Source organism: Geobacillus sp. Manikaran-105, assembly GCF_002809955.1.
Lineage (GTDB): Bacteria > Bacillota > Bacilli > Bacillales > Anoxybacillaceae > Geobacillus > Geobacillus thermophilus.
Window position 1 is genome coordinate 1 of record NZ_PIJG01000012.1, and the last position, 57348, is coordinate 57348.

General features: G+C 51.0%; 56 protein-coding genes and 1 other annotated feature (1 of these 57 only partly in view). Of the genes, 34 read left to right on the forward strand and 22 right to left on the reverse strand.

Going from position 1 to position 57348, the window contains the following annotated elements; genetic code table 11:
- Positions 1-277: 277 nt before the first annotated feature.
- The 5 genes from CV945_RS05265 to CV945_RS05285 all read right to left on the reverse strand — a co-directional run bounded on the left by CV945_RS05265 (position 278) and on the right by CV945_RS05285 (position 5904).
- Positions 278-1507, reverse strand: coding sequence for a DUF819 family protein (locus CV945_RS05265; RefSeq protein ID WP_100659279.1), 1230 nt, complete (start codon positions 1505-1507; stop codon positions 278-280).
- 221 nt (positions 1508-1728) lie between these two features.
- Positions 1729-2823: a glycerol dehydrogenase gene (locus CV945_RS05270; RefSeq protein ID WP_049625510.1), complete on the reverse strand. Its 1095-nt coding sequence runs from the start codon at positions 2821-2823 to the stop codon at positions 1729-1731.
- A 404-nt stretch (positions 2824-3227) separates the two neighbouring features.
- Positions 3228-4373 carry an IS256 family transposase gene (locus CV945_RS05275; protein WP_100659280.1) on the reverse strand — a complete coding sequence of 382 codons (1146 nt, stop codon included), beginning with the start codon at positions 4371-4373 and terminating at the stop codon, positions 3228-3230.
- A 117-nt stretch (positions 4374-4490) separates the two neighbouring features.
- Positions 4491-5561, reverse strand: coding sequence for a M50 family metallopeptidase (locus CV945_RS05280; protein WP_100659281.1), 1071 nt, complete (start codon positions 5559-5561; stop codon positions 4491-4493).
- Positions 5542-5904: a hypothetical protein gene (locus CV945_RS05285; protein ID WP_483299650.1), complete on the reverse strand. Its 363-nt coding sequence runs from the start codon at positions 5902-5904 to the stop codon at positions 5542-5544. The genes CV945_RS05280 and CV945_RS05285 overlap by 20 nt, the downstream gene beginning before the upstream one ends.
- Positions 5905-6422: 518 nt before the next feature.
- Between CV945_RS05285 and CV945_RS05290 the strand changes: the two genes are divergently transcribed.
- On the forward strand, positions 6423-7016 hold the full coding sequence (locus CV945_RS05290) for a C40 family peptidase (protein ID WP_128733434.1): 594 nt from the start codon (positions 6423-6425) through the stop codon (positions 7014-7016).
- Between the two features lie 43 nt (positions 7017-7059).
- Here the strand turns inward: CV945_RS05290 and CV945_RS05295 are convergent, their stop codons facing one another.
- The 3 genes from CV945_RS05295 to CV945_RS05310 form a co-directional block, all read right to left on the reverse strand.
- Complete coding sequence (locus CV945_RS05295; RefSeq protein ID WP_025950016.1) at positions 7060-7392, reverse strand: DUF3139 domain-containing protein; 333 nt, start codon at positions 7390-7392, stop codon at positions 7060-7062.
- A 385-nt stretch (positions 7393-7777) separates the two neighbouring features.
- Positions 7778-7909 (reverse strand): hypothetical protein, encoded by a 132-nt coding sequence (locus tag CV945_RS17750; RefSeq protein ID WP_255407714.1) that lies wholly within the window; start codon positions 7907-7909, stop codon positions 7778-7780.
- Between the two features lie 365 nt (positions 7910-8274).
- Positions 8275-8961: a Crp/Fnr family transcriptional regulator gene (locus CV945_RS05310; protein ID WP_100659283.1), complete on the reverse strand. Its 687-nt coding sequence runs from the start codon at positions 8959-8961 to the stop codon at positions 8275-8277.
- A gap of 323 nt (positions 8962-9284) precedes the next feature.
- Between CV945_RS05310 and argC the strand changes: the two genes are divergently transcribed.
- From argC to CV945_RS05365, 11 genes are all read left to right on the forward strand, one after another.
- Entirely contained in the window at positions 9285-10319 is a 1035-nt protein-coding gene (gene argC, locus CV945_RS05315; protein WP_100659284.1) for an N-acetyl-gamma-glutamyl-phosphate reductase, read from the forward strand.
- A 17-nt stretch (positions 10320-10336) separates the two neighbouring features.
- Positions 10337-11569, forward strand: coding sequence for a bifunctional ornithine acetyltransferase/N-acetylglutamate synthase (gene argJ / locus CV945_RS05320; protein ID WP_100659285.1), 1233 nt, complete (start codon positions 10337-10339; stop codon positions 11567-11569).
- 12 nt (positions 11570-11581) lie between these two features.
- Positions 11582-12358, forward strand: a complete 777-nt coding sequence (gene argB, locus CV945_RS05325) for an acetylglutamate kinase (protein WP_100659286.1) — start codon at positions 11582-11584, stop codon at positions 12356-12358.
- A complete protein-coding gene (locus tag CV945_RS05330; protein WP_100659287.1) occupies positions 12355-13515 on the forward strand; it encodes an acetylornithine transaminase in 1161 nt (386 codons plus the stop codon). The genes argB and CV945_RS05330 overlap by 4 nt, the downstream gene beginning before the upstream one ends.
- Before the next feature lie 88 nt (positions 13516-13603).
- Entirely contained in the window at positions 13604-14668 is a 1065-nt protein-coding gene (locus CV945_RS05335; RefSeq protein WP_050368357.1) for a carbamoyl phosphate synthase small subunit, read from the forward strand.
- Positions 14661-17789 carry a carbamoyl-phosphate synthase (glutamine-hydrolyzing) large subunit gene (locus tag CV945_RS05340; RefSeq protein ID WP_100659288.1) on the forward strand — a complete coding sequence of 1043 codons (3129 nt, stop codon included), beginning with the start codon at positions 14661-14663 and terminating at the stop codon, positions 17787-17789. The genes CV945_RS05335 and CV945_RS05340 overlap by 8 nt, the downstream gene beginning before the upstream one ends.
- Positions 17786-18724 carry an ornithine carbamoyltransferase gene (gene argF / locus CV945_RS05345; protein ID WP_100659289.1) on the forward strand — a complete coding sequence of 313 codons (939 nt, stop codon included), beginning with the start codon at positions 17786-17788 and terminating at the stop codon, positions 18722-18724. The genes CV945_RS05340 and argF overlap by 4 nt, the downstream gene beginning before the upstream one ends.
- Before the next feature lie 184 nt (positions 18725-18908).
- Complete coding sequence (locus CV945_RS05350) at positions 18909-19088, forward strand: YjzC family protein (RefSeq protein WP_011230299.1); 180 nt, start codon at positions 18909-18911, stop codon at positions 19086-19088.
- Between the two features lie 107 nt (positions 19089-19195).
- Positions 19196-21784, forward strand: a complete 2589-nt coding sequence (clpB, locus tag CV945_RS05355; protein WP_100659290.1) for an ATP-dependent chaperone ClpB — start codon at positions 19196-19198, stop codon at positions 21782-21784.
- Positions 21785-22055: 271 nt separating this feature from the next.
- On the forward strand, positions 22056-22628 hold the full coding sequence (locus CV945_RS05360; RefSeq protein WP_100659291.1) for a TetR/AcrR family transcriptional regulator: 573 nt from the start codon (positions 22056-22058) through the stop codon (positions 22626-22628).
- Between the two features lie 90 nt (positions 22629-22718).
- Positions 22719-24845: an MMPL family transporter gene (locus tag CV945_RS05365; RefSeq protein WP_094239703.1), complete on the forward strand. Its 2127-nt coding sequence runs from the start codon at positions 22719-22721 to the stop codon at positions 24843-24845.
- A 56-nt stretch (positions 24846-24901) separates the two neighbouring features.
- On the opposite strand, the gene CV945_RS05370 is transcribed toward CV945_RS05365, so the two are convergent.
- Positions 24902-25090 (reverse strand): YjzD family protein, encoded by a 189-nt coding sequence (locus tag CV945_RS05370; RefSeq protein WP_063210636.1) that lies wholly within the window; start codon positions 25088-25090, stop codon positions 24902-24904.
- Positions 25091-25233: 143 nt separating this feature from the next.
- Between CV945_RS05370 and CV945_RS05375 the strand changes: the two genes are divergently transcribed.
- Positions 25234-25965 carry an alpha/beta hydrolase gene (locus tag CV945_RS05375; RefSeq protein WP_198518483.1) on the forward strand — a complete coding sequence of 244 codons (732 nt, stop codon included), beginning with the start codon at positions 25234-25236 and terminating at the stop codon, positions 25963-25965.
- 35 nt (positions 25966-26000) lie between these two features.
- On the opposite strand, the gene CV945_RS05380 is transcribed toward CV945_RS05375, so the two are convergent.
- Entirely contained in the window at positions 26001-26249 is a 249-nt protein-coding gene (locus tag CV945_RS05380) for a hypothetical protein (protein WP_047817923.1), read from the reverse strand.
- A 274-nt stretch (positions 26250-26523) separates the two neighbouring features.
- Between CV945_RS05380 and CV945_RS05385 the strand changes: the two genes are divergently transcribed.
- The 5 genes from CV945_RS05385 to CV945_RS05405 all read left to right on the forward strand — a co-directional run bounded on the left by CV945_RS05385 (position 26524) and on the right by CV945_RS05405 (position 30856).
- The gene (locus CV945_RS05385) at positions 26524-27456 is read left to right on the forward strand and encodes a beta-ketoacyl-ACP synthase III (RefSeq protein ID WP_100659292.1); all 933 of its coding nucleotides are present in this window, start codon (positions 26524-26526) and stop codon (positions 27454-27456) included.
- 43 nt (positions 27457-27499) lie between these two features.
- On the forward strand, positions 27500-28741 hold the full coding sequence (fabF, locus tag CV945_RS05390) for a beta-ketoacyl-ACP synthase II (RefSeq protein ID WP_100659332.1): 1242 nt from the start codon (positions 27500-27502) through the stop codon (positions 28739-28741).
- A gap of 141 nt (positions 28742-28882) precedes the next feature.
- Entirely contained in the window at positions 28883-29686 is an 804-nt protein-coding gene (locus CV945_RS05395) for a DUF2268 domain-containing putative Zn-dependent protease (protein WP_100659293.1), read from the forward strand.
- Positions 29687-29823: 137 nt separating this feature from the next.
- Positions 29824-30030 (forward strand): YuzI family membrane protein, encoded by a 207-nt coding sequence (locus CV945_RS05400; protein WP_100659294.1) that lies wholly within the window; start codon positions 29824-29826, stop codon positions 30028-30030.
- A gap of 85 nt (positions 30031-30115) precedes the next feature.
- Positions 30116-30856 carry a YjbA family protein gene (locus tag CV945_RS05405; RefSeq protein ID WP_100659295.1) on the forward strand — a complete coding sequence of 247 codons (741 nt, stop codon included), beginning with the start codon at positions 30116-30118 and terminating at the stop codon, positions 30854-30856.
- Positions 30857-30917: 61 nt separating this feature from the next.
- Here the strand turns inward: CV945_RS05405 and trpS are convergent, their stop codons facing one another.
- Together trpS and CV945_RS05415 are read right to left on the reverse strand one after the other, a co-directional pair.
- Positions 30918-31904 carry a tryptophan--tRNA ligase gene (gene trpS / locus CV945_RS05410; RefSeq protein ID WP_013146076.1) on the reverse strand — a complete coding sequence of 329 codons (987 nt, stop codon included), beginning with the start codon at positions 31902-31904 and terminating at the stop codon, positions 30918-30920.
- Between the two features lie 50 nt (positions 31905-31954).
- Positions 31955-32187, reverse strand: a binding site (T-box leader).
- 50 nt (positions 32188-32237) lie between these two features.
- Positions 32238-32612, reverse strand: a complete 375-nt coding sequence (locus CV945_RS05415) for a DUF3899 domain-containing protein (RefSeq protein ID WP_011230311.1) — start codon at positions 32610-32612, stop codon at positions 32238-32240.
- 424 nt (positions 32613-33036) lie between these two features.
- Here CV945_RS05415 and CV945_RS05420 point away from each other — a divergent pair, with 424 nt between their 5' ends.
- The 5 genes from CV945_RS05420 to CV945_RS05440 all read left to right on the forward strand — a co-directional run bounded on the left by CV945_RS05420 (position 33037) and on the right by CV945_RS05440 (position 38772).
- The gene (locus tag CV945_RS05420) at positions 33037-34689 is read left to right on the forward strand and encodes a peptide ABC transporter substrate-binding protein (RefSeq protein WP_100659296.1); all 1653 of its coding nucleotides are present in this window, start codon (positions 33037-33039) and stop codon (positions 34687-34689) included.
- 123 nt (positions 34690-34812) lie between these two features.
- On the forward strand, positions 34813-35742 hold the full coding sequence (opp3b, locus tag CV945_RS05425) for an oligopeptide ABC transporter permease (RefSeq protein WP_011230313.1): 930 nt from the start codon (positions 34813-34815) through the stop codon (positions 35740-35742).
- Positions 35739-36761, forward strand: coding sequence for an oligopeptide ABC transporter permease (gene opp3C / locus CV945_RS05430; RefSeq protein WP_044743398.1), 1023 nt, complete (start codon positions 35739-35741; stop codon positions 36759-36761). The genes opp3b and opp3C overlap by 4 nt, the downstream gene beginning before the upstream one ends.
- Positions 36762-36782: 21 nt before the next feature.
- Positions 36783-37844 carry an ABC transporter ATP-binding protein gene (locus CV945_RS05435; RefSeq protein WP_063165572.1) on the forward strand — a complete coding sequence of 354 codons (1062 nt, stop codon included), beginning with the start codon at positions 36783-36785 and terminating at the stop codon, positions 37842-37844.
- Positions 37837-38772, forward strand: a complete 936-nt coding sequence (locus CV945_RS05440; protein ID WP_033010429.1) for an ABC transporter ATP-binding protein — start codon at positions 37837-37839, stop codon at positions 38770-38772. The genes CV945_RS05435 and CV945_RS05440 overlap by 8 nt, the downstream gene beginning before the upstream one ends.
- An 88-nt stretch (positions 38773-38860) precedes the next feature.
- Here CV945_RS05440 and CV945_RS05445 read toward each other — a convergent pair whose 3' ends face one another.
- Positions 38861-39043: a hypothetical protein gene (locus tag CV945_RS05445; protein ID WP_011230317.1), complete on the reverse strand. Its 183-nt coding sequence runs from the start codon at positions 39041-39043 to the stop codon at positions 38861-38863.
- Between the two features lie 303 nt (positions 39044-39346).
- Here CV945_RS05445 and spxA point away from each other — a divergent pair, with 303 nt between their 5' ends.
- A complete protein-coding gene (gene spxA, locus CV945_RS05450) occupies positions 39347-39745 on the forward strand; it encodes a transcriptional regulator SpxA (RefSeq protein WP_008878970.1) in 399 nt (132 codons plus the stop codon).
- Positions 39746-39795: 50 nt separating this feature from the next.
- On the opposite strand, the gene CV945_RS05455 is transcribed toward spxA, so the two are convergent.
- Complete coding sequence (locus CV945_RS05455) at positions 39796-40458, reverse strand: TerC family protein (protein WP_100659297.1); 663 nt, start codon at positions 40456-40458, stop codon at positions 39796-39798.
- 210 nt (positions 40459-40668) lie between these two features.
- On the opposite strand from CV945_RS05455, the gene mecA reads away from it, so the two are divergent.
- The 4 genes from mecA to pepF all read left to right on the forward strand — a co-directional run bounded on the left by mecA (position 40669) and on the right by pepF (position 46475).
- Complete coding sequence (mecA, locus tag CV945_RS05460; RefSeq protein ID WP_100659298.1) at positions 40669-41349, forward strand: adaptor protein MecA; 681 nt, start codon at positions 40669-40671, stop codon at positions 41347-41349.
- Between the two features lie 280 nt (positions 41350-41629).
- Complete coding sequence (gene cls / locus CV945_RS05465; RefSeq protein ID WP_100659299.1) at positions 41630-43138, forward strand: cardiolipin synthase; 1509 nt, start codon at positions 41630-41632, stop codon at positions 43136-43138.
- A gap of 189 nt (positions 43139-43327) precedes the next feature.
- Positions 43328-44620 carry a competence protein CoiA gene (locus CV945_RS05470; RefSeq protein WP_232722018.1) on the forward strand — a complete coding sequence of 431 codons (1293 nt, stop codon included), beginning with the start codon at positions 43328-43330 and terminating at the stop codon, positions 44618-44620.
- Positions 44610-46475 (forward strand): oligoendopeptidase F, encoded by a 1866-nt coding sequence (pepF, locus tag CV945_RS05475; protein ID WP_369827705.1) that lies wholly within the window; start codon positions 44610-44612, stop codon positions 46473-46475. The genes CV945_RS05470 and pepF overlap by 11 nt, the downstream gene beginning before the upstream one ends.
- 58 nt (positions 46476-46533) lie before the next feature.
- On the opposite strand, the gene CV945_RS05480 is transcribed toward pepF, so the two are convergent.
- The 5 genes from CV945_RS05480 to CV945_RS05500 all read right to left on the reverse strand — a co-directional run bounded on the left by CV945_RS05480 (position 46534) and on the right by CV945_RS05500 (position 49608).
- Positions 46534-46731, reverse strand: a complete 198-nt coding sequence (locus tag CV945_RS05480) for a hypothetical protein (RefSeq protein ID WP_033010435.1) — start codon at positions 46729-46731, stop codon at positions 46534-46536.
- Between the two features lie 279 nt (positions 46732-47010).
- A complete protein-coding gene (gene spxH / locus CV945_RS05485) occupies positions 47011-47904 on the reverse strand; it encodes a ClpXP adapter protein SpxH (protein ID WP_047817933.1) in 894 nt (297 codons plus the stop codon).
- Positions 47897-48310: a globin domain-containing protein gene (locus CV945_RS05490; RefSeq protein ID WP_044743405.1), complete on the reverse strand. Its 414-nt coding sequence runs from the start codon at positions 48308-48310 to the stop codon at positions 47897-47899. Before CV945_RS05490 ends, spxH begins: the two co-directional genes overlap by 8 nt.
- 87 nt (positions 48311-48397) lie before the next feature.
- Positions 48398-49021 carry a lytic transglycosylase domain-containing protein gene (locus CV945_RS05495; protein ID WP_100659300.1) on the reverse strand — a complete coding sequence of 208 codons (624 nt, stop codon included), beginning with the start codon at positions 49019-49021 and terminating at the stop codon, positions 48398-48400.
- The gene (locus tag CV945_RS05500) at positions 49018-49608 is read right to left on the reverse strand and encodes a CYTH domain-containing protein (RefSeq protein ID WP_033010440.1); all 591 of its coding nucleotides are present in this window, start codon (positions 49606-49608) and stop codon (positions 49018-49020) included. Before CV945_RS05500 ends, CV945_RS05495 begins: the two co-directional genes overlap by 4 nt.
- Before the next feature lie 135 nt (positions 49609-49743).
- Between CV945_RS05500 and CV945_RS05505 the strand changes: the two genes are divergently transcribed.
- The 4 genes from CV945_RS05505 to CV945_RS05520 all read left to right on the forward strand — a co-directional run bounded on the left by CV945_RS05505 (position 49744) and on the right by CV945_RS05520 (position 52709).
- Positions 49744-50121 (forward strand): UPF0738 family protein, encoded by a 378-nt coding sequence (locus CV945_RS05505; protein ID WP_100659301.1) that lies wholly within the window; start codon positions 49744-49746, stop codon positions 50119-50121.
- Positions 50122-50265: 144 nt separating this feature from the next.
- Entirely contained in the window at positions 50266-50904 is a 639-nt protein-coding gene (gene yjbM, locus CV945_RS05510; protein WP_033010443.1) for a GTP diphosphokinase, read from the forward strand.
- On the forward strand, positions 50901-51716 hold the full coding sequence (locus tag CV945_RS05515) for an NAD kinase (protein WP_100659302.1): 816 nt from the start codon (positions 50901-50903) through the stop codon (positions 51714-51716). The genes yjbM and CV945_RS05515 overlap by 4 nt, the downstream gene beginning before the upstream one ends.
- A 93-nt stretch (positions 51717-51809) precedes the next feature.
- Positions 51810-52709, forward strand: a complete 900-nt coding sequence (locus CV945_RS05520; protein WP_100659303.1) for an RluA family pseudouridine synthase — start codon at positions 51810-51812, stop codon at positions 52707-52709.
- An 8-nt stretch (positions 52710-52717) separates the two neighbouring features.
- Here the strand turns inward: CV945_RS05520 and prpE are convergent, their stop codons facing one another.
- Positions 52718-53455, reverse strand: coding sequence for a bis(5'-nucleosyl)-tetraphosphatase PrpE (prpE, locus tag CV945_RS05525; protein WP_100659304.1), 738 nt, complete (start codon positions 53453-53455; stop codon positions 52718-52720).
- Between the two features lie 146 nt (positions 53456-53601).
- The gene (locus CV945_RS05530) at positions 53602-54777 is read right to left on the reverse strand and encodes an FtsW/RodA/SpoVE family cell cycle protein (protein ID WP_100659305.1); all 1176 of its coding nucleotides are present in this window, start codon (positions 54775-54777) and stop codon (positions 53602-53604) included.
- 198 nt (positions 54778-54975) lie between these two features.
- Here CV945_RS05530 and fabI point away from each other — a divergent pair, with 198 nt between their 5' ends.
- On the forward strand, positions 54976-55752 hold the full coding sequence (gene fabI, locus CV945_RS05535) for an enoyl-ACP reductase FabI (RefSeq protein WP_100659306.1): 777 nt from the start codon (positions 54976-54978) through the stop codon (positions 55750-55752).
- A gap of 113 nt (positions 55753-55865) precedes the next feature.
- Entirely contained in the window at positions 55866-56276 is a 411-nt protein-coding gene (locus tag CV945_RS05540) for a CotO family spore coat protein (protein WP_100659307.1), read from the forward strand.
- A gap of 123 nt (positions 56277-56399) precedes the next feature.
- Here the strand turns inward: CV945_RS05540 and CV945_RS05545 are convergent, their stop codons facing one another.
- Positions 56400-57348, reverse strand: the 3' portion of a protein-coding gene (locus CV945_RS05545) for a glycosyltransferase family 4 protein (protein WP_100659308.1). It continues 665 nt past the right edge of the window; 949 of the gene's 1614 nt are visible here — the last part of the coding sequence; its start codon lies off the right edge, out of view; the stop codon is at positions 56400-56402.

The following is a 57348-nucleotide window of genomic DNA, read 5'->3' on the forward strand; positions in this document are numbered from 1 at the left end:
TCTCCTTTCGAATGGCAGGTCGCACTTTCATTCTACAGGAGATCCGCCAGCAAGGGCTATTTTTATGCTTGCTCAAGTTTATCTAGCACCACGGGTTATATATATCAATGTTACCATTTGTTGTTAAAAAAACATCAACAATATTTTGTTATCATCCTAATTAACGAAACACGGACGATGAATTTCGTCTCAAAATAAAGAAGATGGCACAAAACATTAATGCAAGATTCCTTTCATGAATACACGCCTTTTAATAGAGCCGGAGCACTGCCGGCAGTCATGATAAGAAAGTGGAAAACCAAACGCCAATGGCAGTGCCCACGTAATTTCCAATAATATAGCCGAGCGTTCCGACAACGAGAATCGGACCAATTAAGTCTTTCCACCCTTTCGCAATCGCCATGGCCGCCGCTGTCGTTGGTCCACCTACATTGGCGTTGCTTGCGAGTAAAATTTCTTCTAAATCATATTTCAACAGTTTTCCCGCAATCAGCGAAATAAGCAAGTTCATGAGCGCAATAATGGCCACAAATACGAATAATAACGGAGCCTGCTTGATAATAAGCGGAATCGAAGCGGGAATGCCGATAACGACAAAAAATAAATAAATCAAGTACGTTCCGATTTCTTGGCTGCCGTGAATGCGCTCGAAATAGTTAGGAAATAACGCAAGTGCAAAAAACGTCATCGTTGTTAATAACAAATATTTATCTCCAAACAAACCATTCAAAATATTAAGAAAAATAGGCGCGTGTTCGCCTGATGGAATCGCTTGATCTAAGAATGCCGCTAACTTAAACGAAACCATAACGAGCAAGAAAGCGGTGCCGACTGAAAGCGCGATATCCTTTAATGAAATTTCCTTTCGTTTCCAAAAGCTTTCCGCTAGCGTTTTTCCATCTTCCAAGCCGTTTCCGCTTTCCACTTTCCGCACATGCGGTGTGGAAAAATGACGTCGGAAAAAAGATAAGGCTGGTATAATCATCAAAATAATAAAATAGCATGCCATTGTTAAATTATCCGCTACAACGCTTGCAGACACCATTTCTCCCGGCGTTTCGAATTTCGCCGCCATCGCCGCAAAATTGACGCCCCCGCCAATATACGAAGCGCTCATCATCGCACTAATTTTATCAAGATAAGGGATATGATCTTTTAGCAAAAAGAAAGCAGTAATGGTGCCAGCTACCGTGCCAATCGAACTTAATAGAAAAATGACTAGCAATCTTCCGCTTTCTCTCCAAATTTTTTGGATGTTGATGTGAAACAGCAGCAACGGAATAGCCAGCGGCACGATAAACGCCCAAACAGCGTCATAAACAGCTGATTCGGTTGGGATAATGCCTGTGTTGGATAAAATAACGGCACCAATGAGCGCAATAATCGCTCCTGATATTTTCGCCGCCCAGTTATATTTTTGTTCTAAATAAATGCTTACGGATGCCCATACGACAATAATTCCCCACAGCATTAATGTATCATCGGGCTGGATAAGCGTTTTTTCCACGCAGTTCATCCTCCCCATTTTATGAGTTTTTCAAAAGAAACGATAAACAAAAACCATATTCAAAACTCTATCGACCGATTCAAAATTTTTCTTGCATTTTCTCTGCTTTAAGTCTTTTTTTATGTTATGTTACCCGTGGTGCTAGTTGAGCGCTAAAGCTCAACTAGCACCACGGGTGAAAATAGATTTTTGTTTTACTGTGAGATCGATTAGTTTTCCACTCATTTAACAAATCGTTTTCCAATGCTGTCTGCTGCTAAAATGGCGGCATAAACATCATCTGGCGTTACTTTAAACGGCATGTTGTGAATAGTTTCATTTTCAGCACAGGCCGCTTCAGCAACTTTTCGTATTTTGGCCTCAACATCTTCTTTAACTCCCATTTGTTCAAGAGTTACAGGAAGACCTAGTTCAATATTTAAACGGACCATTTTTTCAATTTCTTCCATAGGGCGGTTTTCAAGCACTAATTGGGAAAGTGTACCAAAGGCCACTTTTTCTCCATGATATAGATGGTGAACGTCCTCTAAAACAGTGAAGCCGTTATGAATCGCATGAGCAGCTGCGAGCCCACCGCTTTCAAAACCGATCCCACTTAAATACGTATTGGCTTCCACAACATTTTCAACAGCCTTTGTAACGGTTTTTCTTTGAACTGCGAGATATGCACTAACTCCTTCTTCAAAGAGGATTTTTTGACATAACTCAGCTAGTCCGATCGCTGATTTCGTTATATTTCCTCCAGCCATTGGAATTGCATTTGCTTCGTAACATGCTCTGGCTTCAACATATGTAGCTAAAGCATCCCCAATTCCAGCTGCAAGGAGTCTGGCAGGTGCATTTGCTACAATTTGTGTATCAACCAATACGATGTCAGGGTTTTTAGGGAGGACAAGATACTCCTCAAATACACCATCCTCTGTATAAATGACAGATAATGCACTACATGGTGCGTCTGTAGAAGCAATTGTAGGAACGACTACAGTCGGCAGATTCGTATAGTAACCCAATGCTTTAACGGTATCTAAAGTTTTTCCGCCTCCGACCCCAACAACAACATCAATCTTGTTTTCAATAACGATATTTTTGAGTCGATTAATTTCCTGTTTTGAACATTCTCCTCGAAAAGTTGCAAAGGTAATGGTGCTGTTGCTATTTGAGAAGCTTTCTTCAATGGTCGCTTTTGTAATTTTTTGAACAAACTCATCAGCAATAAATAAAAAGGAACTTCCTAAATGACCAATATGTTTGTGAATATTAATTAGTTCACCTTTCCCTTGAATATATTTGTTCGGTGAAATCAAAATTCTTGCCATATTAAGCCCCCCTATATTTTTAGAATTTCGTGAATAGTCCTTACATTATTATAATACCATTGTAAAAATGAAAAGTCAATTAATATGTGAAACATTTCACAAATATGTAAGATTTTTTATGAATTATTGTTAGGATATCATTTGTGTACACCCGTGGTGCTAGATAAACTCAAACAAGCATAAAAATAGCCCTTGCATGAGGATCCCCTTAAAATGAAAGTGCAACCAACCATTAAAAAGGGGTACCGTCAAGAATTTTGTGTAATGTAATGGGGTAGGGTTTCTCTGAAATGGATTTGGAATGAATAGGGAACTAGTTTCCTCCACACAGGAGACTGAATATTCAGTCTCCTGTGTGGAAAGGGAGAATCAGTATTTGGTTAATGATAACGTTCTTCAAACATTCACTCGAGGGCTTCATGCGCTTCGGCAAATCCTCGCAACTTTCGCCCTGCCCATTTCTCATTAAAATCTTGAATGGTTAAATACACGACTTTTTCCGCAGCTTCTAAACTGCTCAAACTGTTCATCGGCTTTAGACGTTTCCGAATTTCCTTGATCGTTCGTTCGATGGCATTGGTCGTATAAATCACACTTCGAATACTGCTTGGATAATCCATAAATGTAAGGAGGACATCCAACTCATTGGCCCAAGATTGAACTTCTCTTGGATATTTGCTGGACCATTTCGACTCAAACTGTTGAAACATTTGTAACGCCATCTCCTTATTCGGGGCGCGATAAATCAGCTTGAGATCCTCGGCCACTTCCAATTGGTCTTTTTTCCGAACACGATGGAGCGTGTTGCGGACTTTGTGAACGACACAACGCTGCACATCGGCTTTCGGATACACCGCCTTAAAGGCTTCCTCCAACCCCGGTAGTCCATCGAATACGCCCAGAAGCACTTCCTTTACGCCTCTTTGGTAGAGGTGTTGAAGAATTTCCTGCCATACATAGGCGCTTTCTTGTCCTCCCACGAAGAAATCAAGAATTTCGCGATATCCTTCTTCGTTCACCCCTAACACCACATAAATGACTTCTTTCTCCACGGTTTCGCGACGAAGTTTTGCGTATAAACCATCCAAATATAAGACAGAATAACGCTTGTGCAGTGGACGAGTGTGCCATTTCTCGATGTCTTCCTTCACGACATCGGTAATACGGCTGATCGTTGCAGGAGAATAGGCATTGCCTAAAATTCGTTCCATAAACTTGCCAATTTCACGCGTACTCATGCCACTTTGATACATCCTAATGATGGCTTCCTCCAGCCAGCCGGTGTGGCGTTGATAAGGGGCAAACAACTGTGTTTGAAATTCCCCGTTTCGGTCTCTTGGAACCAAAAGACCCTCAATCCGGCCATATTGCGTATCTAGATTTCGCTGATAGTAGCCGTTTCTCCTATTCGGCGTTCCAGCCTGTTCGATTTCGAGGAAATGTTTGATTTCTTCCCGCATAATCAGCTCTAATTTTTCCTTCACAAACTGACGAATGGCATTTTCCAGTTGATTTGCCCAGTCGACATTCGGTATACTTCTTTTAGACATAGGTAGGGTACTCCTTTCTCTAAGATTTTTGGTCCAATCAGAGAATACCCTACCTTTTTTCTTTTGTTCTAGCAAAATGCTTTACACAAACTTTTATACATCATCTAATGTGCTAGTTTATATCATCATTTTTAACCTCAATTTTTGTAAGATATCTTTTTCAACATGATATACCCCTTGACCATTAGTATAGTTTAATTCATGTTCTAATTTGTTTATCAAACTTTTTGCTCCTTTAACATCTCCCTTTAAATACTTAATTATGGCAAGGGAACGGTTATAGGCATATGAATCTAATTTTGATACTCCTTTAAATAATTTATCTATTTCTTCTAAGTTTTCCTCACTGTTTCCATATAAAAATTTATAGAGTATGTATAAACTGTTAAAATTCCCTTTGATAAATTTATTTTCCTTTGTAAGCGGTTCATTTATGATTGGTTGTATACTTAAAAAAATCTGTTCAACATTCCCAGCGTCAAAATAATAATAAAAAAGAAATGTATAGATCATATGATTTTCAATTGAATTTTTCCCTTTAATTATTTCTTTACACTTTTCAATCAACTCTTTATCCCATTCAATTGGTCTTTTTGAACTAAACATCTCACTAAGTATTTGAAATTTTAAAATATGTAAAAACGTTTGTTCCTTGTCTTTAAGTAATAAAAATATATTTCCTCCATCGTTTGCTTCCCCTTTTATAATTGGAAATGAGGTAGCTATAAATATAACAATGTTTAAAAGAGAACACCATAGCATAAAATCGTTTTTATAAATCTTCCCAATCATGAAAAATATAAGAAATGCTATAAAACTAAAAAAAGGGCCTCCAAACAAAAACAATCCCCATTTTGCTTTTATTTTAGAAAAAGTTTCAACAGTAGGGGTCACAAAAGAAACTCCACCGAAATAAATCCAATGTTTATTTTCACGTATTTTTAATTTTCCTTGCACTTTTTCAATTAAAAAGGGACCAAAAGTAAGAAAATGGAAATTAAACTTACATAATACCCCAAAGATCACATGCCCTAATTCGTGCAAAAAAATAGCAATAATCAAACAGATACCCAAAATCCATATATCGAAAATAGTCGATGCTAATGATGGAAATAATTTAGTAACTATTAAGGAAATAAAGAATATAATTAGAAGTAAAATACTAGGTCTATAAATTATATTTTGCATTGAAATCCTCCCTAACCATATTTCTTATAGATAAATCCAGATATTCTAGGAAGAGGCGGGATCCCAACCGAGTTCGGCGGGTATACGGGTTAAGATCGTTTGTTTTAGTTCTTGTTGCTGTTTTTTCATTAAGAACGGAACCCGTCCCAGTGGGCTTTTTCGGTCCAACAGAAGATTGAATAAGGAAACATAAAAAAACGACGGTTTGGCGGCACAGGTTGAGCATGTCAGCAACATCTTTGCCCAAATATCCTTCCATCACGAGACGAACCGCCATGACACGTTGACCAGCGAGGCCTTTTTGATTTTTCATTCTTCTTGGCAAAGTTTTCGTGATGTCCATCCACGGTCATTCGTAATGGTGAGTCGTCTCATCCTGGGTTTGTTCCTTTTCCGATCGAGTGCTTAGGAGCAGTATGATCAAGATGAGAGAAGTTTATCCAAGCGTTATGTAAGGTGCATCAGCCTTGTTGACCCCAGTTGCAAGGAGATACTTCGACAGAATTCGTTTTCATCCTTTCGATGGTGACGAATTTTTTGTTATGGGAGTATATATTAATTTTGTAATTAAATATAAAAAATGGCTCTTCACCACAAAGTGTACTTGACAAAGAAAGACGATTATGATAAAGAAAATCAAAACAGCATTTTTCCTTTTTATACCACACATCTCTTTGAGCAACATTGCTATCATGTTTGTCTTTAAAAGTCAAGTACATCTTTTGGTGATGAACCATTAATTTTATGTAAAATTATCGTTGAACCCTACGCAAGGACCTATTTCTATTTTTAGGAAAAAATATCTATTGCAAATTCATAAAAAATACTGATAATTTTGTATAGACAATCTTTTTCGGGGGGGTGGAGATTGTTTTGTTGTCGAGAATTTTTTTGATTGTCGCGTCGGTCTTCTTCTTTGTTGCAACACTTCCTCTCTCATCGCACGCTCTCGCAGCCAGAGTCAGCGGATTCGATTTTCAACCTGGAGATATTCTTGTCACAAAGAACACACGGTCAGCTGCTTTTGTCGGACACGCAGGAATTGTCGATCAGTCAGGAAAATATTTTGTTAGCATAGCGGGACCAGGTCACTTTCCTGCTAGATATTCCATCCAATGGTGGCTTGAACGCTACCCGAGCACAAAAGTCGTTCGCTACAAATCGGCCAACGCCGCAAAACAAGCTGGAGCATACGCATATCAAAATTATGTGATAGGAAAATACAAAAAACAACCTTACCGAATCACGAACAATCCTAAGGATCGAACCTATTTATATTGTTCCGAAATTGTTTGGCAATCTTATTATTACGGAGCAAACACGCCTTATTATAACTTTGCGACAAAACCATTTAAAAAAGTGATCCCTACGATTATTGCTCCATACGACTATCTTAACAAAACTCTCCAAAAACTGAACGGGTTCTCAACGGTTCATTCTTTCAATTGGCCATAGAGAAAAAGAACGCTATTTAAGCGTTCTTTTTCTCTATCAACCCTCAATCAACCCCTTGCCCGATCAACACAACATCTGTCTTGCTCCGATCCTTCCAGCTGTAATAATAAACGACGGAAGGATCTTTTTTGAAAACGACATATACCTCATAAGGAAGAACCCCGCCTTTGAAATAATTATATTGAACCCCTATTTTCTTTACATCCTCCATTTCGTGCCCCTCTTTTGCTATTTTCATGGAAACCGCAGAAAGAAGATGCTCCCGCTCTCGAACATCCCCTACCATCACGGTTTTTTCGTAATACAAATATCCCGCACTCCCCAACGAAAAAATGAGCAAACCAATGAACACTAAACGCTTCCATTTCCGACTCAACAGAATCCCTCCTTTTTTTTCATAATATACAAAAAATCCCCTCTATCACAACTATTGCGTTGTTTTATTTTTATGTTCTTCGCACGAAAGAGGATATCCTTTCGGAAAAGCTTAGAGTGTGGAAGTATGCCGCCTATTTCAATCCCTGCTCTTGTTGTTTTGGTTTCTTAACAAAAACAAGAACGACAGAACCTTGAACTTTTCTTCTATCTATAGTACCATAAAAACAACAAGAGAACTTGTCAACTCAGCATGACCTCTTGTCTTGTCTCAACATCTTGACATTCCCCAACAAAAAAGAGAGCGTCCTCCGAAAAGGATGAGGGCGCTCTCTTTTTCCGCATATGCAAGTCAACAACAGGCGACCTTTTGAATCAGCTCGCCTTTACATAGCTCGATACCAGCCCCACCCTTGTTCTTCCGCCTCCTCCTCCGTTAACGTGTCGGACAAATATTCCATCTCTTGACAAATCTTTGTTGCTTCTTCGTTTGTCATTCCTAATTGTTTGCATGCCAACAACAAATATCCCAGGGCTTGACGATTGGTCATTTCCTCTTCGCAAAGCTCGCGCAAGGAAATCCTGTTCTTTTGGGAAAGGAGACGATTTTGCGCGAGCTTCACTGTAAATTAACACATTATTTCAGAATCCCTTTTTCAAATTATTTCAGGCGGATTCGGAAATAATGTGCAAAATTTTTGCGGATTGTTCCGGATTTTGCACATTCTTTCGRAAGGTGGTTGGAAAGCCGTGGCGATGGTTGCAGGTGCATCGTTGATAGGCAGTGTAGCTTTCAACAGCAGGGGAGTGTTTGCTTCAAAAAAGCAAAGGCCGCCCCTGAGCGCCGAGAACGGCCTTCCCTTTTATTTGCCGCACTTGCCCGTCAGTCAATGCGGCACAGCTCGGGCGGGCAGCCTTCGCAGGCGATTTCGTCACGCAAATATTGCAAGTTGTGGACGCAAATTTTTCCTTTTTGCACGGAGATGACGCCTTTTTTCCGCAAATCGCCGAGCATGCGGTTGACGACTTCACGGGCGGCGCCGCAAAAGTTGGCGAGCTCTTGGTTCGTCAGCGGCACGTCGATCAAAATGCCGTCTTCTTTCATGACGCCGTAGCTGTTGCACAAACGGATGAGCGTTGAATAGAGCGCTCCTTTTTTGCCGTGTAAAATCAAGTCGCGGAATTTCGTCTGCGTTTTGCGGAAATGGAGGCTCATCCATTTCATCAACTCGATCGCCAGCGTCGGATTGTTGGCAAGTTCTTGTTCGAGCGTCTCGCGCTTAATGGCGGAAACGACGCCGTCTTCCAGCACTTTCGCCGTCAGCATGTAGCGGGCGCCAGGGCAAAACAGTGTCAGCTCGCCGATCAAATCGCCCTCGCTGCAAATGCGCAGCGCGAGCTCCTGTCCGTCCATGTCCATTTTGCTGATTTGGATTTTCCCCGATTGGATATAGTAAATATCGTCTGCTTTTTCCCCTTCTTGAAACAAGTACGTTCCCTTCTCAAGGCGAAGATCGCGCCCAAGCGATGTAAGCCACTTCTGCCATTCACGAGATTCCATCTCGTTCATCTGATCACAACCTTACGTAAAATGTATCGCTATATAAAAGTGTACAGGAAAAAAGAGGGAAGTCAATATAAGGATAGTGAAAAGATTGAAAACTTGTTGAACATCGGTGGAATCGTTTGTGAAAGTCTTTGCATCCCGAGAACATGAGGGCGATGGAGTCAAGGATGCACCTTGGCTGCCGGGACAAATCGGTATTCGTTTCCCATAGACGGAGGGAGGGGCAAGAAAAAAATCTTTGAAAATTATTAAATATACATTTGATTTTATTTTTATACAGTATTATAATGAGAACTACATGAGGCATACGGGTGAGGGGGAACATGATGAACGTAGCCATTATCGGGGCGACGGGGTACAGCGGCGCGGAGTTGTTCCGCTTGCTATACGGGCATCCGCATGTGAGCCGCTGCGACGTTTTCTCGTCGTCGCAGGACGGGGTTCATGTATCGGAAAGTTTCCCGCACGTCGGTTCGGTCGATGGTGCGGTGTTGCATAAACTTGAAATCGAGGCGCTTTCTCGTTACGATGCGGTCTTTTTCGCCACGCCGCCCGGGGTGTCCGGGGAGTGGGCGCCGGCGCTCGTGGATCGGGGAGTGAAAGTGATCGATTTATCGGGCGATTTCCGGTTGAAAGACGGCGCGGTGTACGAACAATGGTACGGACGGCAGGCGGCGCCGGCGGAATATTTGCAAAAGGCGGTGTACGGGCTGACCGAGTGGAATCGGGAGGCGGTGCGCGGAGCCGTGCTCCTATCCAATCCGGGCTGCTATCCGACAGCGACGCTGCTTGGCTTGGCGCCGCTTGTCAAAGAAGGATTAATTAAGGAAGACTCGATCATCGTGGACGCCAAATCGGGCGTATCGGGCGCGGGGCGGAAAGCAGGGCTTGGGACGCATTTTTCCGAAGTGAACGAAAACGTGAAAATTTATAAAGTGAACGTCCATCAGCACATTCCGGAAATTGAGCAAACGCTGCAAACGTGGAATGAAGCGATGGAGCCGATTACGTTCAGCACCCATTTGATTCCGATGACACGGGGCATTATGGCGACGATCTATGCGAAGGCGAAACAACCGATTTCGCCAAACGACTTGGTAGATTTATATAAAACAAGTTATGAAGGTTCGCCGTTTATCCGCGTTCGCAAGGTCGGGCAATTTCCGACGACGAAAGAAGTGTACGGCTCAAATTATTGCGACATCGGCCTCGCCTACGATGAACGGACGGGACGGGTGACGGTCGTGTCGGTGATCGATAACTTGATGAAAGGCGCTGCCGGGCAGGCGGTGCAAAACTTCAATTTGATAATGGGGTGGGATGAGGCAGCGGGCCTCCGATCCTTGCCGATCTATCCGTGAGGGAAGGGGAACGAACAATGACAGCAACGAAACAAACGGGGCAAGTGACGGCGGTCGCCGATGGAACAGTGGTGACGCCGAAAGGATTTCAAGCGGCCGGGGTGAATGCCGGGCTGCGCTATTCGAAAAACGATTTAGGGGTTATTCTATGCGACGTGCCCGCTTCGGCGGCGGCGGTGTATACCCAAAGCCATTTCCAGGCGGCGCCGCTCAAAGTGACGCAGGCGAGCCTCGCTGTAGAACAAAAATTGCAGGCGGTCATCGTCAACAGCGCGTGCGCGAACGCCTGCACCGGTGCGCAGGGGCTCAAGGACGCTTATGAAATGCGTGAGTTGTGCGCGAAACAGTTTGGCCTGGCGCTGCACCATGTGGCCGTCGCTTCAACGGGCGTAATCGGGGAATATTTGCCGATGGAAAAAATTCGCGCGGGCATCGAAAAGCTTGTTCCAGGGGCGACGATGGCGGATGCGGAGGCGTTTCAAACGGCGATTTTAACGACGGATACGGTGATGAAGCGCGCTTGTTACCAAACGACCGTCGATGGGAAAACGGTCACCGTCGGCGGGGCGGCGAAAGGATCGGGGATGATCCATCCGAACATGGCGACGATGCTCGCGTTCATTACGACCGATGCCAACATTTCTTCGGCGGTGCTGCATGATGCGCTCCGGTCGATTACCGATGTATCGTTCAATCAAATTACCGTCGATGGCGATACGTCGACGAATGACATGGTTGTGGTGATGGCAAGCGGTCTTGCCGGAAATGACGAGCTGACGCCGAATCATCCGGATTGGGAAAACTTTTATGAGGCGCTGCGGAAAACGTGCGAAGATTTGGCGAAGCAAATCGCCAGAGACGGCGAGGGGGCGACGAAGCTCATTGAAGTGCGCGTGCGCGGTGCGAAAACGGATGAGGAAGCGAAAAAAATCGCCAAGCAAATCGTCGGCTCCAACTTAGTGAAAACGGCCGTTTACGGCGCGGATGCCAACTGGGGGCGGATCATCGGCGCGATCGGCTATGCGGACGCTGACGTTGATCCGGACAATGTTGATGTCGCCATCGGGCCGATGGTGATGCTGAAAGGAAGCGAGCCGCAGCCGTTCTCGGAAGAAGAAGCGGCGGCGTATTTGCAACAAGAGACGGTCGTCATTGAGGTCGATTTGCATATAGGCGATGGTGTCGGCGTTGCGTGGGGCTGCGATTTGACATACGATTATGTGAAAATTAACGCCAGCTATCGGACGTAAGGAGAGAGAAAGATGGGGAAAACGGTCGTCATCAAATGCGGCGGCAGCGTGCTCGATGAGCTGTCTCCCGCCTTTTTTGCCAGCGTCAGAACGATGCGGGAACAAGGGATGGATGTCGTCATCGTCCACGGCGGCGGGCCGGAAATCGGACAGATGCTCAAAACGCTTCGCGTGCCGAGCGAGTTTGTCAACGGCTTGCGGAAGACGACGAAAGACGTGCTCGCCGTTGTGGAAATGGTGCTCTCCGGCAAAGTGAACAAACAGCTTGTCGCGATGCTCAGGCAGCACGGTTTGCCCGCGGTCGGTGTTTCCGGTGTGGACGGGGGGCTGCTCGAAGCTGAACCGATTGACTTTGCTAAACTTGGCTATGTCGGCCGTGTGAAAACGGTTCGCTCCCGTCTTTTGCGCACGCTGCTTGAGGCGGGCTACATTCCGGTCGTTTCGCCGCTTGGCATCGATCAAAACGGGCAAACATACAACATTAACGCCGACACGGCGGCTGGGGCGGTCGCGGCCGCTATCGGCGCCAGCCAGCTCGCGTTTGTGACGAACGTGCCCGGCATTTTGCGAGACGGCGCGCTCGTGGCCGAGGCGACGGCGGAAACGATTGAACGACTGATCGAAGACGGCGTCATCACGGGCGGGATGATTCCGAAAGTGAAAGCGGCGCTGTCCGCCCTGTCCGATGCGCTGCCCGAGGTGATGATCGTCAGCGGCAAAACGACGTTTTACCAGAACGGAACATGGCACGGCACAACGATTCGCAAAGAAGTGGGGGTATATTTATGAGCGCGCTATTTCCGACTTACAACCGTTGGAATATCGCCGTCCAGTCGGCCGAAGGGACGGTGGTGACCGATGTGAATGGAAAACAATATCTCGACTTTGTTTCCGGCATTGCCGTCTGCAATCTCGGCCATCGCCATCCGCATGTCCAAAAGGGCATTGAACAACAGCTGAATCAATATTGGCATGTCTCGAACTTGTTTACGATTCCCATTCAAGAAGAGGTCGCGTCCTTGCTTGTCGCCCACAGCGCCGGCGATTATGTTTTTTTCTGCAACAGCGGGGCGGAAGCGAACGAGGCGGCGCTGAAGCTGGCGCGCAAACATACTGGGAGACACAAAGTCATTACGTTCCGCCAGTCGTTTCACGGCCGCACGTTCGCGACGATGGCGGCGACCGGGCAGGAGAAAGTGCATAGCGGTTTTGGTCCGCTGCTTCCGGAATTCATTCACTTGCCGCTGAATGATGTCGACGCGCTCAAGCAGGCGATGAGCGAAGAAGTGGCGGCAGTCATGCTTGAAGTCGTCCAAGGGGAAGGCGGCGTCCGCCCGGTTAACCCGGCGTTTTTGCAGACAGCGTCGGAGCTGTGTCAACAGCACGGAGCGCTTTTGATCATCGACGAAGTGCAAACCGGCATCGGCCGGACCGGAAAGCCGTTTGCGTACCAGCACTTTGATGTGGAGCCGGACATCATCACCGCAGCGAAAGGGCTTGGCAGCGGCATTCCGGTTGGGGCGATGATCGGTAAAGCGTTTTTGAAAGAATCGTTTGGACCTGGGGTGCACGGGTCGACGTTTGGCGGCAACCCGATCGCGATGGCCGCCGCCAAGGCGACGTTAGAAGTGGTGTTTGATCCGGCGTTTTTGCAAGATGTGCAGGAGAAAGGCCGCTATTTGCTTGCACGCCTCCATGACGCGCTCGCTTTGCTTGACATCGTCAAGGACGTGCGCGGGCTCGGGCTGCTGGTCGGAATCGAGTGCCAAACGGACGTCGCACCGCTGTTGCCATTGATTCACGAAAACGGCTTGCTCGTCCTTTCGGCGGGGCCGAACGTGATCCGCCTGTTGCCGCCGCTTGTCGTGACGAAAGCGGAAATCGATGAAGCGGTGGACATTTTGACAAACGTGTTGAACAACGCCAACGCCTCAGCCGTCTTGTAAACGGACGGCCGACGGCTTAATTTTTATTCCTGTTCATGCATAAAAATTCCTGAACGGTTATAAAAACTCAAACGATGAGGTGGCGCCAATGAAAGCGTATTTGCATGTGGCGAGCGGAAAAACGTTCAGCGGGGAGCTCGCCGCTCCGCTTGAAGAAAAGGTGAGCGGGGAGATCGTTTTTTTCACCGGCATGACCGGGTATCAAGAAGTGTTGACCGACCCGTCGTATAAAAACCAAATCATCGTTTTTACGTACCCGCTCATCGGCAATTACGGCATCAACGAAGATGATTTTGAAAGCAAGCGGCCGCACGTCGAAGCGGTCGTCGTCTACGAAGCGAGCCGAGAAGGGTTTCATTACGGGGCGAAATACAGTCTGGCGGAATACTTGCAGCATTGGAACATTCCGCTTCTCACGCATGTGGACACGCGCGCCCTTGTGAAAGAAATCCGCACCGCTGGAACGATGATGGCGGAATTAAGTTTGTCGCCGATTTCAGCCGTTGGAGGCGAGGAAGCAGTATTTCCCGTGCGCGCGGTGTCAACGAAAACGATCGAAACATACGGCGAAGGCGGCCCGCATTTGGTGCTCGTCGATTTCGGCTATAAAAAATCGATTTTGCAGTCGCTTCTTGCGCGCGGCTGCCGGGTGACGGTTGTGCCGCATGATACGACGCCGGAAGCGATTGATGCGCTGAAACCGGACGGGCTTGTCCTCTCGAACGGCCCAGGCGATCCGAAACAGTTACGCCATCAGCTTCCCGCTATCCGTCAGCTGATCGACCGGTATCCGACGCTTGCGATTTGCCTTGGCCATCAGCTCGTTGCCTTGGCGTACGGGGCGGATACGGAAAAACTCCGCTTCGGGCATCGCGGCGCCAATCAACCGGTGTGGGACGCGGTGAAGCAAAACGTGATGATGACATCACAAAACCATAGTTATGTCGTCAAAGAAGGCAGTTTGGTGGGCAAACCGTTTGACATTCGTTTCATCAACGTCAACGACGGTTCGGTCGAGGGCATCGTCCATCGCCATAAACCGATTTTGTCCGTGCAATACCATCCGGAGGCGCATCCGGGGCCGCACGATACCGGCTATATTTTCGACGAATTTTTGCAAACCGTGTTCAAGGGAGAGAACGTCTATGCCTAAAGATTCTTCGCTTCAATCGATTCTCCTGATCGGGTCGGGGCCGATCGTCATCGGCCAGGCTGCTGAGTTTGATTATTCCGGCACGCAGGCGTGCATCGCCTTAAAGGAAGAAGGATACCGCGTCATTTTAGTGAACAACAATCCGGCGACGATCATGACCGATGATGTCCATGCCGATGCCGTGTATTTTGAACCGCTCACCGTTGAGGCGGTCGAAGCGATCATTGCCAAAGAACGCCCGGACGGGCTGCTCGCCACATTCGGGGGCCAGACAGGGCTCAATTTGGCGTTTCAGCTGCATGAAGCCGGCGTGCTTGAAAAGTATGGGGTGAGACTGCTCGGAACACCGATTGAAGCGATTAAGCGCGGGGAGGACCGCGAAGCGTTCCGCGCGTTGATGCACGAGCTTGGCGAACCGGTGCCGGAAAGCGAAATTGTTACAAGCGTCGAGGAAGCGGTCGCGTTCGCCGAACAAATCGGTTTTCCGATCATTATTCGTCCTGCGTATACGCTCGGCGGGGCGGGCGGCGGCATTGCCGAAAACATGGAGCAGTTTCTCGCGCTCGTAGAAAAAGGATTGAACGAAAGCCCGATTCATCAATGTTTGATCGAACGGAGCGTCGCCGGATTTAAGGAAATTGAATATGAAGTGATGCGCGACCAATCGAATACGTGCATTACCGTTTGCAATATGGAAAACGTCGATCCGGTCGGCATTCATACAGGAGATTCGATCGTCGTTGCACCGTCGCAGACGTTGACCGATGAGGAGTACCAAATGCTCCGTTCGTCGGCGGTGAAGATCATTTCCGCATTAGGGATCATTGGCGGCTGCAACATTCAGTTCGCCCTTGACCCGAACAGCAAACAATATTACTTAATCGAAGTCAACCCGCGCGTCAGCCGCTCGTCAGCGCTGGCGTCCAAGGCGACCGGCTACCCGATCGCCCGCATTGCGGCGAAGCTGGCGGTCGGCTATACGCTTGCGGAACTCGTCAACCCGGTGACGAAAACGACGTACGCCAGCTTTGAACCGGCCTTGGATTATGTCGTCGTCAAGTTTCCGCGCTTGCCGTTTGACAAGTTTCCGCACGCGGATCGGAAGCTCGGCACGCAAATGAAGGCGACCGGGGAAGTGATGGCGATCGACCGTAACATGGAGCGGGCGTTTCAAAAAGCGGTGCAGTCGCTCGAAGGCAAAAACAACGGACTGTTGTTGCCGGAGCTTTCGGTGAAAACGAATGATGAGCTGAAACAGCTGCTTGTCGACAAAGACGACCGCCGCTTTTTCGCGATTTTGGAACTGCTCCGCCGCGGGGTGGCGGTTGAAGCCATTCACAAATGGACGAAAATCGACCGCTTTTTCCTTTGCTCGTTCGAGCGGCTTGTCGCCCTTGAAAAACGGGCAGCGGCTGCAACGTTGGACACGATTGAGGAGCAAACGTTCCGTTTCTTGAAAGAAAAAGGATGTAGCGACGCCTTTTTAGCTGAAACGTGGGGCGTGACGGAGCTTGACGTGCGCAACAAGCGGAAGGAACTTGGCATCGTGCCGTCATACAAAATGGTCGACACGTGCGCGGCCGAATTTCATTCAGAAACGGATTATTACTACTCGACTTATTTCGGCGAAGACGAGCGAAAACAACCGAGCGGCAAAGAGAAAGTGCTGATCATTGGAGCCGGACCGATCCGCATCGGCCAAGGCATTGAGTTTGACTACAGCTCCGTTCATAGCGTGTTCGCCTTGCAAAAAGAGGGCTATGAAACGGTGATGATCAACAACAATCCGGAAACGGTGAGCACCGACTTTGCCGTCGCCGACCGTCTGTACTTTGAACCGCTGACGCTTGAGAGCGTCCTCGATGTTATCGAAGCGGAACAAATCAAGCATGTCATCGTTCAATTTGGCGGTCAGACGGCGATCAATTTGGTCAAAGGACTCGAAGAAGCCGGCGTGCCGCTGCTTGGCGTCACGTACGATATGATTGACCAGCTCGAGGACCGCGATCGTTTTTACCAGTTGCTTGAGGAGCTTGACATCCCGCACGTACCGGGCTTGATGGCGAACAACGCCGAGGAGCTCGCCGCCAAAGCGGCTGAGATCGGCTGCCCGGTGCTGCTTCGTCCGTCGTATGTCATCGGGGGCCGCGGCATGTTTATCGTCCATAGCGAGGCGCAGCTCGCTGCTTTGATCGAGCAAGGCGAGTTGACCTATCCGATTTTGATTGATGCGTATTTGGACGGGAAAGAGGCAGAAGCGGACATCGTGACGGATGGAACAGACATCGTGCTGCCGGTCATCATTGAACACGTCGAAAAAGCCGGCGTCCACTCCGGTGACAGCTATGCTTGGCTGCCGGCGCAGACGCTCACAGACGAAGAAAAAGCGAAAATCATCGACTATGCGGGCCGGATTGCGAAAAAACTCGGCTTTAAAGGAATTATGAACATTCAATATGTCATTGCGGACGGCAATGTATATGTCCTGGAAGTGAACCCGCGCGCGAGCCGGACGGTGCCGATCGTCAGCAAAACGACCGGCGTGCCGCTGGCGCAAATTGCGACAAAATTATTGCTTGGGAAATCGCTTGTCGACATCGTGGACGAAAAAGCGCGCGGCTTGGCGGTCATGCCGTACGCCGTGTTAAAGTATCCGGTCTTTTCGACCCATAAGCTGCCGGGGGTTGACCCGGTGGTTGGGCCAGAGATGAAATCGACCGGCGAAGGCATCAGTATCGCCGCAACGAAGGAGGAAGCGGCGTATAAAGCGTTTTATCCGTATTTGCAAAAGAAAGCGAACGCGAACGAGGTCTATGTCATTGGCAACATCGATGCCGAGCTGGAGGCGGAGATGACGGCGAAACAGCTGACCATCGTCGCTGATGTCCCGTTTGCCGATTGGGTGAAGCGCGACACGGCGCTCGCGGTGATCGACTTGGGCAAAGAGGAAGGCGAAGCGAACAAACGAATGACTGCGTTGTCCCGACAATTGCTCGTCTTCACGGAACGTGAGACATTGAAGCTCTTCTTGCAGGCGCTCGATGTCGATCATCTTGATGTGCAGCCGATCCATGGCTGGTTGGAAAAGAAAAAACAGGCAGAACAGGCGGTGATCGCATGAATGCAGTGATGTCATTAAAAGGGAGAGATTTTTTAACGCTTCTTGATTTCTCGACAGAAGAAATTTTGGACTTGCTGGCGTTAGCAGCTGATTTAAAAGCGAAACAAAAAGCCGGTGTATCGTATACGCCGCTTTCCGGGAAAACAATGGCGATGATTTTTGAAAAGCCGTCAACGCGCACGCGCGTGTCGTTTGAAGTCGGCATGATTCAGCTTGGCGGCCAGGCGATGTATTTAAACGGAAACGATTTGCAGCTTGGCCGCGGCGAAACGATCGCCGATACGGCCCGCGTCTTGTCGCAATACGTCGATGTCATTATGATTCGCACATTTGCCCATCAAAAAGTCGAGGAGTTGGCCGAATATGCGTCCGTTCCGGTCATCAACGGCCTGACGGACGACGATCATCCGTGCCAGGCGTTGGCGGATTTGCTGACGATTTACGAAGTGAAGAAAACGTTCCAAGGCGTCAAGCTCGCCTATGTCGGCGACGGGAACAACGTCGCCAACGCCTTGCTTGCGGCCGCAGCAAAAGTGGGAATGGATATTTTCATTGCCTGTCCGCCAGGCTATGAGCCGAAGGAGGAATACGTCGAGGCAGCGCGCCAGATCGGCGAGAAAACCGGGGCAACCGTTGTGGTGACGCACGACCCGCTTGAGGCAGTGGCCGGAGCGGATGCGATTTATACGGATGTCTGGACGAGCATGGGCCAAGAAAGCGAAAGTGCTGAGCGGCTGCAAGTGTTTCAGCCGTATCAAGTCAACGAAGAGCTCGTCAAAGCGGCCAAACCCGATTACCTCTTTTTGCATTGCCTGCCGGCCCATCGCGGCGAAGAAGTGACGGCCGGCGTCATGGACGGCCCGAACTCGGTCGTCTTTGAGCAGGCCGGCAACCGGCTTCATGCGCAAAAAGCGATTTTGTTGTCCGTTTTATAGCAAAGGGGGAATTCCCGTTTCGGGAGTTCCTTTTTCACTTTGAAAAGGATTTCGAGGGGAGAGCTCCTTTTCGTTGTGAACAGCGTGGCGTTCCGTTTGCGATCCTCCATCATTTTCCTTCTTATGAACAGCGATGAAACCGGGCATGATAACAAATGCAATCGAAGCAAGGGGGATGAAACAAATGGGCCAACCGCGCCATTTCAAACCAGGCGATAAAGCGCCGAACAACGGCGTGTATATTGAAATCGGCGAAACGGGAGACAATGTAAAGCACCCGAAAAAGCTGAAACTGAAAGCCGGCGATACGTTTCCAGAAACGTCGAACCATAACCGGCATTGGACGTATTTGCGCAAACCGTGAAGCAGAACAAAAGCCATTCCAAGCATGGAGTGGCTTTTCATTTGCTGTGCGCTTTGCGATCCGCTATAATGATTTATGGTCAAAGAAGGTCAAATGGAGGGGATGGCATGGACGCAAGCCGTTTGACGGAAAAACTGCAAGAGGCGCTTATGGCGGCGCAGTCGCTCGCCAAAGAGCGGCATCATCAACAGCTTGATGTCGAACATCTTCTGCTGGCGCTCCTCGAGCAAGAAGATGGCTTGGCGCCGCGGCTGTTTGCCCTTTGCGGCGCCGACCGCGCTCAGGCGATCCGCTGGCTGCAAGACCGGCTTCGCCAAAAGCCGGAAGTGCACGGAGCGGGAGAGGGACAGATGTACGTTGCGCCTGCCTTGGCGCGGCTGCTTGAGGGGGCGGAAAACGAAGCGAAACGAATGCAAGATGAGTACATATCGGTCGAACATGTGCTACTCGCGCTGTCTCATGGCGCCGAGCCGGTTGCCCGGCAACTGGCATCGTTTGGCTTGACAGAGGAAGCACTGGTAGAAGCCGTGAGAAAGGTAAGGGGGAATCAACGCGTGACGAGTCCACATCCGGAAGCAACCTATGAAGCGTTGGCCAAATACGGGCGCGATCTTGTCGCCGAGGCGAAGGCGGGAAAAATCGACCCGGTCATCGGCCGCGACAGCGAAATTCGCCGCGTCATCCGCATTTTGTCGCGGAAGACGAAAAACAACCCGGTGCTGATCGGTGAGCCGGGCGTTGGGAAGACCGCTATTGTCGAGGGGCTCGCCCAGCGCATCGTGCGCAAAGACGTCCCGGACGGGTTGAAAGACAAAACGATTTTCGCTCTTGACATGAGCGCGCTCGTCGCCGGAGCGAAGTTTCGCGGTGAGTTTGAAGAGCGGCTGAGGGCTGTATTGAACGAAATTAAAAAAAGCGAGGGCCGCATCATCTTGTTTATCGACGAGCTGCACACGATCGTTGGCGCCGGCCGGGCCGAAGGGGCGATCGACGCCGGCAATATGTTAAAGCCAATGCTCGCCCGCGGCGAGCTGCGCTGCATCGGGGCGACGACGCTTGATGAGTACCGACAATACATCGAAAAAGACCCAGCGCTCGAACGCCGCTTCCAGCAAGTGCTCGTCCAAGAGCCGACCGTCGAGGATACGATTTCGATCTTGCGCGGATTGAAAGAGCGATACGAAGTGCACCATGGCGTGAAAATTCACGACCGGGCGCTCGTCGCGGCCGCGGTGTTGTCCGACCGCTACATCTCGGATCGCTTTTTGCCTGACAAAGCGATCGATCTCGTTGATGAGGCGTGCGCAACGATCCGGACGGAAATGGAATCAATGCCGTCGGAGCTTGATGAAGTGATGCGCCGCGTCATGCAGCTGGAAATTGAAGAGGCGGCGTTAAGCAAAGAGACGGATGAAGCGAGCCGCGAGCGGCTGGCGGCATTGCAAAAAGAACTCGCTGACTTGCGCGAAAAAGCGAATGCCATGAAAGCGCAATGGCAACAAGAGAAAGAGGCGCTTGACCGTGTCCGCCGCGTGCGCGAGGAACTTGAGCGGGCGAAGCGTGAGCTCGAGGACGCGGAAAACGACTACGATTTAAACAGGGCGGCCGAGCTGCGTCATGGACGGATCCCGCAGCTTGAGAAGCAGCTCAGGCAGCTCGAGCAAGAAATCAGCGAGCAACGGGAAGGAAAATTGCTGCGCGAGGAAGTGACGGAAGAAGAGATTGCCGAAATCGTGTCGCGCTGGACAGGCATTCCGCTCACCCGCCTTGTCGAAGGGGAGCGGGAAAAGCTGCTGCGGCTTCATGAATGGCTCCATAAGCGAGTCATCGGCCAAGACGAAGCGGTGGAGCTCGTCGCCGACGCCATCTTGCGGGCGCGGGCCGGGATGAAAGACCCGAACCGTCCAATCGGCTCGTTTTTGTTCCTTGGACCGACCGGCGTCGGCAAAACGGAGCTGGCCAAAGCGCTGGCCGAGGCGCTGTTTGACAGCGAGGAGCAGCTCATTCGCCTCGATATGTCCGAATACATGGAAAAACATGCTGTCTCCCGTTTGATCGGGGCGCCGCCCGGCTATGTCGGCTATGAGGAAGGCGGCCAGCTGACCGAGGCAGTGCGGCGCAAGCCGTATTCCGTTCTATTGTTCGATGAAATCGAAAAAGCTCATCCGGACGTGTTCAACATCCTGCTGCAGCTGCTCGATGACGGACGGCTCACCGACTCGCACGGGCGGACGGTCGATTTTAAAAACACAGTCGTCATTATGACATCGAACATCGGCTCGCCGCTGTTATTGGAACACAAAGACGGCGACATCGATGAACAGACGCGCAGCCAAGTGTTTGACCAATTGCGCGCCCATTTCCGCCCAGAATTTTTAAACCGGATCGACGATATCGTCTTATTTAAGCCATTGTCGATGAATGAGGTGAAAGGCATCATCGAAAAGTTCGCCCGCGAGCTGTCGGCCCGTTTGGCCGATCGGCATATCGAACTCGTGCTGACCGAAGCGGCGAAGCAATACATCGCCGAAGCGGGCTTCGATCCGGTCTACGGCGCCCGCCCCTTAAAGCGGTTTATGCAAAAGCAGATCGAAACGCCGCTTGCGAAAGAGCTGATCGCTGGGCGGGTGAAAGATTACAGCACCGTCACGGTCGATGCCGAAAACGGCCGGCTTGTCATTCGCCCAGAACCGTAAAGACACTGCGGCAAGAAAACGGGGAAGCTCTCCGGATGGTGTTGGCGCATCAGCGAGAAAACGATCGCTTGTTTTGGTCCAGTCATGACGCATGATCGATATTGCTGGCAAAGAGGGCCGCAGCTTAGGCTGCCTCATCCTTGTGCGGTCCATCACCTTGTCCAAAAGCGCCTTGCCTTTCGCAGGCGCCTTTTTCTTTTTCTTAAAGCCGATGTATAATGAGTGCGGACATATTTGTACTGGCACAAGGTGAAAAAGGGGAGTCGATCAAATGGCGCGCGAACGGAAGTTCTCATTGAACGAGCTGTTCCAACAGACAAAACAGCTTCTCCTTGAACACGGGTATGAAGGGTTTACGTTTGGATTGTTAGCAGAACGGCTTGGTGTGTCAAGAGCGGCCATCTATAAACATTTCGAGAATAAGGAAGAAGCCATTACCGCTTATATGGTGGATGAGATGGAGCAAGTGTTTGCCAAACTTGTTCATATTCATGACTGTCCGACGTTTGATGAACAGTTTCGATTTTTGCTTGACTTGATTTTGTACCATGACGATCTTCATCAAATGATCGCGATCGGAAGGCGCGTCCCGGATACGACTCCGGCTGTGCGGGCGAATAAGGCGCGTCTTGCAGAGTTTCACGAGCAGATGTATAAAGAGCTTGACCAGTTGGTAGAACGGGGGAAACAGGAAGGCAAAGTGAAACCGCACCTTCCCAACCGGATCGTTCTGGCGTATATTTTTCAATCGGTGACGGTCCCTCATTTTCCCGGCATTTCGCTTGACCAATGGGCGGAAAGCATTAAGGAGATCATCATGTATGGAGTGATGGATGGAAATTGACAGTGGCGTCACTTTCCCATTATGATAAGAATGTACCTAAAGTGACAAAAGTGTCACTTTAGGTACATTCAGGAAGAGTGGGGGATCGTGATGAATCAATGGCTGCATGTTTTGACCGACCGGGTGGCAACGAAAAAAGGAATGGGATGGACGTTGATCATTTGGCTTGCAGCGGTTTTCATACTGGGGGCTATTGCGCCAAGCGCCAAAGAGTATGAAGCGTCAAGCATTGAAACGCTTCCGGAAGAAGCGCAGTCGAGGGTGGCCGCAAAAAAGGTGGATCAGTATGTGTCAACGAGCGACGGTGTTCCGGCTATTTTTGTTTTTCATTCGGAGGATCGCCCAATTGCCAAGGATGAACTGCAACGTTTGGTCAGTCATATCCAACAAACGCACCGTGATGCATTTGAACAAGTCGTTCCAGTTGCATCGCTTCCGCCGAAAGCGATGGAAGGGTTCGTTTCCAAAGATGGGAAAACGATCGTTGTTCCGGCTGTCTACCGGTCGACGATGGAGTCTAAGGACATCCAAGCGGTGAATGATAAGATTCGCAAGTGGGTGAAAAAGGAAAGTGATGTAGCGGTCTATATCACAGGGCCGGCCGGTATTGCGGCTGATACGCTGGCGTTGTTTTCCCGTGCGGATATTGTGCTTATGCTGTCGACAGTTGGATTGATTCTTGTGTTATTGATCGTCATTTACCGCTCGCCGCTGTTGGCGTTGATCCCACTTGTAGCGGCCGGGTTGGTTTACGAAGTGGTGATGCAGCTGCTTGGGGTGATGGGCAAAGCCGGATTGGTGATCTCGAAACAGACGGTTTCGATTATGGCGATTTTGCTGTTTGCCGCGATCACCGATTATTCGTTGTTTATCTTTTCCCGTTATCGTGAAGAGCTGAAGCGGCATGAGAACAAATGGCAAGCGATGAAATGGGCCATGCGCGAGACGGGGCTGCCGGTGTTTTTCTCTGGGGGCACGGTGCTGGCGGCTATGCTTGTCTTGTTTTTTGCCAAAATCGGCGATTACCGGAATTTCGCCCCGACGTTTGCCTTGGCGATGGCCGTTATTATGATCGCTTCGGTCACATTGCTACCGGCGTTGTTTACATTGTTTGGCCGCAAAGCGTTTTGGCCGAACATCCCGCGCGTCGGCGGGAGTGATGAAAAAGGAACAAGCGGATTTTGGGGGAAAATCGGCCGTTTTGTTGTCGAAAAGCCTCGCTTGACGGTCTCCTTGATCGGCTTGCTGCTTGTCGTGATGGCGGGCCATACGACTGCGCTCCGGTATGAGTACGATTTGATCAAATCGTTTCCGGATGATATGCCGTCGCGCCAGGGATATGAATTGCTGGAACAGCATTTTGCCAAAGGGGAGCTGGCGCCGATAACGGTGTTGTATGAAGGAAAGGAGGCGCTGTCCCCGCAGCAGCTGAACCGGCTGCAGGATGAACTCGAAAAGCAGCCACTTGTCAGTGAGGTGCGCCCAGCCGGCACGGCAGATGATGGCCGTGTAGTCTCGTTTACACTGACGTTTCGTGAAAACCCGTATGATGTCGAAACGATCGATGCGATGGAACGAATCATGGACCGAAAGGAAGCAATCGTCCAAAAAAGCGGGTTGGACGGACGCCTTTATTTTGCCGGGGAAACAGCGGAAAAAGTGGATGAGCGGGTGTTGAATAAACGCGATATGATCGTGATTGTTTCGTTGGAAACGCTCTTGATTTTTTTGCTGCTCATTGCGCTGACACGATCGGTGAAGCGGTCCATGTATATGATGGCGACGATTCTCATTTCGTTTGCGGCCGCGCTTGGGCTCGGAATTTGGCTGGCCGATTGGCTGTTTGGCATCGACGCTGTCAGCGACCGTGTCCCGATTTATGCGTTTGTATTTTTAGTGGCGCTTGGCATTGACTACAATATTATGCTCGTCTCCCGTTTTCAGGAGGAGTGGAGAACGCATTCGCTTCATGAAGCGGTGAAGCGGGCGGTCGCCCATACCGGCGGCGTCATTTCTTCGGCCGGCCTCATTTTGGCGGCGACGTTTGCCGTGTTGATGACCCAACCTATACAGCTGTTGTTTGTGTTTGGGTTTCTTGTCGCCATTGGCATTTTGCTTGACACGTTTTTGATTCGCGGGATGTTGCTGCCAGGGCTTATTGCATGGTTGGAAAAAGAGCGGAGAGCGACAGCCGAGACGGGCGGTGAAACTGTATAGACAGCTGTAAAAAAACAACGCCTTAGAGATGGAATCTCCAAGGCGTTGTTCGTTTTTTAATAATGATGATCCCCAGCCGGCTCGTCCGGAATCAAAGCGGCGACGACAAGGACTAAAACGGTCACGATCACGCCGAGCAAGGCGCCGGTTGTGAAGTTGTAGCCGATGCCTTGCATCGAGCCCATGACGTACGTCGCCATTTGCACAAGCAAAAACGTCCAAAAAAACGTCCAAAACAAGCGCATCCCATTTCCTCCTATCTTCGCATCATTCCTTTTCCTATCATATCATAATTTGCTCGTTTAGGCATATACCCGGGCGTTTTTTTCTGCCCGGCATATCGTATACTGTACAACTATGTATCGTCAAACAAGGGTGAATTGAAACGATGGCAGGACAACGACGGTTTTTCCAACTCGATGAACAATGGTGCATCGTTCACGTGCCGGAGCGCCCAAACGGGTTTGCCCTTTTTTTAATGGGCGATGGCGACCATTTCGTGAATGAACAGACGAGTTTTTGGCTCGAGCATCCGAGACGGCGCCAGTGGCTGGACGAGTGGCTTGAACAAGGGTACACGGTGTTTTCATCTCATTTGTACGGCCGGCATTGGGGAAGCCCGAAGGCGGTCCGGCTGGCGCGCCAACTCATCTACTCGGTATTGAAAAGCGAGATCGTCAACCGACGCATCTATATCGTCGCCGAAGGAATGGGCGCGCTCGTCGCCCTGCAGTTGCTTGGCGTCATGCCGAGGCAAATCCGCGCCGTCGCCATGCTCAACCCTTGCCTTGATGTGCGCGCCCAGCTTGAACACGAGCGGGGCCACCCATTCGTGTATCGGCGGATGGTAAAAGAAATCGCCCTCGCTTACGGATTGAAGGAAGAGGAAGTGCCGGAGGGTGTCCCGTCTCTTTTCCTTAGCCCGCACGATGTCCCGGTGATGATTTGGCAGCTCGCCGGCGTGAGCGAATACCCGTCCGCATTGCATAGCCGGAAGTACGAACAATGGATGAAAACAACCAACCACCGGGTGCGCATCGTCTACCAGCTGCCGGAAAAGCGGCGCCAGCTTGCTTGGCAGATCGGGCAATTTTTTCGCCAATATAACGAACTCCCGTAAAGAGCGAAGGCAGACGCATGAGGTTGTTGCGTCTGCTATTTTTTCAATCCATCGATGAGCGAGGAGATTTTTTTGATGAGCGGTTTCAGCTGCTGCAACGAGTCCGTCAGCGTACCGACGTTTTCGACGAGTTTCATCAAATCAATGTTTGGCAGCGGGAGCGGCTCCGTTTTTGTTTGTTCGTCCCGCCGGCCGGTCCGTTTTGGAGGAAAGGGGCCGAACATGAGGCGGGAGAAGCGGTCGCGCTCTTCACGGCTTTGCCGGGATGATGGGACGTTCGCCATAAAATCAGTCCTCCTTTTTTCCTCATCGTTTGCTTGTCATTGTATTGTATGGCGGAGGTAAAACGTTGGTTTGGACAAATGCCTTCGGGCGGGAAGAAAGCAATAGGATTCCGGCCGGGAAGGCGCGCTTTTGCTATTGCGCATATGCGCTCTTTCCGTTAAAATTAGTACCAAGTAATAATAATTGGTTATGTGGACTGATTGTACGTTGACAATTGTGCTGTACTTGGGAGGCTTTTCGGTTATTTTGGAAGAAAAAAAGGAGATGAATGGTATGGGAGCAGGAATTATCGGGGTCGGCCGCTATGTGCCGGAAAAAGTGTTGACCAACTTTGATTTGGAAAAAATGATGGATACATCGGATGAATGGATCCGGACGCGCACCGGGATCGAGGAGCGCCGCATCGCTCCGGATGACATCGATACGTCCCATATGGCGTATTTTGCCGCAGAAAGGGCGCTTCAAGACGCTGGCATGGAGGCGAAGGATATTGATCTCATTTTAGTTGCCACCGTCACCCCGGACCGTCCGTTTCCGTCGGTCGCTTGCATGCTGCAAGAGCGGCTTGGCGCCGTCAACGCCGCTGCGCTTGATATTAGCGCTGCCTGCGCGGGGGTTATGTACGGGATGGTCACGGCCGCCCAATTTATTGACACAGGCACCTACAAGTATATATTAGTAGTGGGGGCAGACAAACTATCGAAAATCACCGATTGGACCGACCGCAACACGGCGGTGCTGTTCGGCGATGGCGCCGGAGCGGTCGTCATGGGTCCGGTGTCGCCCGGGCGCGGGATTTTATCTTTTGAGTTGGGAGCTGACGGAACAGGAGGAAAACATTTATACAAAGACGAATATATCGTCATGAACGGTCGTGAAGTATTCAAGTTCGCCGTCCGGCAAATGGGAGAATCAAGCGTGCGTGTGCTTGAAAAAGCCGGGCTCACGAAAGACGATGTCGACTTTCTCATTCCTCATCAAGCGAACATTCGCATCGTCGAAGCGGCCAGACAGCGGCTCGAGCTGCCGGAAGAGAAAATATCGACGACGATCCGCCGATATGGCAACACGTCGGCCGCATCTATTCCGATTTCGCTTGTAGAAGAGCTGGAAGCGGGTAAAATCAGTGACGATGATCTCATCATTATGGTCGGATTCGGCGGCGGGCTGACGTGGGGCGCGATCGCCTTGCGCTGGGGCCGTTAACGGCACGGATATTATCGAAATAAAAAAAGGAGAGACGGAAATGATGGAAAAAAGACGAGTCGTCGTGACAGGCATAGGCGCCGTCACCCCGCTTGGGAATGACGCAGAAACGACGTGGAAAAACATCATCGCCGGCCAGTCCGGCATCGACATTGTCACCCGCGTCAATCCGGACGACTTTCCGGCAAAAGTGGCGGCGGAAGTGAAAGACTTCGATCCGTCGCTGTTTATCGACCGCCGCGAGGCGCGGAAGATGGACCGATTTACCCAATTCGCCGTCGCTGCGGCGCTTATGGCGGTCAAAGATGCCAATCTCAACATTCATGAAAGCAACGCTGAACGGGTCGGTGTTTGGATTGGTTCTGGCATCGGCGGTATGGAGACGTTTGAGCAGCAGTTTGAAATTTTCCAGCAGCGCGGCTATCGCCGGGTGAGCCCGTTTTTCGTGCCGATGATGATTCCGGATATGGCTGCGGGGCAAGTCTCAATCATCCTTGGGGCGAAAGGAATGAATTCATGCACGGTCACCGCTTGCGCGACGGGCGCAAACTCGATCGGCGACGCGTTTCGGGTCATTCAGCGCGGCGATGCGGATGTGATGATCGCGGGGGGAACGGAGGCGCCGATTACGAAAATGTCGTTTGCCGGCTTTTGCGCGAATACGGCCCTTTCGACCAATCCGGATCCGAAAACGGCAAGCCGCCCGTTTGATAAAAACCGTGATGGCTTTGTCATGGGGGAAGGGGCAGGCATTATCGTGCTTGAAGAGCTGGAGCATGCGTTGCGCCGCGGGGCGAAAATTTACGCGGAAATTGTCGGCTACGGCGCGACGGCTGACGCATATCATATCACTGCACCGGCGCCGGGCGGTGAAGGCGGCGTGCGGGCGATGCGACTGGCGCTGCAGGATGCCGGCTTGCAGCCGGAGGACATCGACTACATTAACGCCCACGGCACAAGCACGGAGTACAATGACAAATATGAGACGATCGCCATTAAAGAAGTGTTTGGCGACCATGCCTATAAGCTTGCGATCAGTTCTACAAAATCGATGACCGGTCACCTGCTTGGCGCAACCGGCGCGGTGGAAGCCATTTTCTCTGTGTTGGCGATCCGCGATGGGGTCATTCCACCGACCATCAACTATGAAACGCCGGATCCGGAATGCGACTTGGACTATGTGCCGAACGAAGCCCGCCGGCAGACTGTGCGCGCAGTGTTAAGCAATTCGTTTGGATTTGGCGGCCATAACGCGACATTGATTTTCAAAGCGTATGCGCAATAGATAGCAATGAAGGCCATTAGCCTCGGCCGGACGAACCCGGCCCCGTTGGAAGACGGGCGCCGGGCTTCACTCCGGACGGGGCTTTTTTCGTTCACCGTCCCGGTTGCCTTGACATAAGGTAGCAAAAAGGGAGGGAAGACGATGGGACTGGCTCCAACTGATCGTTGGCTTGAACAAGATGAAGGCGATCCGCTCCGTGTTTGCGCCCGGCTGGCGCCGTTTTTTGCCGATGCACCAGCGCGCGCCATTCATCGTTATTTATGCTTATATGGCATGTATCGAAGCGCCCGGCAGGCCGTTCGCCTTTTGCCGGAGATGAAGGCAAAAGGCCTTTGGGAGCGGCTTGCCCGCTTATATGACGAACAGCGGGTGAGATGGAAAGGGCCTGACGTTCCGGTGTTTTTGCTTCCGGCGGATGACGAAAATCGGAAGCTTGTGCGCGAGTTTCAAGGAAAAGGCGGGGTGGCGTTTGCCGATAAGTTGTTTTTCTTCTTGTTGCCGGATCATCACGACGAGGAGATCGCCGCGTTGGTGGCGCATGAATACAACCATGTATGCCGTCTCAAGCAGTTGCCGAACGACGGCCAGGATGCGACATTGCTCGATGCCGTCGTCATGGAAGGACTGGCGGAGCATGCCGTCGCCGAGACGGTCGGCGTCAAGCAGTGTGCGGGATGGACGAAGTATTACACCGATCGAGAGATGGAACGGTTTTGGCGGCGCTATATTGTCCCGAACCAACATTTGCCCGTTTCGCATCCGCATACTTCCCGCATTTTGTACGGGCTTGGATGGCATCCGAAAATGGGAGGCTATGCTGTGGGGTATGCCGTCATCCGTCGTTGCCTAGAAAGAGGATATTCGCTTGTCCAATTGATGACGATGGAAGCGAAAGACATCGCGGAGTTGGCGGGCTTTTCAGGTGAACAGCAAGGAGTGTCTTAGATCGAAACCGCATGGTGACCGACGCTGTCCGATTATCACAAGAATCTTTGGGATATCGGGCGCAAACAGGCATGTTGTCCACGAAATCAACATATATGTAGAAACAAGGATGTGGACAAGAAGGAAGGGAAAGCCCGGTGGTCCGCCTGTTTTTTTATTTGGTCGGTTTCGGTTTTTCAGTCGTCGGCGGCATGATGGTGATCGCCTATCTAAACATCATCACGCCAGAGCGCGGTTTTAGCGAATACGTATCTTATATTTCGACAAGGGTGGAATGTTATTTATTCCCTATTGGCCTTCTTTTGATGTGGGGGAGCTTGACGTTTCCAAGCCGCAGCCCCTAGAGGGGGAAAGAGGACGAAATGGAATAAAATTCCCTCCCTCTGCCTATACTGATGGACAAACACGTCTGGAAGTGAGGGGTCTCGCATGCTTTATCTGCACGACATTTGGGTCAACTGGTTTGAAGGAGAAGAGAACGGATACAACGTCTGTCATTTCCATGAATGGCGCAAGGACGATCAAATCGAGCTGCTCGACCAAGTGCCGCTGTTAAAAGTATCCCCGGCCCTGTTTCATTACATTGAAAACAGCTTGTCCGATCTTCCAAAACCGCTGCTAGACGATGTACATCAGAAGGCGTATGTCCGCAAAAACCATGAACGCATTCAGCTGGACTATTGTTTCGTTGTCACGGACGGCGCCGGCGTTTTGGCTGTCGATACAATCGGTTATCAAATTCCGATTCGCAAAAGCCGCCTTATTCCGCGTCAGGAACAACTCGTCTACGAAATGGCGGCCGAAGCAGAGGAGCGGGATTATCCGCTGCCAAGGCATGAAAAAGAATACCACATTTTATCGCCGGCTCCGGAACTGATGTGCGGACTCACGCGCAAAGAGCGGCAGTTGAAACAGCTGTTGTTTATGGCGCTTGACCAGCTTTATTCGACAAAAAATACTGCCCAGATGCGCTATTGGTATACGGAATGGGCGCCGGAAAAATACGCCGCTATTCAAAAAATGTCTTTTGATGAAGCGTGGGAACAATTGTATAACGAGACGAAATACGGGTGGTCCGAACGGCATGAGCAGCTGTGCGAAAACTTGATCAAAGGGCAGCCATTTTTCGAAAAACTGTGGGAAATGGAGCAAGAACCAAAAGTCAATTAAAAAACGGGCCAAGGCGATAGGCGCCTGCCCGTTTTTGTATGGCTTCGCTGGATGCGGCTATTTACCGCCGTCGCCCGAGCCCCATGGCTTGCTCCATTTTGCGCACCATTTCCGATGCAACCCGATTTGCTTTTTCCGCCCCTTCATCGAGCACTCGGTCAAGCTCCTCGCTTTCCATCCAATGGTGATACCGCTCTTGAATCGGTCGAAGCGTTTCGATGACGACTTGAGCGAGGTCTGCTTTGAAGACGCCGTATCCTTTTCCTTCGTATTGCCGCTCCAACTCCTCGATCGATTGACCGGATAGCGTCGAATAAATATTGAGCAAGTTGGAAATGCCCGGCTTTGCTTCTTTGTCGTAGCGGATCGTTCCTTCTGAGTCGGTGACGGCGCTTTTGATCTTCTTCTCGATCGTTTTCGCATCGTCAAGCAGTGTAATGTACGCTTTCGGGTTGGGGTCGGATTTGCTCATTTTTTTCGTCGGGTCGACAAGCGACATGATGCGGGCGCCGACTTTCGGAATGCGCGCCTCAGGGATCGTGAACAGCTCGCCATACCGTTTGTTGAAGCGCTCGGCTAGATCGCGCGTCAATTCGATATGCTGCTTTTGATCATCGCCGACTGGGACGATGTCGGTGTTATAAAGCAAAATGTCAGCGGCCATCAGCGGCGGGTACGTGAGCAGTCCGGCGCTGACCGCCTCTTTGCCGGCCGATTTTTCTTTAAATTGCGTCATCCGCTCAAGTTCGCCGATGTAAACGATGCACTGCAGCATCCAAGCGGCTTGAGCGTGCGCCGGCACTTCAGACTGGATGAACAACGTCGCCTGCGTCGGGTCGATGCCGACGGCTAAATACAAAGCGGCAAGGCGGCGGATATTTTGCCGCAGTTCGTGAGGGTCTTGCCAAACGGTAATGGCGTGTTGGTCAACGATGCAAAAATAACAGTTGTATTCATGCTGCAATTCGACAAACTGCCGCAGCGCCCCGATGTAGTTGCCAAGGGTGATGACGCCGCTTGGCTGAATGCCGGAAAAAATGGTTTTCATCGATCTTCACTCCCTCAAGCCAAAAATAAAAAAGGCCCTGCCAGCCCTCTGATAGGGACGGTAGGACCGCGGTGCCACCCTATTTATTGCGTCAAGAAGCGCAATCGCTCAGCCCATGCTTTGCGCATGGCCCCTGTAACGCGGGGAACGTCCCCGCCTACTGCGTCGCCGGTTCGGCGGGAAGCTCGAAAGCCCATTCCATATGGCTAGCCGCTTGTTCGCACCGTCCACAAGCTCTCTGAAGGCATCGCCAATATGTACTCTTCTTTCTCATCGCTCGGTTGATCCTAGATTTGCCTTATATTATACGGAAAACATTCAGCTGTTGCAACCTTATTGCACGGCATATCCGGCGGCAATCATCGCCAGAAACAGAAGCAGACCGGAAAAGAGAAGCGGATACGTGATGGCGAAACGCCGCGGACCGAGCAGCTCATCCGATTCATGTTCTGCTGCCGCTTCCTCAAGATACCGCTCCACCTTCGTTCGATTCCTGCGCAATCGGCGAAACCCGTATGCGAATCCGCTGAAAAACCCGCGTTCATAAACAAACAAAAGCCCGCCAAGCGACAGAGGCAAAAGGGAGAGCAAAAACGAAACGTTAATAAAGGCCACCGTACTCCATGCTCCTTGCCCTATTACGATGAGTGCGCTTGCCGCCAGCATCGCGGCGACGAGCCATCCAGTCCGCACAGCCGTTTGTTTCATATCGTCTGTTCCCGCCTTTCCCTTCTCACTGCTTATTTTATCATAAATCATGTGGGCGGGAAGATTGTCAAAATTATTAACAAAATTATATTGAAAAATATAGAAGAAACCTGGAAGTTCAGGAGAGATTTGCTTCGCAGCTGAGAGAAAGGGCAAAAAAATTATATTGTAAGCGCTTTCTTTTTTATAGGCAGAAATTTTTTATTTGCAATGGTGACAAAAGTCAGCACAACACGGATGGAAATGCAAGCTGATCCTCATCCCACTTATAAGTAGTTTGAAATTTTTTTATTTAAGAAAATAAAAAAATCCTTTTCAAATATACTAACACAGGATATAATAAGCGATGTAAGTACAATCTTCTGAAATCAAATGGTTCAGAAGATTTGTAATACGCTACATAAATTTTAAGGGGGGTTTTTTAGTGAAGAAGCGATTCTCTTTCTTCCTCGTCCTGCTTCTCGCGCTGTCGACGTTTTTAGCGGCGTGCGGCGGAGGCAAGGACAACAACAACGCTCAAGGCGGCCAGGGCGGCGAAAAGCCGGCGGAGAAGAAGGAGCAGGTGCTGAACTTGCTTGAAAGCCAAGAGATCCCGTCGCTTGATTCGGCGCTCGCCACTGATGCGGTGTCGTTCATTGTTTTGAACAACGTCATGGAAGGTCTGTACCGTTTAGGCAAAGACAACAAGCCGGTGCCAGGGATCGCGGAAAGCTATGAAGTGAGCCAAGACGGCAAAACGTACACGTTCAAGCTTCGCCAAGACGCGAAGTGGTCGAACGGCGATCCGGTGACGGCGCACGATTTTGAATTCGCTTGGAAGCGCGTGCTTGATCCGAAGACGAAATCGGAATATGCGTACATTATGTACGACATTAAAAACGCCGAAGAAGCCAACACAGGCAAGGTGCCGCTTGACCAAGTCGGCGTCAAAGCCCTTGATGACTACACCTTGAAAGTCGAGCTGAAAAACCCAGTTCCGTATTTCGTCGGCTTGACGGCGTTTGGCACGTTCATGCCGCAAAACGAAAAATTTGTGAAAGCGCAAGGCGACAAATACGGTCTCGAAGCTAATACGACGCTTTACAATGGCCCGTTCGTGTTGAGCGAGTGGAAGCACGAACAAGGTTGGGTATATACGAAAAACCCAAACTACTGGGACAAAGACAACGTCAAGCTGGAAAAAGTCAATGTGAAAGTTGTGAAAGACACGGCAACGGCCGTCAACTTGTATGAAACAAAACAAGCGGACCGCGTCGGCTTGACGGCGGAGTTCGTGGATAAGTACAAAAACGACAAAAACTTCCATACGAAATTGGATCCGTCGCTCTATTGGCTGCGCATGAACACGAAAAAAGAACCGCTGAACAACGTCAACGCCCGCAAAGCGATTGCGATGGCCATCGACACGCAAGCGATGGTCGATACGCTCTTGAACAACGGTTCGATTCCGGCGAAGTTCACCGTTCCGAAAGACTTCGTCACCGGTCCGGATGGCAAAGACTTCCGCGATGTGAATGGCGATTTGGTCAATTACAATCCGGATGAAGCGAAAAAATTGTGGGAGCAAGCGAAAAAAGAGCTGGGCAAAGACAAATTTACGCTTGAACTGCTGAACTATGACACCGACAACGCGAAGAAAATCGGCGAGTATGTGAAAGCGCAGCTTGAACAAAACTTGCCGGGCTTGACGATCAACATTAAGCAACAACCGTTTGCACAAAAACTGAAGCTCGAAAGCAACATGCAATATGATTTGTCGTTCTCCGGCTGGGGTCCGGACTATCAAGACCCAATGACGTTCCTGCAGCTTTGGACGTCGACAAGCCCGCACAACGAAACAGGCTGGTCGAATCCTGAGTACGACAAGCTGATCAAAGACGCGCAAACGACGCTTGCCAACGATCAGCAAGCTCGTTGGGATGCGATGCTGAAAGCAGAAAAAATCGTCTTTGAAGGAATGCCGATCGCTCCGCTGTACCAACGCGGCGTTGCCTATTTGCAACGCGAGTATGTCAAAGACTTCGTCACGCATACATTCGGCGCCGACTACAGCTTGAAATGGGCGTATGTCGAGTAATCCGTTGTTCTCTTGAAAATGCGGAGGAGAGTATATGCCTAGGCATATACTCTCCTTTTGCCTGCCAAGGCGAAAAATGTCGAAAAACAACGAAGATTATAGAAAAGCAGAGGAGGTGCGGTCATGGCGCGGTATACGCTTCAGCGGTTCGTTTATATGATCATCACGTTGTTTATCATTGCGACGTTGACGTTCTTTTTAATGAAGCTGCTGCCTGGTTCGCCGCTTCAGAACCAAGAGAAATTAACGCCGGAACAGAAGGCGCTTATTTTAAAAGAGTACGGATTGGATAAGCCCGTGCCGGTTCAATACATTCAATATTTAGGGAATTTGCTGAAAGGAGACTTGGGGGTATCGTTCCAATATGACAACCGCCCCGTGACAGAGCTCATCAGCGATCGAATCGGCCCGTCGGCCCAGCTCGGGTTTCAGGCGATTGTGTTTGGGACGATCGTCGGGTTGATTCTCGGAATTGTCGCGGCGATTCGACATAATCATTGGGAAGATTACACCGCTACGGTCATTGCGGTGTTGGGCGCCTCGATCCCGTCGTTTGTGTTAGGGGGGTTTTTGCAATATTTTATCGCTGTGAAACTGCAATGGCTTCCGGTCGCTTTTTGGGAAGGCTTCAAATATACGATTCTCCCGACATTGGCGCTGTCTGTCGGGGTCATCGCTAGCATCGCCCGTTTTATGCGCACAGAAATGCTGGAAGTGTTAAGCTCTGACTACATTTTGACGGCTCGGGCGAAAGGGATCAGCCAGGCGGGGGTTATCATCAAGCACGCCATCCGCAACTCGCTTATCCCCGTCATTACCATTTTAGGACCGATGACCGTCAATTTAATGACGGGAACGCTTGTCATTGAGAAACTGTTTGCTGTCCCTGGTCTTGGGGAGCAGTTTGTCCGTTCGATTGAACTGAACGATTACCCGGTTATTATGGGAACGACGTTGTTTTATTCCGCCTTGTTGATTTTGGCAGTATTCATCGTTGATGTGTTGTACGGGGTTGTCGACCCACGCATCCGGTTAGCGGGAGGGAAAAAATGATGGCGAAACAACAATACGAACAACTGTCACCGGAATGGTTTCAGCCCGCCCCGCCGAACGTTGGTGAGCAGGAAAAAATCAATCGTCCAAGCTTGACGTTTTGGCAGGATGCTTGGCTTCGCCTTCGGGAAAACAAGGCAGCGATCGTCGGGCTCGTGATGATTATCATCTTGGCGCTCATGGCGATCATCGCCCCGATGGCGAGCGACCGGACGTATAAAGATCAAAACTTGCGGCATGCGAAACTTCCGCCGAAAATCCCGGTGCTTGAACATATTCATTGGCTTCCGTTTGACGGCCGGGATGCGAACGGCGTTGATGTGTATAAACAGCGCGGCGTGAAAGAGTACTATTGGTTTGGCACGGATGACTTAGGACGCGACTTGTGGGTGAGGACGTGGTATGGCACGCGTATCTCCCTTTACATTGGTTTGCTGGCGGCGTTGATCGACTTATTGATCGGCATTGCGTACGGCGGCATTTCCGGCTACTATGGCGGCCGCGTCGACAATGTGATGCAGCGGATCATCGAAATTTTAAACGGCATCCCGTATTTAATTATGGTCATTTTGTTCATTTTGATTTTTGAGCCTGGAATCATTTCCATCACGCTGGCGATGGTCATTACCGGTTGGACGACGATGGCGCGGATCGTGCGCGGGCAAGTGTTGAAATTAAAGAACATGGAATACGTGCTGGCGGCAAGGACGCTCGGAGCGCCGACATCACGGCTTATTTTCAAACATTTGATCCCGAACGTCATCGGCCCAATCATCATTACGACGATGTTCACAATTCCATCGGCCATCTTCACTGAGGCGTTTTTGAGCTTTATCGGCCTTGGCATCCGTCCGCCGGAAGCGTCGCTTGGCTCGCTTGTCAATGACGGGTATAAATCGATTCAAACGTATCCGCATTTAATGATTATTCCAGCGGTTGTGATCAGCTTGCTCATTTTAAGCTTCAACTTGGTGGCAGACGGAATTCGCGATGCGCTCGACCCGAAAATGCGCAAATAGCCGACGGAAGGGGTGAAACCGATGGAGAAAATTTTGCAGGTGAACGATTTGCATATTTCCTTTGACATCCACGCCGGTGAAGTGCAGGCGGTTCGCGGCGTCACGTTCGACTTGTATAAGGGAGAAACGCTGGCGATCGTCGGCGAGTCGGGGTCTGGGAAATCCGTGACATCCAAGGCGTTGATGCGCCTGTTGCCGACGCCGCCGAGCCGAATCAAGCAAGGGGAAATTTTATTTGAAGGAAAAGACTTGACCAAGCTGTCGGAGAAAGACATGCAATCGATCCGCGGGGCGAAAATTTCGATGATTTTCCAAGATCCGATGACGTCGCTCAACCCGACGATGACGATCGGAAAGCAAATTATGGAATCGATTTTAAAACATCAAAAGCTGTCGAAAGAGGAAGCGCGCAAACGGGCGATTGAACTATTGCAGCTGGTCGGCATTAAAAACGCCGAGCTGCGCATGAAGCAATACCCGCACCAATTTTCCGGCGGAATGCGCCAGCGTGTTGTCATCGCCATCGCCTTGGCGTGCAATCCGAAAATTTTGATCGCCGATGAACCGACGACCGCGCTGGATGTGACGATTCAGGCGCAAATTTTGGAGCTCATGAAAGACATTCAGAAAAAGCTCGGCATGTCGATTATTTTCATCACCCATGATTTAGGGGTTGTCGCCAACATGGCCGATCGAGTGGCGGTGATGTATGCCGGGAAAATCGTGGAGATCGGCACGGTGGATGAAATTTTTTACAATCCGAAACATCCGTACACGTGGGGATTGCTCGCCTCGATGCCGAGCCTTGATCATAAAGATACGGAGCTGTATTCGATCCCGGGCTCGCCGCCGGATTTGTTAAATCCGCCAAAAGGCGATGCGTTTGCGCCGCGCAATCCGTATGCGCTCAAAATCGACTATGAGCTCGAGCCGCCGATGTTCCAAGTGTCTGATACGCACTATGCGGCGACATGGCTGTTGCATGAAAAGGCACCGAAAGTGGAACCGCCGGCGATCGTGCGCGAACGGATGAAACGGTTTGCTGACATCGTCGCCCGGAAAGGAGGGAAGCCGCGTGGCTAAGCAAAAGCTGCTTGAAGTGAAAAACTTAAAACAATACTTCCCGGCCGGCCGCGGCGAGGTCGTCAAAGCGGTCGACGGCGTCACCTTTGACATTTATAAAGGGGAAACGTTCGGCCTTGTCGGCGAGTCGGGCTGCGGCAAGTCGACAACGGGGCGGACGATCATTCGGCTGTATGAGGCGACAGACGGAGAAGTACTGTTTAACGGCGTTAACGTACACGGCAAAAAATCAAAAAAAGAGCTGAAAGAGTTAAACCGAAAAATGCAAATGATTTTCCAAGATCCGTATGCGTCGCTCAATCCGCGGATGACGGTCGCCGACATTATCGCTGAGGGCATTGACATCCACGGATTGGCGAAAACGAAAGAGGAGCGGATGCAGCGCGTCTATGAGCTGCTTGAGACGGTCGGGTTGAACCGCGAGCATGCGAGCCGCTACCCGCATGAGTTTTCCGGCGGTCAGCGTCAGCGGATCGGCATCGCCCGGGCGCTTGCCGTCGAGCCGGAATTCATCATCGCCGATGAGCCGATCTCGGCGCTTGACGTTTCTATCCAAGCGCAAGTCGTCAACTTGCTCAAGCGGCTGCAGCGGGAAAAAGGGCTGACGTATTTGTTTATCGCCCATGACTTATCGATGGTGAAATACATCAGCGACCGGATCGGCGTCATGTATTTCGGGAAAATGGTCGAGCTCGCTGAATCGGAAGAGCTGTACCGCAATCCGATCCATCCGTATACAAAGGCATTGCTCTCCGCTATTCCGCTTCCAGATCCGGAAACGGAGCGGACGCGCAAGCGGATCATGTACGACCCGGCGCAACATGGCTACAAAGACGGAGAGGAACTCGAATTCCGCGAAATTACGCCTGGCCATTTTGTGCTTTGTTCAGAGGAAGAATATAAGCGGTATCGGGCGATGTATGCCTAGCCGAATCGAAAAAAGCGCCGCTCTTTCACCGCCGCATGGTGCGAACGGTGAAAGAGGCGGCACCCGCCTATGCGCCTGTTTTGGCGCGTTATTTTTTTCCCCCGACGACTTTCCATCCTTGTTGGATGCGGCGGGAGGCCTCGACATGCTTTCCACTTTTGTTTCGGCCGAACATCCGCTCTCCGATCGTGTTGCTGATGTTCCCCATCAATGCGGTGAGGACGACGATCAATGCCGAAGCAATGGCAAAGTCGATGAAATAGCCGGCCATCGGTTCTTCCTCCCTTTTCCTTTTCTACTTTGATTGTAGAGGATTTGCCTTCACTTTGGAAGAGGAAAGAAAGAAAATTGCATTTATCATCGAAAAACTATATCTTTCTTGGCCGATGTATTGTATAATATATCATGTTAAAGTCATTTCAATTTGCAAACGATTGGCAAAGCGGCTGATCGCCAGACTGGCGTCCAGGCCGTGTCGCTATGCTGTCAGACGTCAAACCGGCATAGCGGTGCACGTCTGTCGTCTGACGGACGAGGGAAGCAAGGGATTCCTTGTGAAAAAGGAGTGATCAAAATGGTCAAACTATACACATCACCGAGCTGCACGTCATGCCGGAAGGCGAAGGCGTGGCTCGAGAAGCACGATATTCCTTATGTCGAACGCAATATTTTCTCTGAACCGCTCACGGTTGAAGAGATTAAAGAAATTTTGCGGATGACGGAAACGGGAACGGATGAAATCATTTCGACCCGTTCGAAAGTGTTCCAAAAGTTGAACATTAACTTGGAATCTTTGCCGTTGCAAGATTTGTACGAGCTGATTCAGAAAAACCCAGGCATTTTGCGCCGGCCGATCATCATTGACGAAAAACGGCTGCAAGTCGGTTATAACGAAGATGAAATCCGCCGTTTTTTGCCGCGCAAAGTGCGGGCCTACCAACTCCGCGAAGCGCAGCGGCTGGTAAACGGGTAAGAAAAACTTCTACATGGCTTGCCATGTAGAAGTTTTTTCACACTTGCCGGTCAGCGCACGGCGCGCGTCCGCCGGTTGGCTGCAAAGCCGAGCAAAACGGCAAGAACGGCCGTTAAGACCGGAAACAACGCCTCCCAGCGCGGGTCGTAAAACGGACGCAACCGCTCTTCGGCAGTGATCATGTTTCCGGCTGTGTATGCCAAAAGGGCGCCGCCGGCATAAATCAGAAACGAAAACCGTTCCATGGCATAAAGGATGATTTTGCTGCCTAAAATGATGATAGGAACAGAACAAAGAAAGCCAAAGATGACAAGCCCCATATGTCCTTGGGATGCTCCGGCGATGGCGATGACGTTGTCCATGCCCATAACGACATCGGCGGCGACGATCGTCTGGACGGCTTTCCAAAGCGACGGTTCGGCTTTAATGGCGGCATGTTTTTCGTCTTTTTGCCCCATGAGCTTCAAGGCGATCCAAAACAGGAGGAGGCCGCCAGCTAGCTGCAGAAACGGGATGGTCAACAGCCATACGACCGCTGCGGTCAGCAAAATGCGGACGGCGATCGCCAGCGCCGTGCCGAGGACAATGGCGATGTTCCGCTTTTGTTCCGGCAAGTTGCGGCTTGCTAACGCAATGACAACCGCATTGTCCCCGCCGAGAATGACATCGATGCCAATGATTAATAAAATCGAGATGAAATATTCATCCACCATAGACGTCCCTCATTCCGTCCGTGTTCATCACCATTATAGTAGGACATGGCCGGTTTCATAACCAATTTTTAAAAATACGTTTTTTTATTTCCCTTCTTTCGCTTTTTATCATAAAATAAAAGTACAAGATCATAAGTTTTGATTTAAATAGTTTCAGGGGCACAATCCCTTCCTTTTTTATTTCTCTGTTTTAGAAGGGAGAGTTGAGAAATGGAAATCGAACGCATCAATGAACATACGGTGAAGTTCTACATTTCCTATGTTGATATAGAGGAGCGCGGCTTTGACCGCGAGGAAATTTGGTACAATCGGGAACGAAGCGAAGAATTGTTTTGGGAAATGATGGATGAGGTTCACGGCGAAAGCGATTTTTCGCTTGACGGTCCGCTTTGGATTCAAGTGCAGGCGCTTGAGAAAGGACTTGAGGTTGTTGTAACGAAAGCGCAGCTGTCCAAAGACGGCAGCAAGCTCGAGCTGCCGCTTCCAGAAGAGAAATGGCGCGAGTTTTCGCTCTCGGCTGATGAGAAGATCGAATCGCTGTTCGGCCATCACTTCCATTTCGGGCGGAACAATGCGGCCGGAGACGAAGAAGCACAAGACGTGCTTCAATTTATCATTTCGTTCAAAGACATTGAAGACGTCATCTCCTTGGCTCACCGCGCCGACTTTTCAAGTTTGTCGAATCGTTTATTCCAGTTTGAAGGGCGTTATTACTTGTTCGTACAATTTACCGAACAATATAGCGAGCATGATATCGACAATATGCTCAGCCTTCTTCTGGAATACGGAAACGATTCACAGCTGACGATTTACCGCCTTGAGGAATACGGAACTGAAATTATGGGCGACAATGCGCTTGAGACCGTAAAACGGTATTTTCCAGCTCCATAACCTTTTCGTTCATTCGCCGATTTCGCCGCCAGAAATCGGCGTTTTCTTTGTTGGGGCGCTTGGAGGGGGCGGACAGAAAACGCGGGTTGACCCTGTTGTTTTCAAATGGAGAAGCTTTATAACAGCACGCTTTTTCGCACCCGTCGGTCACTGATTTCGAAAATGGCTGCTTTCCCGACCCTTCTAGATAGGAAAGAGAAGGGAAAACCGTGAAACCGTTGGCCGTGAAGTCAAGTATAAAGAATAAGGGGAAAGAGGAACATCAGTTGGAGGGGTTTGGTTGAGAAACGCATCAAGAGTGGCCATTCTTGCTGGCATCGTCGGCCTGTTGCTGGCTTTGACGCACGATTATTGGGAAGGGAAGCTCCTCGGCATTTTCAGCGTGCTCATCTCTTGTTCAGTGGTGTTTATTGCCTTTGTCATTTCGCTTGAAAACCGAAAGCCGGCACAAACGATCGCCTGGCTGGCGGTGTTAGGCAGTTTCCCGATCGTTGGCTTTTTGTTTTATTTATTGTTCGGACGCAACTACTGGCAGCAGCGTCGCTTTAAAAAGAAAGCGGATTTTGATGAGGCGGTGCTGTTAAGGTTTCAAGAGCCGTCGCCGATTGCGATCGAGCGGCTGCCCATGGCTGCCCATCAGCGTCCGTTGTTGCATCTTGCTTACCGCATTGGCCAACACCCTGTGTCATTGGCATCGCAAACGGCAGTATTGACCAACGGCGACGAGACGTTTGCGGCGATTTTTGCTGAGTTGGAGAAAGCGGAGCATCATATCCACTTGGAATATTATATTGTTCGTCATGATGAAATCGGACAAAAACTGAAGCGTGTTTTGATAGAAAAGGCGCGCCAAGGTGTGCGCGTCCGTTTTTTGTATGATGCTGTCGGCAGCTGGAAGCTGTCGAACGATTATATCGAAGAGCTGCGCGCTGCCGGGGTTGAGATGATCCCGTTTTCGCCGGTGCGCCTGCCGTTTTTAAGCAACCAAATCAACTTCCGCAACCACCGGAAAATCATCGTCATTGACGGGAGTGTTGGCTTTGTCGGCGGGCTGAATATTGGCGACGAGTATTTAGGAAAAAACGAGTATTTCGGATTTTGGCGCGACACGCATTTGTTGATCCGGGGCGAAGCAGTCCGGACGTTGCAGCTTATTTTTTTGCAAGATTGGTATTATATGACGGGAGAGCGGCTGCTGACGCCGGACTACTTGTCGCCGCCTCTCATTGTAGAAGAAGGGCAAGGCGGCGTCCAGCTCATCGCCGGCGGTCCGGATCAAAAGTGGGAGGTCATTAAGCAGCTGTATTTTGCTATGATCACAGCAGCGAAACGGTCGATTTGGGTGGCTTCGCCGTATTTTGTGCCGGATGAAGACATTTTGACGGCGCTGAAAGTGGCAGCGCTAAGCGGCATTGATGTGCGGGTGCTTGCGCCGAAGCGGCCGGACAAAAAAATCGTTTTTTACGCTTCTCGCTCGTATTTCCCAGAGTTGCTGGAGGCAGGGGTAAAAATTTATGAGTATGAACGCGGGTTTTTGCACAGCAAAGTCATTGTCGTCGATGGCGAGCTGGCTTCAATCGGCACAGCGAACATGGATATGCGCAGTTTTCATTTGAATTTTGAAGTGAACGCCTTTTTGTATTATACCGACAGCATTCATAAACTCGTCCGCGACTTTTTGGAAGATTTTCGCCACGCTTCCATGATCGACTACGAACAGTTTCAACAGCGCCCGTTCCGGGTGCGTATCGCTGAATCGGTCTCCCGGCTGTTGTCGCCTCTGTTGTAACCAACCGCTTGTAAACGCCAGTCCGCCGAATCGGCGGACTTTTTTCGACGCAGTTTGGCTTTGGGCAGGAAAACCGGCGATGGTCAACGAATAAAAGGGAAGAACCGAACGGTGAAGGGGGGGCAGCAGAGAACAATTCCAGCTGTTCCCGCTCACGGACAACTATTTTTTACTGGAAAGGAAGTGATCATGTTGTTTGTCGCTCTCGCCGCTGATGGCAGGACGGTTTCGCTTGCCGGGGCGGAAAGATGGGAACGAGAGGGGCTGATGCGCCTGAAACGACAGGAACCGTTTTTTTGTCCCGCGTGCCGTCAAGAAGTGGTGCTCCGGTCGGGCCGCTACCGTTTGCCGCATTTCGCCCATCGAAAAGGGGCGGCCTGCCCGGTCGAGCATGAACCGGAGTCGGAGCGTCACTTAACTGGGAAGCGAGACTTGTTCGCGTGGCTCATTCGCCAAGGCATGGAGGCGAAGCTCGAGCCGTATTTGCCCGCCATCAAGCAGCGTCCTGACGTATTGTTCCGCCATGGCCCACACCTTTATGCCCTCGAATACCAATGTTCCACGATCGATGAATCGCTGTTTCGCGAACGCAATGACGGCTACCGTCTCCTTGGCATCCGCCCGTTGTGGGTGTTAGGAGCCCATCATTTGCGGCGTTCGCCAAAATATTCGGGGGAAGTGCAGCTCTCCCGGTTTCAATGGTTGTTTGCCCATCGCGCTCCACATTCAGTCGTTCCACATATATGGTACTACAGTCCAGAGACGAAACGCTTCATCCGTCTTTTTCGCCCGTTGCCGCTATCGGTGCAGCGAACATTGGCCGTGGTCGATTCGATTCCGCTTTCGTCGTTTTCGTTCCCCGATTGGATGGCCCCCTGCCCGCTGCCGCTTCCATCCGAGTTTTGGGAGCGATGGCTCGAACGAAAAAAACAATGGCGGCGGACGTTTCCGCTTTATCCGAACCAAACCGTGCGCCGCATTTGTGCTGATTTTTACCAGGCGGGCATCGTTCCGTCACTGTTTCCGACCGAAGCAGGCTGGCCAGTGCCGCGGGGGTATTTATGGGAGACGGCGCCGTTCATTTGGCAGACGTACGTGCTTTTGCCGTTCCTCAGGCAGCCCGGGCGGCCGGTCACGATGGCGTCGTTGTTGGGATGGGTCGACGAGCAAATCCGCACCGGACGGCTTATGCCGCGCCGGCTGCCGCTTGTTGGACGGGATGATTACCGACAGGCGGTCAGCGAATATGTGCATTGGCTCAGGCTGCTTGGCTACGTACGTTGCAAGGACGGTGGACAGTTGTACTTAGCCAAACCGCTGTCATTCCCGGCGACGGTCGAAGATGTCATTCGCCAAGATGCCGCCCTTCTTGAGCAAATCGAGCGGACGCCGGCGCTTGCCTCGTACTGGACAGCGCTCGAGATGTCAGGAGGCGGAAAAAATAAGCAAAAGACAGGAAAAACAGCCAAAAATGGTGAATAATAATTCGTGTATCGATATTAAAAGGAGGGACATAAAGGTGGGAGACAATAAGGCCAAAAAATCGCTTCCGTCCCGGAGCGAAATCCCCGTCGAGGAAACGTGGCGGCTTGAGGATATTTTTCCGACTGATGACGCCTGGGAGCAAGAGTTCCAACAGGTGAAAGCGATGATCCCAAAGCTCGGCGAGTACAAAGGACGGCTTGGGCAATCGCCGCAAGTGCTGTATGAAGCGTTGCAATACCAGGATGAAGTATCCATGCGCCTCGGCAAGCTGTATACATACGCCCATATGCGCTATGACCAAGATACGACCAACTCGTTTTACCAAGGGCTGAATGACCGCGTGAAGGGCTTATACAGCGAGGCGTCGAGCGCCATGGCGTTCATCGTCCCAGAACTTTTATCCATCGATGAAGCGGTGCTTCGTTCGTTTCTTGAGCAATACGAGCCGCTTCGCTTATACGCGCACGCCTTAGACGAAGTGACACGCCAGCGCCCGCATGTGTTGTCGGCGGAGGAGGAAGCGTTATTGGCGCAGGCGGCCGAGGTTATGCAGGCGACATCGAATACGTTCAGCGCGCTTAACAACGCTGATTTGACGTTTCCGACGATCATCGATGAAAGCGGTGAGGAAGTCGAAGTCACGCACGGCCGGTTCATCCGCTTTTTGGAGAGCACTGACCGCCGCGTCCGCCGCGATGCGTTCCATGCGGTGTACCATACGTACGAAAAGTTTCAAAACACGTTTGCCAGCACGCTTGCCGGAACGGTGAAAAAACATAACTTTTTTGCCCGCGTCCGCCGTTATGAATCGGCGCGCCAAGCGGCGCTCGATGCCAACAACATCCCGGAGAGCGTGTACGACAACTTGATTGCCACGGTTCATGAACATTTGCCGCTTTTGCATCGCTATGTGCGGCTGCGCAAACAAGTGTTGGGGCTTGACGAGCTCCATATGTATGACTTGTACACGCCGCTTGTGCAAGATGTGAAAATGGACGTGACGTACGAGGAAGCGAAGCAATATATGCTTGACGGGCTGGCGCCGCTCGGCGAGGAGTATGTAGCGATCGTCAAAGAAGGGCTTGACAACCGTTGGGTCGATGTGCGCGAGAACAAAGGGAAGCGGAGCGGTGCGTATTCGTCGGGAGCGTATGGCACCCATCCGTACATTTTGCTCAATTGGCAGGACAACGTTCACAACTTGTTTACGCTCGTCCATGAGTTTGGCCACTCGGTCCATAGCTACTATACGCGCAAAACGCAGCCGTATCCGTACGCCCATTATTCGATTTTCGTCGCTGAAGTGGCGTCAACGTGCAATGAAGCGCTCTTGAACGATCACTTGCTGAAAACGATTGATGATGAGAAGAAACGGTTGTACTTGTTGAACCATTATCTTGAGGGATTCCGCGGCACTGTCTTTCGGCAGACGATGTTTGCGGAATTCGAGCATCTGATCCACCTGAAGGCGCAACAGGGCGAAGCGTTAACGGCTGAGACGCTCACCTCGCTTTATTATGATTTAAACAAAAAGTATTTTGGCGATGAGATTGTGGTCGACCAAGAAATCGGCTTGGAATGGTCGCGCATTCCGCATTTTTATTACAACTATTATGTGTACCAATATGCGACCGGCTTCAGCGCGGCAACAGCGCTCAGCAAACAAATCTTAGAGGAAGGCGAACCGGCGGTGAAACGGTACATTGACTTTTTAAAAGCCGGCAGCTCGGACTACCCAATCGAAGTGCTGAAAAAAGCCGGCGTTGATATGACGAGCGCCGAGCCGATCCGCCAGGCATGCCAAGTATTTGCGGAAAAACTTGAGGAAATGGAGCGGCTGCTTGGGAAATAAAATGGATGCAGCTCCACGCCTGCATCCATATCGAAAAACGTATATCGTCTTATTTTCCCTACAGCCGCAGCCGTTTTGACGAAAATCCCTTAAACTGGCGGCGGCGGTTCCAAGACGCCACGAGTCCAAGCAGCGTCAAAAACAACAGCGGCATCGTCGCCCACAAGGGAAGCAGCCGCATAAGGCCTAAAAGGTTAAGGAAAAATGCGGCGATGGCCGCTGCCGCCCAAACGCATAAAACGATTCGTTTTTTCACGTTGTTCGCCTCTTTCTCGGTTCTTTTATGTTCAATATATGTCCGCTGTCCATGCAGTCATGACAAACAGCGACGGGGAAGGGAATTATGACAATAATGTGAACAAACGAGCAAACGGGTTGTCAATCCGGTCGGGCGTTTGGTAAGATAAAGATGTGAACGGAAGACAAAACCTGATACCCCTTTGTTTGACCGTGAACAAATTCTCCCATCCCCTTTGTTGTCTTGACGACAAGAAAAAGCCCGGCTTCGGCCGGGCTTTTTCTTGTCGGTCGCACGCTACAGGCGGGCTTTTTCGATATAGCGCCAAAACGTTCCATGCTTGACAGGCACCCGCTCGACCTTTTGTTTCAGCTGCAGCTTTTTCATTTCCGTTTCCGCTTCTTGGATGGTCCAATTGTACACAACGGCAACTTCTTTCGTGGCGACGAACTTAAAATGGCTTAAAAATGATTCCAGTGGAGGGGGAGGAGACGGCTTGGGATGGAAGCCAAGCATTTCGGCGATCAGTTCGACGTAAATGTCATACGGATAGCATCCGGAAATTTTAATGCCTTCATCTTCAATGTTTTCATTAAATAAGACAAGCGTCGGTATTTCGTCGACATCCATTTCCGACGTGATTTTCAAATCACATTGGAACGCTTTTACCGCTCCCGGTGAGTGCATATCGCGCAGAAATTCATCGACGTCAAGACCAGCTTCGGCGGCGCATTCGGCGAGCACCGACAAATCAGAGACATTTTGTTTTTCGAGAAAGAGCTGTTCTTGCAGCTTGCGTAAAAAGCGGAGGCCGGCCCGCTTTCCTTGCATTTCCGCCGCTTTAATGGCGAGCGATGGGGCGAACGGGCTTGAAATCCGATTTTCGAGCCAAACGCTGCCGTCGCATGACATGCCGGTGCGGCAAGCCGCCCATTCCCATGCTTTGGCCATTGCCTCCGGCTTTGTTCCTTTGTGCGCGCCCCATGTCGCCCATGTTCCGCTCAATATGTGCCTTAAGGTAAAAAAACGGCCGTATTCGATCGTCAGTTTTTTGATGACTGGTTCAAGCCCCCAGCATTCCGGGCATAAAGGATCGATAAACAAATACAGCTCGAGCGGTTTGTTCGTGTTGCCTAGCGGCTGGGAAGGGTAGCAAGTTGATGTCGTCTTCCCAGCAAACTTCTCACTCAAGGGTATGCTCCTTTCTGTCCAGATGATCTGGGGTATTGACCATATGATGGGCGGTGAGTACGAGCCGGTGATAAAACTGTTCGCGCGCCGGCCCGGACAAGCCGATTTCGTCCATGGCTGCCCGCATGCAGGCAAGCCATGCTTCCGCCCGCTTCGGCGTGATTTCAAAGCGGAGATGGCGCGCCCTCAGCATGGGGTGTCCATGCTCTGCCGTGTAAAGAGGGGGGCCGCCTAAATATTGTGTTAAAAACTGTTTTTGCTTGCGGGCGGTTTCCGTCAAATCGTCAGGGAAAATGGGCCGCAAGTCTGGATGCGCGGCCACGCGGCGGTAAAACGCTTCGACCAGCTTCGCAATCGTCTCTTCTCCGCCGATTGCTTCATAAAGAGTTTGCCATTGTCCTCCCATCGCGGATGCTCCTTTAGCTGTCGTTTGATTGCTATTTTATCAACAGCACGCATGGATCTCAAACAAAGTGCCTCGAGCGCCGCTCGTTTATGTGCGGTAGCTGTTCAACACGCGTTCGACATACGCCCGCGTTTCGGCAAATGGCGGCACGCCCCCATAGCGGTCGACGTGCCCGGGCCCGGCGTTGTAGGCGGCTAAGGCGAGAGTGATATTGCCGTTGTACCGGTCAAGGAGCTGGCGCAAATATTTTACGCCGCCGTCGATGTTTTGCGCCGGATCAAGCGGGTTGTGGACGCCGAGCATTTTTGCCGTGCTTGGCATGAGCTGCATGAGTCCAAGCGCTCCAGCCGGGCTTTTCGCATCGGGACGGAAATTTGACTCATGGCGAATGACGGCGCGGATGAGCTGCGGGTCAACGTCGTATTTTTCCGCTGCCGCCGCGATGAAAGCATCGATGGAAGAAGATGAGTTGGTTGCAGCACCCGCTTCATGTTCGAGCGGGGCGCTGCGATGGCCGGCGGGCGCCGGGGGCTGACCGCTTAGGGCAGCTTGAGGCGCCTCGGCAGACGATTCCTCACCGCGGCTGAGCGATTCGGCAAGCAAGCTTGAAAACAAGGATGGCACCGGCGATGGCAACAGGCTGGAGCGTCCGGGTGAGAACGCATGGAGCGCCTGCCATTCGATGAGCAGCTTTAATGGCGAAACGGTCATCGTCTTTCCTCCATTTCTTTCATGCGGGCGTAAAAGCGGGCGATTTTGTTTGGCGCCGGGCGGCGCGGGATGCCGAGCGCCTCAAGCAGGCGCAAAAACCGCTTTTCACCCGCTTCCACGTGATCCACTTCATACTCAAGTTCGTAATCTTCGCTTTGCAAGTAGAAGTTGCGGTCAAGGAAAAGCGTACCACCTTCGTACGGCCATTGGGCGCGTTCGGTGACAAGAGAGCCGAAATGGCGCACGTTGGATGGATCAATGCCCAGTTCCGCAAGCAAGGCCGCGATCGTTCCGTGCAGCGGCACGCCCGTGAGCAGCGCCTCCGCTTCGGAAGGGGTGAGCGGCACGTGCGTCTCGAGAAGCGCCCCATCCGCCCGCGTTTGTTTCAGCGTCAGCGTAAACCGCCCTTCTTTCGCCCGGATGCGCAGCGCTGCCGCCCGTTCTTTTAAGGCGAATGACGGAGTGTCAAAGTAATGGTTTTCCTGGCGGAAGAAAGCGCCATCATCCAACCGGAAGGCGGCGCGGACGGCCGCAAATTCCGCTGCCGTTAACAAGTTTTTCAATTCGATTTCGACCTCTTGATGCATCGTGAATCTCCCTCGGGAAAGATCATCGTCTCCCTCTATTATCAGCTGTTTTTCGGCGAATATCAATTATTTCGCCCGCATAGGCTGAATATGGTAAAATAAAGGGCGGATGGTTGGTGTGGAAGGAGAGAAAGCATGAACGAAAAATGGATCGTCGAGCGGGCAGAGCGAAAAGACGGCCGGCTCTGGCTGAAGGTTGATGATGCGCTTGTTTTGCCCGCCGGTGTTATGCCGAAGCGCCATATGCTTGTTGACTCAGATGCATTGGCGTTTGTGTATATATTGGAAACCGAGGATCGCTTTCTATATGTCATGGTTCCGAAGCCATGGTGGCCCGAGCTGAAAGAGGCGCTTGACGCCAAGGAACCGGTTTGGCTTCAATGCGGGGGAGAAGTGCTCGAACTTGAACAGTTTCACGATGAATTGTCATATTTGCTCGAAAATATTCGTGACAACGCCAACTATGGCGAGGTGCTTGAACGAGCAGTACAAGAGATGTTTTTTACCGGATGAGCCGTCCGGTTGCCTGCCTTTGGGCGTAAGGGGAGGCGGAGCGCGCCAAAGGCCGCTTACCGTCAAAGCGGCGCTGGGAAGGTGCGGATGCTTTCTCTTGGCCCAGGCTGTCAGGAATTTGAAAATAGATAGGCAGGTGGTACGATGGTAAACCATTGGGATTTGTTTTTAGCCCCGTATAAGCAGGCAGTCGAAGAGCTGAAAGTAAAGTTGCGAGGCATTCGCGCCCAGTTTGAGATGATTGAAGCGCACTCGCCGATTGAGTTTGTCACCGGACGCGTGAAGCCGGTTGCCAGCATTTTAGACAAGGCGCAAAAGAAAAACATCCCGCTCGACCGCCTCGAGGAAGAGATGCAAGATATTGCAGGACTGCGCATCATGTGCCAGTTTGTCGACGATATTAAAACGGTCGTCGAGCTGCTGCGCCAGCGCAACGATTTTACAATCGTCGAGGAGCGCGACTATGTCACGCAAAAGAAAGAAAGCGGCTATCGTTCATACCACCTCGTCATTCGGTATCCGGTGCAGACGATCCGCGGCGAGAAAAATATTTTGGCGGAAATTCAAATCCGCACGCTGGCGATGAACTTTTGGGCGACGATCGAACACTCTCTGAACTACAAATACAGCGGCCGCTTTCCGGAAGATATTAAAGCCCGGCTGCAGCGCGCGGCGGAGGCTGCCTACCGCCTCGATGAGGAAATGTCGAAAATCCGCGTTGAAATTCAAGAAGCGCAGGCCGCCTTTTCACGAAAACAAGAAGCAAAAGGGGAAGGACAATGAAACGAACTGATGCGCCGCTGGCCTTCGCCATTACGTCAAAAGGGGATGATGTGTCGAACGCCCTCGCGCAGAAGATGAAGACGTATTTGCTTGATTTTGATTTGCGCTATGATGAGGAAGCGCCGGATTTGGTCATTTCCGTCGGCGGGGATGGAACGCTGTTGTACGCGTTCCATCGCTATTGCCATCGGTTGGACAAGACGGCGTTTGTCGGCGTCCATACCGGCCATCTCGGCTTTTATGCCGATTGGGTGCCGGAAGAAATCGAAAAGCTCGTGATTGCCATCGCCAAAACACCGTATCAAGTGGTGGAGTACCCGCTGCTTGAGGTGACGATTCGTTACATTAACGGTGGGCGCGAGGCGAAGTATTTAGCGCTCAACGAATGCACGGTGAAATGTGTGAGTGGGACGCTCGTCATGGATGTTGAAATTCGCGGTGATTTGTTTGAGCGGTTCCGCGGCGACGGGCTGTGCATTTCCACGCCGACCGGGAGTACGGCCTATAATAAGGCGCTCGGCGGGGCGATTTTGCACCCGTCGCTCGAGGCGATTCAAGTGACCGAGATGGCGTCGATCAACAACCGCGTGTTTCGGACAATCGGTTCGCCGCTCGTGCTGCCGGCGCACCATACGTGTTTACTCAAGCCGGTCAACCACGTCGATTTTCAAATTACGGTCGACCATTTGTCGCTCGTACATAAAGAAGTCAAATCGATTCAATGCCGGGTGGCCGATGAAAAGGTGCGTTTCGCCCGCTTTCGGCCGTTTCCGTTTTGGCGGCGGGTGCGCGATTCGTTCATCGCCGATTGATGCCCATCCGGCTGCTGGTCGGCTGCTGTTTCGGCGGAGGAAGCGCGCCGGCGTCGGTACACGATCACGATTTTGATGGAAAGGTAGACAAACATGCCGCCGTTTACACTGACCGTTTTGATCGATCAACAACATGACGGAAAGCTACTGCGCCAGTTTTTGCAGGAGATGGGCATTTCAAGAACCGCGCTTACCGATATTAAATTCCATGGAGGGGCGTTGTTGATTGACGGCTGCCCAGTCACGGTCCGCCGCGTGCTGCGCGCTGGTGAGACGCTGTCGGTTGTGTTTCCGCCGGAGCGGACGAGCGATTGGATGGATCCGGAAGAGATGCCGCTTCATATCGTGTACGAAGATGATTACGTCCTTGTCGTTGACAAACCGGCCGGGTTGGCCACGATCCCGTCGCGCCATCATCCGGGCGGAACGCTTGCCAACGGCCTGCTGCACCATTACCGAAGGCAGCGGCTCGATTCAACCGTCCATATTGTGACAAGATTGGACCGCGACACGTCCGGGCTTGTGCTCGTTGCCAAGCACCGCCACGTTCACCATTTGTTGTCCACGCTCCAGCAAAAAGGGAAGGTGGCGCGCACATATGAGGCCATTTGCCACGGTGTCATGGTTGATGACGAAGGGACGATTGATGCGCCGATCGGCCGCCGGGGAGACAGCATCATCGCCCGCGAAGTGCGGGAGGACGGCAAGCCGGCGGTCACTCATTTCCGGGTGCTCGAGCGGCTTCGCGGCTATACGCACGTGTCGCTGCAGCTTGAAACCGGGCGTACGCACCAAATCCGCGTCCATTTGGCTTATGTTGGCCATCCGCTCGCTGGGGATGACCTCTATGGCGGGAGTCGGGAGATGATCGACCGCCAGGCGCTCCATAGCCGTCAGCTCTCGTTTTTCCATCCGTTTGCGCGCCGCTGGTTGACATTTGCCGCTCCGCTTCCCGGGGACATGGCGCATCTCATTGAAACGGTGCGCTCATGAAGCGCCGGTTACGGGAACGAACGGAATTTTTCCGGAACGTATGGCATCGATGACGGAACCGAGACGGTCTCCATTTCCGGGTAGCGCAACGCAGTGAGCGCACCGCCGAACACACAGCCGGTGTCAATGTTGACGGTTCGTCCGACAAACCGCGGAGTTTTGACAGGCGTATGGCCATAGACGACCCATGCGTCGCCGCGATACCGCTTCGTCCAGTCGCGGCGCACCGGCGTCCCGTCCGGGTTCGTTTCGCCGGTGATGTCTCCGTATAGGACGAACGTCTTGACTTTTTGATCCGTCCGCCCGATATAATCATGGCGAATGCCGGCGTGGGCGATGACAAGGCGCCCCTCATCCAAAACGGCGTACAGCGGCGCCTGTTCATACAGGCGGATGAACTTGCGGCGGATCATCTCCTGTTCGCTTGGAGGCAAGGTGCGGTACTCGGAGACGGTCGTCTCAAGACCATGGGCGATTTGCACGTTGCGCCCTAAAAAGAAGCGGTACAGCTTATTGCAATGGTTGCCCGGCACGTAGTAAGCCAGCTTTCGCTCGACAAGGGCGGAGACGATCTCAATCATGTTCAGCGATTCAGGACCGCGATCGGTCAAATCACCGACAAACCCGAGCTTTCGGCCGCCAGGATGAACGGGAATCCCTTCGTTCCATACATACCCTAGTTTTTCTGTCAACGCAACAAATTCTCGGCGACAGCCATGAATATCGCCGATAATGTCAATGGCCATAGGATGCTCTCCTTTCTGACTATGGTCGGTATACTACCAGTATGTCCGTCAGACAATAGAAAGAAAAGAGGAGATTGCGCCGGGACAGCCGCAAAATGGGTGGCGGCCGGCAAAAACGAAGCCGCCTGCCGGTAATGGGCAAGCGGCTATTCATCGCTCGCGAACATAAATTTCCGCGTCCGCGAATGGACATTTAAGACAAGGCCGATCGCCAGCATGTACGTGGCGAGCGAGCTTCCTCCGTAGCTGATAAACGGCAGCGGCAGCCCGGTGATCGGCAGCAGCCCGATCGTCATGCCGATGTTTTGGAACACTTGGAACGTAATCATGCCCGCGACGCCGGCACATAAATAGCTGCCGTATAAATCGTTGCTCTCCAAGGCAATATGGATCATGCGATAAATGAGCAGGAAAAAGAGAGACACGACGATGCTTGAGCCGACAAATCCGAACTGTTCGGCAATAACCCCGAAAATAAAGTCGGTATGCGCCTCAGGCAAGTACACTTGTAAATTGCCGAGCCCCTTCCCGTACAGCTCCCCCGAGCCGATGGCCATCAACGAACGGATGAGCTGAAACCCTTGGTCGGTCGAATATTCATACGGTGCGAGCCATCCGTAAAACCGGTTTAATTGGTAATCTTCTTCAATGATATATTTATGAAAAAAGTCCGGAAAATAAAAGTATATGAATACAATGGATGCCACGGCCGCCACTCCGGAAAAGACGATGCCGAAAATGATGCGCCAGCGGATGCCGGAAACGAGCACCAAGGTGGCGGTGATGGCCATAAACACCATCGACATGCCCATGTCTGGCTGCTTGGCGAGCAAAATGAGCGGCGGCAAGACGGTCAAAGCGATTTTGCCAAGCAATTTAAAATCATCGCTGATCGTCGGTTCGGGATATTTTTCCCGATGGTTGACGATGATGCGACTTAGGACGATGATCATAAAAATTTTCATCAGCTCGGATGGCTGAAAGTTGCCTCCAGGTAGATGATACCAGCTCGTCGCCCCCTTAATGGTTACTGATCCTGGGACGTTCAATTCCAGCCCAAGCAACAGCAGCATCCCGAATCCGTACAAATACCAAGCGATTTGAAACAGCCGATCATAGTCGACGATCATGGTGAACGCAATCACGACGGCGCCGATCACGTACCATTGCAGCTGCTTGGAAGCGAAGTTGACGTTCTGCAGCTTCTCGGGAAGCATCGGCTCCGCGCTGTGAATGGCGATGGCGCTCACCACGGCCATTAAGAATAAAAGAAATAATAAGTGATAATCAAGCTTCGATTGGGAAAAACGGTCATGATCCATGGAACGATCCTCTCCATTCAAATGTACCATATACCATATTAGCGAATTGAGTCGGTTTTGCAAAGTGGGAAAAACCGCCGGCAGCATGAAGGAGCCAAAAGGCAAAAAGAAAGCGCGCATTTACATTGTTTGCCGCATCGCCTATAATAGAATTAACACCTGGTGCTAAGAATAAATGATAATTGGGAGGATGAACGAATGGTCTTATCATTGGAAGGACGTACATATGTCGTGATGGGGGTGGCGAACAAACGAAGCATCGCCTGGGGCATTGCTCGTTCGCTTCATGCTGCCGGCGCTCGGTTGGTGTTTACGTATGCCGGCGAGCGGTTTGAAAAAGAGGTGCGGGCGCTGGTCGATACGCTTGGGGATGAACGCTCCCTTCTGCTGCCGTGCGATGTGGCAAAAGACGAAGACATCGTTCAATGTTTCGCGCAAATCAAAGAACAAGTCGGCGTCATCCGCGGCGTCGCTCATTGCATCGCCTATGCCAATAAAGAAGACTTGAGCGGTGAGTATATGAATGTCAGCCGCGAAGGCTTTTTGCTCGCCCATAACATCAGTGCGTATTCGCTCACCGCGGTGGCTCGTGAAGCGAAAGAGCTGATGACGGAAGGCGGTAGCATCGTCACCCTTACGTACTTAGGCGGCGAGCGCGTCGTGCAAAACTACAACATTATGGGTGTGGCGAAAGCGTCGCTTGATGCGAGCGTGAAATATTTGGCGAACGATTTGGGCAAATACGGCATCCGCGTCAATGCCATTTCCGCTGGACCGATTCGCACACTGTCGGCCAAAGGGGTGAGCGATTTCAACTCGATTTTAAAGCAAATCGAAGAACGCGCTCCGCTCCGCCGGACGACGACGCAGGAAGAAGTCGGCGATGCGGCGCTGTTTTTGTTCAGCGACTTGTCGCGCGGCATCACCGGGGAAATTATTCATGTCGATTCCGGGTATCACATTTTGGGATATTAAAGCAGCCAGCCGGCCGTTCCAAATACGGAGCGGCTGTTTTTTGTCTGAAGAGCAATTTGTTGGAACGGGGGGCATACATATAGAAAGAAGGCAAGCATGAAAGGAGGATCGGCATGCGCAAACATAAGGCGATGGAAACAGAGCCGTTGCTTTACATCGTACAGCCGAAACCGGTGCGCGTCACTGTGCATATGCAAGAGACGTTTACGTGGACCAGCCGGACAGAAAAGACGGCAATAGGCGCCATCGATGAACAAGACGAAACAAGAGAAGAAACGAAGGCGTTTCTTTCCAAAAAGGAATTTCAAGCGATGCCGCTTGACGAACAGCTCGTCTTTTTAACAAAGCTGCCCGGCCATTTGCCGCCGCTTAAATGTCAGTTTGTCACGCAGGAGCAAAGCTATGAAGGTGTGCTGAAGCGATGCACAGCGGATGAATTGGTGATCGCCGACGAGCGGGGGAACGAAACCGTTATCGGCCGCGCCGGACTTGTTTCCGTAACGATGATCGGATTTCTGCCATAACGGTTTCCCTTTCCCGCGTCGAAGCACAGCGTTGCCCGGATGCGGTGCATCGTCGGGAAAGGGATGGCCATAGTTCATGCCGCCCCTCACTGTTGCAGGAGACATTCCCGTTTGGCTTGCGGTTTATTTTTTGAGGCTTGCCGCTTTTCTTGCTGACGATGGTCCATTTGCGCCCGGAAGGCTTGCAATTGCAAAAGGCTTGTCATCATGTTTTGCTTGAGCCCGTTTGCGGTTCAAATGCGTTTTTGTCGCCGAGCCTGGCATCTGTCGGTTGCCGCTTGCAATAGTAAAAGGTTTCGAATGGCGGCCGGTTTGCACGTTCCGGGGGGCAGGAGCGCCTTTTGCGCTTTCGGTTTGTGACGCCATCGCCTCTTTTTGTTTGGCGCTCTGTTGATCGTCTGCCAGTGAGGCGGCACGTTTTTTCTTCCGTTTTTCGTTTTTCACATTCGCTTTTTCTGTTTTGGGAGGCATTGTCCGCGCCGCTGTATTCTTTTTCGACCGTTCCGTTTCTTTTGGGTCCGTTTGAGGCGACACCGGTTGTCCGAATGCCTCTTCTGTTTGCAGTTCTGTTGTGAGAGCAGCTGTTGATTCGAATTCTTTGGCTTGCTCCCACACTTCCAATAACTCCGAAGCGACCCGCTCCCAATGATACAGCGAAACAGCCAGCTCGCGTCCTTTTTCGCCCATTCTTTTCATCAAAGATGTATTGGATAATATTTGGGCGATCTTGTCGGCGAAATCGCTTGGGTTCTCTGGGTTTTCCACGATCAGGCCATTTTCATTCGCCAAAATGACTTCTGGATTGCCGCCTCTGGCTGTCGTGACGATCGGAAGGCCTGCCGCCATGGCTTCGTAATGGACGCGCGCCAACGGCTCCTGCCATTGGGAAGTGCAGACAAACACATCAGCAGCCGCAAACCAATTTTGGATTTCATTTGGGGAGACAAAGCCTGTTGTGATGACGGGCACAGGCATTCTTTTGGACAGCGCTCTTACGTATGCGACATAATCGGTAATATCGTTTTCGCTAAACCAGTTACTTCCGACAATGACAAGCGCTATGTCTTTAAAC

What these genes read in the sequence shown, in the direction of transcription:
- CV945_RS05270 (WP_049625510.1), bottom strand. Translation starts at nt 2,823, where the DNA reads ATGGCAAGAATTTTGATTTCACCGAACAAATATATTCAAGGGAAAGGT.
- CV945_RS05275 (WP_100659280.1), bottom strand. Translation starts at nt 4,373, where the DNA reads ATGTCTAAAAGAAGTATACCGAATGTCGACTGGGCAAATCAACTGGAA.
- CV945_RS05280 (WP_100659281.1), bottom strand. Translation starts at nt 5,561, where the DNA reads ATGCAAAATATAATTTATAGACCTAGTATTTTACTTCTAATTATATTC.
- CV945_RS05285 (WP_483299650.1), bottom strand. Translation starts at nt 5,904, where the DNA reads ATGGACATCACGAAAACTTTGCCAAGAAGAATGAAAAATCAAAAAGGC.
- CV945_RS05310 (WP_100659283.1), bottom strand. Translation starts at nt 8,961, where the DNA reads ATGAACGAGATGGAATCTCGTGAATGGCAGAAGTGGCTTACATCGCTT.
- argC (WP_100659284.1), top strand. Translation starts at nt 9,285, where the DNA reads ATGAACGTAGCCATTATCGGGGCGACGGGGTACAGCGGCGCGGAGTTG.
- argJ (WP_100659285.1), top strand. Translation starts at nt 10,337, where the DNA reads ATGACAGCAACGAAACAAACGGGGCAAGTGACGGCGGTCGCCGATGGA.
- argB (WP_100659286.1), top strand. Translation starts at nt 11,582, where the DNA reads ATGGGGAAAACGGTCGTCATCAAATGCGGCGGCAGCGTGCTCGATGAG.
- CV945_RS05330 (WP_100659287.1), top strand. Translation starts at nt 12,355, where the DNA reads ATGAGCGCGCTATTTCCGACTTACAACCGTTGGAATATCGCCGTCCAG.
- CV945_RS05335 (WP_050368357.1), top strand. Translation starts at nt 13,604, where the DNA reads ATGAAAGCGTATTTGCATGTGGCGAGCGGAAAAACGTTCAGCGGGGAG.
- CV945_RS05340 (WP_100659288.1), top strand. Translation starts at nt 14,661, where the DNA reads ATGCCTAAAGATTCTTCGCTTCAATCGATTCTCCTGATCGGGTCGGGG.
- argF (WP_100659289.1), top strand. Translation starts at nt 17,786, where the DNA reads ATGAATGCAGTGATGTCATTAAAAGGGAGAGATTTTTTAACGCTTCTT.
- CV945_RS05350 (WP_011230299.1), top strand. Translation starts at nt 18,909, where the DNA reads ATGGGCCAACCGCGCCATTTCAAACCAGGCGATAAAGCGCCGAACAAC.
- clpB (WP_100659290.1), top strand. Translation starts at nt 19,196, where the DNA reads ATGGACGCAAGCCGTTTGACGGAAAAACTGCAAGAGGCGCTTATGGCG.
- CV945_RS05360 (WP_100659291.1), top strand. Translation starts at nt 22,056, where the DNA reads ATGGCGCGCGAACGGAAGTTCTCATTGAACGAGCTGTTCCAACAGACA.
- CV945_RS05365 (WP_094239703.1), top strand. Translation starts at nt 22,719, where the DNA reads ATGAATCAATGGCTGCATGTTTTGACCGACCGGGTGGCAACGAAAAAA.
- CV945_RS05370 (WP_063210636.1), bottom strand. Translation starts at nt 25,090, where the DNA reads ATGCGCTTGTTTTGGACGTTTTTTTGGACGTTTTTGCTTGTGCAAATG.
- CV945_RS05375 (WP_198518483.1), top strand. Translation starts at nt 25,234, where the DNA reads ATGGCAGGACAACGACGGTTTTTCCAACTCGATGAACAATGGTGCATC.
- CV945_RS05380 (WP_047817923.1), bottom strand. Translation starts at nt 26,249, where the DNA reads ATGGCGAACGTCCCATCATCCCGGCAAAGCCGTGAAGAGCGCGACCGC.
- CV945_RS05385 (WP_100659292.1), top strand. Translation starts at nt 26,524, where the DNA reads ATGGGAGCAGGAATTATCGGGGTCGGCCGCTATGTGCCGGAAAAAGTG.
- fabF (WP_100659332.1), top strand. Translation starts at nt 27,500, where the DNA reads ATGGAAAAAAGACGAGTCGTCGTGACAGGCATAGGCGCCGTCACCCCG.
- CV945_RS05395 (WP_100659293.1), top strand. Translation starts at nt 28,883, where the DNA reads ATGGGACTGGCTCCAACTGATCGTTGGCTTGAACAAGATGAAGGCGAT.
- CV945_RS05405 (WP_100659295.1), top strand. Translation starts at nt 30,116, where the DNA reads ATGCTTTATCTGCACGACATTTGGGTCAACTGGTTTGAAGGAGAAGAG.
- trpS (WP_013146076.1), bottom strand. Translation starts at nt 31,904, where the DNA reads ATGAAAACCATTTTTTCCGGCATTCAGCCAAGCGGCGTCATCACCCTT.
- CV945_RS05415 (WP_011230311.1), bottom strand. Translation starts at nt 32,612, where the DNA reads ATGAAACAAACGGCTGTGCGGACTGGATGGCTCGTCGCCGCGATGCTG.
- opp3b (WP_011230313.1), top strand. Translation starts at nt 34,813, where the DNA reads ATGGCGCGGTATACGCTTCAGCGGTTCGTTTATATGATCATCACGTTG.
- opp3C (WP_044743398.1), top strand. Translation starts at nt 35,739, where the DNA reads ATGATGGCGAAACAACAATACGAACAACTGTCACCGGAATGGTTTCAG.
- CV945_RS05435 (WP_063165572.1), top strand. Translation starts at nt 36,783, where the DNA reads ATGGAGAAAATTTTGCAGGTGAACGATTTGCATATTTCCTTTGACATC.
- CV945_RS05445 (WP_011230317.1), bottom strand. Translation starts at nt 39,043, where the DNA reads ATGGCCGGCTATTTCATCGACTTTGCCATTGCTTCGGCATTGATCGTC.
- spxA (WP_008878970.1), top strand. Translation starts at nt 39,347, where the DNA reads ATGGTCAAACTATACACATCACCGAGCTGCACGTCATGCCGGAAGGCG.
- CV945_RS05455 (WP_100659297.1), bottom strand. Translation starts at nt 40,458, where the DNA reads ATGGTGGATGAATATTTCATCTCGATTTTATTAATCATTGGCATCGAT.
- mecA (WP_100659298.1), top strand. Translation starts at nt 40,669, where the DNA reads ATGGAAATCGAACGCATCAATGAACATACGGTGAAGTTCTACATTTCC.
- CV945_RS05470 (WP_232722018.1), top strand. Translation starts at nt 43,328, where the DNA reads ATGTTGTTTGTCGCTCTCGCCGCTGATGGCAGGACGGTTTCGCTTGCC.
- pepF (WP_369827705.1), top strand. Translation starts at nt 44,610, where the DNA reads ATGGTGAATAATAATTCGTGTATCGATATTAAAAGGAGGGACATAAAG.
- CV945_RS05490 (WP_044743405.1), bottom strand. Translation starts at nt 48,310, where the DNA reads ATGGGAGGACAATGGCAAACTCTTTATGAAGCAATCGGCGGAGAAGAG.
- CV945_RS05495 (WP_100659300.1), bottom strand. Translation starts at nt 49,021, where the DNA reads ATGACCGTTTCGCCATTAAAGCTGCTCATCGAATGGCAGGCGCTCCAT.
- CV945_RS05500 (WP_033010440.1), bottom strand. Translation starts at nt 49,608, where the DNA reads ATGCATCAAGAGGTCGAAATCGAATTGAAAAACTTGTTAACGGCAGCG.
- CV945_RS05505 (WP_100659301.1), top strand. Translation starts at nt 49,744, where the DNA reads ATGAACGAAAAATGGATCGTCGAGCGGGCAGAGCGAAAAGACGGCCGG.
- yjbM (WP_033010443.1), top strand. Translation starts at nt 50,266, where the DNA reads ATGGTAAACCATTGGGATTTGTTTTTAGCCCCGTATAAGCAGGCAGTC.
- CV945_RS05515 (WP_100659302.1), top strand. Translation starts at nt 50,901, where the DNA reads ATGAAACGAACTGATGCGCCGCTGGCCTTCGCCATTACGTCAAAAGGG.
- CV945_RS05520 (WP_100659303.1), top strand. Translation starts at nt 51,810, where the DNA reads ATGCCGCCGTTTACACTGACCGTTTTGATCGATCAACAACATGACGGA.
- prpE (WP_100659304.1), bottom strand. Translation starts at nt 53,455, where the DNA reads ATGGCCATTGACATTATCGGCGATATTCATGGCTGTCGCCGAGAATTT.
- CV945_RS05530 (WP_100659305.1), bottom strand. Translation starts at nt 54,777, where the DNA reads ATGGATCATGACCGTTTTTCCCAATCGAAGCTTGATTATCACTTATTA.
- fabI (WP_100659306.1), top strand. Translation starts at nt 54,976, where the DNA reads ATGGTCTTATCATTGGAAGGACGTACATATGTCGTGATGGGGGTGGCG.
- CV945_RS05540 (WP_100659307.1), top strand. Translation starts at nt 55,866, where the DNA reads ATGCGCAAACATAAGGCGATGGAAACAGAGCCGTTGCTTTACATCGTA.